Source organism: Candidatus Eisenbacteria bacterium, assembly GCA_016235265.1.
GTDB lineage: Bacteria > Eisenbacteria > RBG-16-71-46 > RBG-16-71-46 > JACRLI01 > JACRLI01.
The window spans coordinates 225,979-283,649 of the sequence record JACRLI010000014.1 but is presented as its reverse complement, the minus strand read 5'-3'; the positions used below and the strand labels follow the sequence as shown (position 1 = coordinate 283,649).

The 57,671-nt window shown below is 69.6% G+C and carries 47 protein-coding genes (2 of these 47 only partly in view); 19 read left to right on the top strand and 28 right to left on the bottom strand.

The window, feature by feature from the left end; translation table 11 throughout:
- The 6 genes from HZB25_07760 to yajC form a co-directional block, all read right to left on the bottom strand.
- Positions 1-696 carry the 5' portion of a PASTA domain-containing protein gene (locus tag HZB25_07760; protein MBI5837125.1) on the bottom strand. It extends 39 nt beyond the left edge of the window, so only the first 696 of its 735 coding nucleotides appear in the window; its start codon is at positions 694-696; the stop codon falls past the left edge of the window.
- A complete protein-coding gene (locus HZB25_07755; protein MBI5837124.1) occupies positions 693-2,027 on the bottom strand; it encodes a methyltransferase domain-containing protein in 1,335 nt (444 codons plus the stop codon). Before HZB25_07755 ends, HZB25_07760 begins: the two co-directional genes overlap by 4 nt.
- A 152-nt stretch (positions 2,028-2,179) precedes the next feature.
- A complete protein-coding gene (locus HZB25_07750) occupies positions 2,180-3,253 on the bottom strand; it encodes a methionyl-tRNA formyltransferase (protein MBI5837123.1) in 1,074 nt (357 codons plus the stop codon).
- A gap of 70 nt (positions 3,254-3,323) precedes the next feature.
- Positions 3,324-5,402: a hypothetical protein gene (locus tag HZB25_07745; protein ID MBI5837122.1), complete on the bottom strand. Its 2,079-nt coding sequence runs from the start codon at positions 5,400-5,402 to the stop codon at positions 3,324-3,326.
- Between the two features lie 46 nt (positions 5,403-5,448).
- Positions 5,449-5,991, bottom strand: a complete 543-nt coding sequence (gene def, locus HZB25_07740; GenBank protein ID MBI5837121.1) for a peptide deformylase — start codon at positions 5,989-5,991, stop codon at positions 5,449-5,451.
- Positions 5,992-6,001: 10 nt separating this feature from the next.
- A complete protein-coding gene (yajC, locus tag HZB25_07735) occupies positions 6,002-6,328 on the bottom strand; it encodes a preprotein translocase subunit YajC (GenBank protein MBI5837120.1) in 327 nt (108 codons plus the stop codon).
- 595 nt (positions 6,329-6,923) lie between these two features.
- Here yajC and HZB25_07730 point away from each other — a divergent pair.
- The 11 genes from HZB25_07730 (at position 6,924) to HZB25_07680 (ending at position 23,023) form a co-directional block, all read left to right on the top strand.
- Positions 6,924-7,766: a nucleotide-binding protein gene (locus tag HZB25_07730; protein ID MBI5837119.1), complete on the top strand. Its 843-nt coding sequence runs from the start codon at positions 6,924-6,926 to the stop codon at positions 7,764-7,766.
- Between the two features lie 120 nt (positions 7,767-7,886).
- Positions 7,887-10,013, top strand: coding sequence for an SAM-dependent DNA methyltransferase (locus HZB25_07725; GenBank protein MBI5837118.1), 2,127 nt, complete (start codon positions 7,887-7,889; stop codon positions 10,011-10,013).
- 60 nt (positions 10,014-10,073) lie between these two features.
- Positions 10,074-10,727, top strand: a complete 654-nt coding sequence (locus tag HZB25_07720) for a type IV toxin-antitoxin system AbiEi family antitoxin domain-containing protein (protein MBI5837117.1) — start codon at positions 10,074-10,076, stop codon at positions 10,725-10,727.
- Complete coding sequence (locus HZB25_07715; protein ID MBI5837116.1) at positions 10,724-11,656, top strand: nucleotidyl transferase AbiEii/AbiGii toxin family protein; 933 nt, start codon at positions 10,724-10,726, stop codon at positions 11,654-11,656. The genes HZB25_07720 and HZB25_07715 overlap by 4 nt, the downstream gene beginning before the upstream one ends.
- Positions 11,653-12,732, top strand: coding sequence for a hypothetical protein (locus tag HZB25_07710; GenBank protein MBI5837115.1), 1,080 nt, complete (start codon positions 11,653-11,655; stop codon positions 12,730-12,732). Before HZB25_07715 ends, HZB25_07710 begins: the two co-directional genes overlap by 4 nt.
- Positions 12,729-14,090, top strand: coding sequence for a restriction endonuclease subunit S (locus HZB25_07705; protein ID MBI5837114.1), 1,362 nt, complete (start codon positions 12,729-12,731; stop codon positions 14,088-14,090). The genes HZB25_07710 and HZB25_07705 overlap by 4 nt, the downstream gene beginning before the upstream one ends.
- On the top strand, positions 14,087-17,641 hold the full coding sequence (locus HZB25_07700; protein ID MBI5837113.1) for a putative DNA binding domain-containing protein: 3,555 nt from the start codon (positions 14,087-14,089) through the stop codon (positions 17,639-17,641). Before HZB25_07705 ends, HZB25_07700 begins: the two co-directional genes overlap by 4 nt.
- Positions 17,642-17,740: 99 nt before the next feature.
- Positions 17,741-19,258 (top strand): acetyl-CoA carboxylase biotin carboxylase subunit, encoded by a 1,518-nt coding sequence (locus tag HZB25_07695; protein MBI5837112.1) that lies wholly within the window; start codon positions 17,741-17,743, stop codon positions 19,256-19,258.
- Complete coding sequence (locus tag HZB25_07690) at positions 19,255-19,782, top strand: biotin/lipoyl-binding protein (GenBank protein MBI5837111.1); 528 nt, start codon at positions 19,255-19,257, stop codon at positions 19,780-19,782. Before HZB25_07695 ends, HZB25_07690 begins: the two co-directional genes overlap by 4 nt.
- A gap of 29 nt (positions 19,783-19,811) precedes the next feature.
- The gene (locus HZB25_07685) at positions 19,812-21,452 is read left to right on the top strand and encodes a methylmalonyl-CoA mutase (protein MBI5837110.1); all 1,641 of its coding nucleotides are present in this window, start codon (positions 19,812-19,814) and stop codon (positions 21,450-21,452) included.
- Between the two features lie 80 nt (positions 21,453-21,532).
- Positions 21,533-23,023 carry a hypothetical protein gene (locus HZB25_07680; protein ID MBI5837109.1) on the top strand — a complete coding sequence of 497 codons (1,491 nt, stop codon included), beginning with the start codon at positions 21,533-21,535 and terminating at the stop codon, positions 23,021-23,023.
- Positions 23,024-23,126: 103 nt separating this feature from the next.
- On the opposite strand, the gene HZB25_07675 is transcribed toward HZB25_07680, so the two are convergent.
- From HZB25_07675 to HZB25_07655, 5 genes are all read right to left on the bottom strand, one after another.
- A complete protein-coding gene (locus HZB25_07675) occupies positions 23,127-23,678 on the bottom strand; it encodes a hypothetical protein (protein ID MBI5837108.1) in 552 nt (183 codons plus the stop codon).
- Complete coding sequence (locus HZB25_07670) at positions 23,679-26,828, bottom strand: efflux RND transporter permease subunit (protein ID MBI5837107.1); 3,150 nt, start codon at positions 26,826-26,828, stop codon at positions 23,679-23,681.
- A 1-nt stretch (position 26,829) separates the two neighbouring features.
- Positions 26,830-27,906, bottom strand: coding sequence for an efflux RND transporter periplasmic adaptor subunit (locus HZB25_07665; GenBank protein MBI5837106.1), 1,077 nt, complete (start codon positions 27,904-27,906; stop codon positions 26,830-26,832).
- Positions 27,907-27,920: 14 nt separating this feature from the next.
- Complete coding sequence (locus tag HZB25_07660; protein ID MBI5837105.1) at positions 27,921-29,213, bottom strand: TolC family protein; 1,293 nt, start codon at positions 29,211-29,213, stop codon at positions 27,921-27,923.
- 259 nt (positions 29,214-29,472) lie between these two features.
- Positions 29,473-30,087: a TetR/AcrR family transcriptional regulator gene (locus tag HZB25_07655; GenBank protein ID MBI5837104.1), complete on the bottom strand. Its 615-nt coding sequence runs from the start codon at positions 30,085-30,087 to the stop codon at positions 29,473-29,475.
- Between the two features lie 61 nt (positions 30,088-30,148).
- On the opposite strand from HZB25_07655, the gene HZB25_07650 reads away from it, so the two are divergent.
- From HZB25_07650 to HZB25_07620, 7 genes are all read left to right on the top strand, one after another.
- Positions 30,149-30,937 carry an HDIG domain-containing protein gene (locus HZB25_07650; GenBank protein MBI5837103.1) on the top strand — a complete coding sequence of 263 codons (789 nt, stop codon included), beginning with the start codon at positions 30,149-30,151 and terminating at the stop codon, positions 30,935-30,937.
- Between the two features lie 10 nt (positions 30,938-30,947).
- Positions 30,948-32,351, top strand: a complete 1,404-nt coding sequence (locus tag HZB25_07645) for an MmgE/PrpD family protein (GenBank protein MBI5837102.1) — start codon at positions 30,948-30,950, stop codon at positions 32,349-32,351.
- A 26-nt stretch (positions 32,352-32,377) separates the two neighbouring features.
- On the top strand, positions 32,378-34,321 hold the full coding sequence (gene lysF / locus HZB25_07640) for a homoaconitase (protein MBI5837101.1): 1,944 nt from the start codon (positions 32,378-32,380) through the stop codon (positions 34,319-34,321).
- Between the two features lie 121 nt (positions 34,322-34,442).
- A complete protein-coding gene (locus HZB25_07635) occupies positions 34,443-35,627 on the top strand; it encodes an isocitrate/isopropylmalate dehydrogenase family protein (protein ID MBI5837100.1) in 1,185 nt (394 codons plus the stop codon).
- A 187-nt stretch (positions 35,628-35,814) separates the two neighbouring features.
- The gene (locus HZB25_07630; GenBank protein ID MBI5837099.1) at positions 35,815-36,996 is read left to right on the top strand and encodes a citrate lyase ACP; all 1,182 of its coding nucleotides are present in this window, start codon (positions 35,815-35,817) and stop codon (positions 36,994-36,996) included.
- A gap of 11 nt (positions 36,997-37,007) precedes the next feature.
- Complete coding sequence (locus tag HZB25_07625) at positions 37,008-38,561, top strand: citrate lyase subunit alpha (protein ID MBI5837098.1); 1,554 nt, start codon at positions 37,008-37,010, stop codon at positions 38,559-38,561.
- Positions 38,562-38,623: 62 nt separating this feature from the next.
- Complete coding sequence (locus tag HZB25_07620; protein MBI5837097.1) at positions 38,624-39,922, top strand: MFS transporter; 1,299 nt, start codon at positions 38,624-38,626, stop codon at positions 39,920-39,922.
- 44 nt (positions 39,923-39,966) lie between these two features.
- Here HZB25_07620 and HZB25_07615 read toward each other — a convergent pair whose 3' ends face one another.
- The 17 genes from HZB25_07615 to HZB25_07535 all read right to left on the bottom strand — a co-directional run bounded on the left by HZB25_07615 (position 39,967) and on the right by HZB25_07535 (position 56,394).
- On the bottom strand, positions 39,967-40,503 hold the full coding sequence (locus HZB25_07615; GenBank protein MBI5837096.1) for a DUF1697 domain-containing protein: 537 nt from the start codon (positions 40,501-40,503) through the stop codon (positions 39,967-39,969).
- A gap of 64 nt (positions 40,504-40,567) precedes the next feature.
- Positions 40,568-41,143 (bottom strand): DUF1211 domain-containing protein, encoded by a 576-nt coding sequence (locus HZB25_07610; protein ID MBI5837095.1) that lies wholly within the window; start codon positions 41,141-41,143, stop codon positions 40,568-40,570.
- Between the two features lie 249 nt (positions 41,144-41,392).
- Positions 41,393-41,560: a hypothetical protein gene (locus tag HZB25_07605; GenBank protein ID MBI5837094.1), complete on the bottom strand. Its 168-nt coding sequence runs from the start codon at positions 41,558-41,560 to the stop codon at positions 41,393-41,395.
- 24 nt (positions 41,561-41,584) lie between these two features.
- On the bottom strand, positions 41,585-44,038 hold the full coding sequence (locus HZB25_07600; GenBank protein ID MBI5837093.1) for a hydrogenase iron-sulfur subunit: 2,454 nt from the start codon (positions 44,036-44,038) through the stop codon (positions 41,585-41,587).
- Positions 44,035-45,213, bottom strand: a complete 1,179-nt coding sequence (locus tag HZB25_07595) for a (Fe-S)-binding protein (GenBank protein MBI5837092.1) — start codon at positions 45,211-45,213, stop codon at positions 44,035-44,037. The genes HZB25_07600 and HZB25_07595 overlap by 4 nt, the downstream gene beginning before the upstream one ends.
- Positions 45,210-47,630 (bottom strand): FAD-dependent oxidoreductase, encoded by a 2,421-nt coding sequence (locus HZB25_07590; GenBank protein MBI5837091.1) that lies wholly within the window; start codon positions 47,628-47,630, stop codon positions 45,210-45,212. The genes HZB25_07595 and HZB25_07590 overlap by 4 nt, the downstream gene beginning before the upstream one ends.
- Positions 47,627-48,196: a 2-oxoacid:acceptor oxidoreductase family protein gene (locus HZB25_07585; GenBank protein MBI5837090.1), complete on the bottom strand. Its 570-nt coding sequence runs from the start codon at positions 48,194-48,196 to the stop codon at positions 47,627-47,629. The genes HZB25_07590 and HZB25_07585 overlap by 4 nt, the downstream gene beginning before the upstream one ends.
- The gene (locus tag HZB25_07580) at positions 48,183-49,085 is read right to left on the bottom strand and encodes a 2-oxoacid:ferredoxin oxidoreductase subunit beta (protein ID MBI5837089.1); all 903 of its coding nucleotides are present in this window, start codon (positions 49,083-49,085) and stop codon (positions 48,183-48,185) included. The genes HZB25_07585 and HZB25_07580 overlap by 14 nt, the downstream gene beginning before the upstream one ends.
- A complete protein-coding gene (locus HZB25_07575; GenBank protein MBI5837088.1) occupies positions 49,082-50,239 on the bottom strand; it encodes a 2-oxoacid:acceptor oxidoreductase subunit alpha in 1,158 nt (385 codons plus the stop codon). Before HZB25_07575 ends, HZB25_07580 begins: the two co-directional genes overlap by 4 nt.
- Complete coding sequence (locus HZB25_07570) at positions 50,236-50,592, bottom strand: 4Fe-4S binding protein (GenBank protein MBI5837087.1); 357 nt, start codon at positions 50,590-50,592, stop codon at positions 50,236-50,238. The genes HZB25_07575 and HZB25_07570 overlap by 4 nt, the downstream gene beginning before the upstream one ends.
- A 436-nt stretch (positions 50,593-51,028) precedes the next feature.
- Positions 51,029-51,574 carry a DinB family protein gene (locus tag HZB25_07565; protein ID MBI5837086.1) on the bottom strand — a complete coding sequence of 182 codons (546 nt, stop codon included), beginning with the start codon at positions 51,572-51,574 and terminating at the stop codon, positions 51,029-51,031.
- 11 nt (positions 51,575-51,585) lie between these two features.
- Positions 51,586-52,149: a hypothetical protein gene (locus tag HZB25_07560; GenBank protein ID MBI5837085.1), complete on the bottom strand. Its 564-nt coding sequence runs from the start codon at positions 52,147-52,149 to the stop codon at positions 51,586-51,588.
- 106 nt (positions 52,150-52,255) lie between these two features.
- Entirely contained in the window at positions 52,256-52,570 is a 315-nt protein-coding gene (locus HZB25_07555; GenBank protein MBI5837084.1) for a GIY-YIG nuclease family protein, read from the bottom strand.
- Between the two features lie 300 nt (positions 52,571-52,870).
- A complete protein-coding gene (locus HZB25_07550; GenBank protein MBI5837083.1) occupies positions 52,871-53,884 on the bottom strand; it encodes a hypothetical protein in 1,014 nt (337 codons plus the stop codon).
- Complete coding sequence (locus HZB25_07545) at positions 53,881-55,212, bottom strand: hypothetical protein (protein ID MBI5837082.1); 1,332 nt, start codon at positions 55,210-55,212, stop codon at positions 53,881-53,883. Before HZB25_07545 ends, HZB25_07550 begins: the two co-directional genes overlap by 4 nt.
- A complete protein-coding gene (locus HZB25_07540) occupies positions 55,209-56,180 on the bottom strand; it encodes a 2-oxoacid:acceptor oxidoreductase family protein (protein ID MBI5837081.1) in 972 nt (323 codons plus the stop codon). Before HZB25_07540 ends, HZB25_07545 begins: the two co-directional genes overlap by 4 nt.
- 7 nt (positions 56,181-56,187) lie before the next feature.
- Positions 56,188-56,394 (bottom strand): ferredoxin, encoded by a 207-nt coding sequence (locus tag HZB25_07535; protein ID MBI5837080.1) that lies wholly within the window; start codon positions 56,392-56,394, stop codon positions 56,188-56,190.
- Positions 56,395-56,782: 388 nt separating this feature from the next.
- Here HZB25_07535 and HZB25_07530 point away from each other — a divergent pair, with 388 nt between their 5' ends.
- A protein-coding gene (locus tag HZB25_07530) for an FAD:protein FMN transferase (protein ID MBI5837079.1) crosses the window boundary here: on the top strand, positions 56,783-57,671 show its 5' portion. 128 nt of this gene lie beyond the right edge of the window; the window shows 889 of its 1,017 coding nt (coding positions 1-889); it begins with the start codon at positions 56,783-56,785; the stop codon falls past the right edge of the window.

Sequence of the window (57,671 nt, the reverse complement as noted above, 5' to 3'; positions counted from 1 at the left end):
GCCCGCGCGCACCATGCTGCCCGGAGCCGGGTTCTGCGAGGTGACCGCGCCGGCCATGGCGGCGTCGCGCCCGGCCAGCGTGTAGCGCACACCCGCGCGCTGCAGCGCGGCGGTGACCTCGCGCACCGGCGAGCCCACCCAGTCGGGCGCCAGGAAGCGCGGGGTTTCTGGGCCCAGGCTCATCAGCAGGTGCACCGGGCGGTCCTGCGGGATGGGCGCGTCGGGGCCGGGGTCGGTGGCCACCACGCGGTCCACCGGCACATCATTGGAGTACACGCGCGCCACTGAGCCGGGCTGCAGGCCCAGGCGGCCCAGCGTGACCTGCGCCTCGCGGAAGTCCTGCCCGCGCAGCGGCGGGATGGTGGCTTTCTCCTCGCCCAGGCTCACCACGACCTCCACCGCGCGCCCGCGACGGGCCGTCACGCCCGGCGGGGGATCCTGGCTCAACACGCAGCCGCGCGGCACGGCGGCGTCGAACTGCTGCGAGCGCACGTGCAGCGCGAACCCGCCCTCGCGCGCGGCCCGCTCGGCCTGCTGTTGCGACATGGAGCCGAGGTCCGGCACGCGCACGTCCTGGCCGCGGTGCACCAGGCGCGGCATCACCACCCAGTCGAAGATCGCCACGCCCGCGGCGAACGCCACCACCCCCAAGGCCAGCACCATCACCGGCCCCGGGATCTTCCAACGCATCTTCACGCGCGCACCATCCTTGCCGCGAACGCCCCGTCCATGTCGTCCTGCCCGGGCAGCACCCGGTAGCAGCCGTCCACCGTGTACGCCGCGCCCACCCGCGGCGAGGCGTCGTCGAGCCGGAACTCCGGGTGCGCGGCGAGGAAGCCGCCCACCAGGTCGGTGGTCTCCTCCGGCTCGAAACTGCACACACTATAGACGAGCACGCCACCCGGCCCCAAGAGCCCCGCGGCGGAGTCCACCAGGCTGCGCTGCAGGGGCGGAAGCGAGGCCAGCAGCGCGGGCTCCTTGCGCCAGCGGGCGTCGGCGCGGCGGGCCAGCACCCCCAGCCCGGAGCACGGGGCGTCCACCAGCACGCCGTCGAAGCGCGACGGCGCGCGGAACGGCGGGCGGGCGCCGTCGGCGGCCACGTAGGAAAGCCCCGGCGTGCCCAGGCGCGCGGCGTTTTCGCGGGCGCGGCGCAGGCGGGACGGATGCAGGTCGCAGCCCACCACGGCACCCTCATCTCCCATGCCCTCGGCCAGCCCGGTCTGCTTGCCGCCGGGGGCGCAGCACAGGTCCAGCCAGCGCTGCCCCGCGCGCGCGCCGCACAGGCGCACCACCAGGAACTCCGAGGGGTCCTGCGCCGTGCCCAGGCCGGCGACGAACGCCTCCGAGTCGGGCGGCGCGAACCGCTCGTCCACGCGCACCAGGCCGGTGGGCCCATGCACGTCGTGGGCCACACCCTCGACCTCCAGCCGCGCGCGAAGCGCCGCCAGGCCGCCGCGCATCGGGTTGGGGCGCAGGAACGTGGGTCGCTCGCGCAGGTTGGAATCCAGCACCCGCATCGTGGCGTCGCGCCCCAGCCGGGCCATCCAGCGCTCCACCATCCACTCCGGGTGCGAAGTCCGCGCCGCCACCGACGCGGGATCGTCGCCCTGCGGCAACAGCGAGCGCAGGTCCTCCGTGTCGCACAGCCGGCGCAGCACGGCGTTGGTGAGGCCCACGGTGCCGGGGTGGCCGTACTTGGTGGCCAGCCGCACGGTCTCGTCCACTACCATGGGGCGCGGGATGTCGGAGTCCAGGAGCTGGTAGACACCCAGCCGCAGGATCTGGCGCATCAGCACCGGCAGGCCGGCCAGCCGCTCGTGCAGGCGCGAGGCCAGCAGGTAGTCAATCTCGCCGCGGCGGCGCAGCACGCCCTTCACCAGGCGCGTGACACGCCCGCGCGCGGCCGGCGGCAGGTCGCGCTCGCGGAACGCGGTGGCGAGGAGCTTGTCGCTGAAGGCGCTGCGGGTCTCGATGGAAGCGAGCAGCCGGGCCGCCAGGTCGCGCGGCTCGGCGGAGCCGCCAGGCACGCCCGCTCCCCGCCCGGTCGCTCCCGGGGGTCCGGGGCGCCCGCGGGGCGCGCGCGGGGCGGGCCCGCCGGGACGGCCCGGTCCGCGCGGACCCCGCGCGGGTGGGCCCGCGGGGCGGCCGCTGCCGCGGGGCCGGCCGCCGCGCGGTGGCGTCACGAAGCGTCCCCGCGCGGGGCGGATGCGGACGATGCCCCCGGCCCTGCGCCGCTGCCGGGACCACCTGCTCCCGCCGGCGGCACGCCGGATGCCAGCAGGCCGCCCGGGCCAACCCCGCGCCCACGCGCCCACGCGTCGGCGGGCATGGCCCGCTTGCCGTCGGGCTGCACCTCGACCAGTTCCAGAGCGCCCTCCCCCGCGGCCACGACCACGCGGCCCGCGCCCACGCGCAGCACCGTGCCCGGACGCGGCGTGTCGCCCGCGACGGAAGTACCGCCTGCGTGCGGCGCGTCGCCCGGCGCCGCGGCAACTCCGGCCACGGCCGCGCGGCGCACGCGCACCGCGCCCTCGCCCATGCGGAAGCGCAGCCCCGGCCACGGGTCGAACGCCCGCGCGGCGCGCTCCAGCCACGCCGCGGAGCGCGTCCAGTCCAGCCGGCCGTCGTCCTTGCCGAAGCGCGGCGCGAGCGTGGCCGCGGCGGGGTCCTGCGTCTCGCGCGGCGCGGAGCCCGCCTCCACCTCGCGCAGGGTGCGCACCAGCAGTTCCGCGCCGCGGCGGGCCAGTTCCTCCGTGAGCGTGCCGGTGGTGGCGTCGGGAGGCATCGGGAAGGCGTCGCGGTGGATCACCTGCCCGGTGTCCACGCCCGCGTCGATCCACTGCGTGGTCACGCCTGCCTGGGCGTCCCCGGAGAGGATCTGCCAGGCGATGGGCGACACCCCGCGCCAGCGCGGCAGCAGCGAGGCGTGCACGTTGATGCAGCCCAGCCGCGGCAGCCGCAGCGCGGCCTCCTTGAGGATCACGCCGTAGGCCACGATGGCGAACACGTCGGGCTGCAGCCCGCGGAGCTGCTCGAGGAAGGCCGGGTCGTGGAAGGGGCGTGGCGTGGCCACCGGCAGGCCCAGGCGCTCGGCGCAGGCGCGCACGTCGGAGGGCTGCAGCTTGAGGCCCCGTCCGCGCGGCTGGTCCTGCCGCGTGACCACCAGCAGCGGCGGCATGCCGGCGCCGACCAGCGCCTCGAGCGAGGCAGCGGCGAACGCGGGGGTTCCGAGAAAGACCGTCTTCAGCGCCATGGCCGCATTGTAGGACAAAGGGGCCGGCCGAACGAGCGGCCGGCCCCCCGAAACGGATGGCTGCGGCGGTTCAGGGCGAGACCTTGAAGATCACGGGCCGGTCGAACGAGCGGTTCATGGCCTTCTGCGCCTCCAGGAAGGCATCCAGCTGGGCCGCGGGCAGCACCGCCTCCGCCACGGTCGAAGTGCGCTCGATCACCAGCCGCCCCCCCTCCACCGTGCGGTGCTCGCTCCAGCGCAGGCAGGCGCCGGCTCCGGAAGTCGTGTCCACCGGCACGGAGGCGACCCAGCTTCCGGGGAGCGCCAGCGTCATGCGCTCGACATGCGTTCCGTAGAGCCGGTGCAGACTGCGCGCCGTGGTGCGCGGAGCGGTCTCCAGTTCCGGCTGCAGGCGCGCAGGCAACCGCAGCCAGCGCACGTCGGCCTGGCTGTCCAGGAGGTCCCGCGCCCGGAATTTCGAGATCATTGTCGCGGTGTCGCCCTGGTCCTCGAAGCCCTCTCCGTGCAGGTCCAGGATCTCGGATGCGAACAAGACCTGGGACGCCATCGCCTGCATGACCTCGGAGGCGGCCTTCATGCTCGCTCCCCGAAGTTGGGCGCGCCACTGGTCGGCGTCCTCGCCGAGGTGACGGATGCGCATCTCGCCGGTCACGGTGCCACCCGAGTCCACTTCGCCACGAATCAGCATGATCTTGCCGCGTCCTTCCGCGGCGCTCACGGGCACCCGTGCATCAACCGGGGCTCCCGCGGGTCCCACCACCATCGCATCGAGCCCCTGCAGCGTGGGCTCGATGCGGCGCGTGGCGACGGTGACGGAAGATGGATTGAGCCACACCTCGGGCTTGCTGCAGGGGGCCACCACCAGGCAGCGCGCCATCTCGGGGCTCGCCGAAGGCGGGCGCCGCCACAGGCGGGCGGGATTCACCAGGGCGATGCCGGGGTCCTGGCCCAGCTCACGCAACAGGGCGCTCAGCAGCACCAGCCGTCCGTAGGGGCCGGCAGTGCCACGGCGCAAGACCGATTCCGGTGTGAGGCGCGCCAGCGAATCCGGCCAGGCGAACTCGTTCTCCTGGGGCGCAAGCCGGCGCACCACGTACTCGCGGGCCGCGTCCACCCGGGCCTTCGCGCCCTGGTGTTCCTTGCGGATGCCGGCAGCCAGCTTCTTCAGGCGCGCCCCTGCGGGGGCCTTGAGCCAATTCCGGCACTGCGCGGCCAGCCAGTCGGGATCCGGATTGGCATCCACCAACACCACCGGGGCGCCCTCGAGCGGGGCGACCGCTTCATCCTCGGCCGCCAGGGGCGCGAGACCCGTGGCGATCCACTCCCGGGTGATTGATCCTGCCTGGGTGCCGACCCGCGGTTCCCCCAGTCCGAGCGCCCGGAATCCCGCGGGCTTATCCACCGGGCTGCGGATCCAGAAACGGATCTGCCGCACCGGGTACAGACTGCGAAGCAGAACCGCGGACGTGAACGGCAGCCGGACCCCGTTGCGGATCGCCGGCCGCGCGACCCGGGTGGAGATGAACAGGAGGTCACCAGGCTGCACCCCGGCGAAGATTACCTCGCCGCTTCGGTTCACCTGCCCGAACTCACGCGAGCCGTTGTCGTGCAGCACGAACGCGGTGACCTGACCGCCAGAACCCCTCGGGATGCCGGGCAGCTGGCGGAGCGCCTCGGCCCCGGAACGGCTCTTCACCAGGTACACGCGCGTGGAGAGGAACGCCACCACGCCGTCGGGATAGAAGGACACGCCGCCGTCGTCCATCACCACTTCGGCCGTGGTGTCGGAGGTGGCCGGGGTGCGGCCCTCCGAAGAGAGCGCGCGGGCGGTGTCGGCCTGGGGCAGGCTCTCCCATGCCACCTTCGGCGGGGCGGCCATGGCGCGCATCATGCCCGCCATCCCCTTGGCGCCGGCGCCGTGCGGGGAGCCGGACATGCCCGAACCGTGCGGCGAGCCGGACGTGCGCGCCCCTCCGGGCATGCTCATGGATCCGTGCGGGCTCGCGCTCGCGGGCGGGGAGCCGTGCCCGGGCGCCAGCGGGGAATTCGGGGCGGCCGCGGCCGAGTCCGGCGCGGGCGCGGCGAGCGCGGGCGCCGCCAGGGTCAGCGTCAGCAGGGCAACGACGGGCCAGCAGCGTCTCGGGCGCACTTGGTTCCTCCTGTTGCAGGTGCTTGGGCGTTCGGAGCGCGGGAAGCTACTCATCATCCTCGCGGGACTCGCCGGCGGCCCCGCGGCGCCGGATGTCCTCCAGCTTGCCGCGGAGCAGGCTTCTTTTCACCGTGGAGATGCGGTCGATGTAGAGCACGCCGTCGAGGTGGTCAATCTCGTGCAGCAGGGCGCGGGACAGGTACCCCTCCCCGTCCACCTCCACCGGCTTCCCGTCCAGCCCCATGGCGCGGACCTTCACGGTCTTCGCGCGCTTCACTTCGAAGTACAGCCCGGGGAAGCTGAGACAGCCCTCCTCGCCGACCTGCTGCCCGGAGGTGGCGACCACTTCCGGGTTGACGAGCGCGGCGCGGAAGGGCGGTTCCCCCTCCTTGCCGGTGGGCACGCTCACCACAATGAGGCGTTCCAGGGCGCCCACCTGGGTGGCCGCCAGGCCGACACCGCGCGCGGCGTCCATGGTCTCGAACATGTCGGCGGCCAGGCGGGCCAGGTTCTCGCTGGGGCCGGGGGCCTTCTCGGCCCGGGCCTTCAGCACCGGGTCGCCGTAAAGGCGAATCGGCAGTCGTGCCACGTGCGGGCCCCTACTTGCCGGGCTTGATGACCTGGACAACGGCGCTCTTCAGGAAGTCGAGACGCGTGTCGGCCACCTGGATGACCACGGTGTCCTCGTTGTCGCGCACCGCCCACACCGTGCCCACCATCCCGCCGGAGGTCACCACCTTGTCGCCCTTGGCCATGCCGCCGATCATCTCGGCGAGCTTCTTCTGGCGCTGCTGCTGCGGACGGATGAGCACGAAGTAGAACACCACGAAGATCAGGAACAGCGGCGCCAGGTTGATCAGCTGGGCCTGCCAGCCGGACATCTGCGGGCCTCCCGGCGCGGCGGCGAGGAGCGGGAGGAAGGACATGAAACCTCCTTGAAACCATTGAAGTTGCGGGTCGGATAGGGGCGGGCAATCGGCGCGCGCCTGGCTCCCTGGAACCCCCCGGGCACCACCCGTGGAGCGCGCGGGACACACGGATCGGAAGCTATCGGCTTTGCGCGGGGGTGTCAATGTGGCGCCGACACGGAGGTTGCGGCAGGGAGAGTGCGGCTTCCGGAAGATCCGGGACAGGCCCCGGTGTCGCGACAGCAACGCCCGAAAGCGTTCCAAGTGCGCGCTGCGCTGGATCATCACCTGGGGCATACGTTGTACGGGTGGATCGAGCTGCGCCTGTGTCCGCGAGGCCCCCAGCTCGCAGCCTGGCTGCTGATGCCCCCGTGCTGAATCCCAGCGGCTTGGGGTGGTGAGTCCGGTGGACCGGCTTTATACTGACCGGGCCTGGACGTTTCGTGCTGCCTACCGCGGGGGGAGTCGGGGAGCGTGCATGCAAGGTCAGTTTTCCAGAGGGCTTGCACCGGAGGGTAGCGGGAGCGACTAGATTGGACGGGGCTGCCGAACTGCTGATCCATGGCGGTCGAATTCTCGTTAAGAGGCGCGGAGCGACGGAGAGAGAGACCGGATGGCAAGTAAACGCAAAGAGCCAGACCCTCCCGGACGCCCGGATGTTGACTCTGCCACGGGAATCCGCCTCCTGGAGGAGCAACTCGGGAAGGGACGCGAACTCCTGCAATCGCGTCCCCTCAGTAGTGATTCCCACGGGCAGTGGGAGCTGGTGACCCGGAATTACCTTGAGAAGGCGTTCGGTCGCAACTCGCCAAACGTGAGCAGCGTGACGGATGTGGGAAAGTACGGGGATTTCCCGATGGGGGCAGGTGAAGGATGGTGGGAGAGCCACCGGGCGGAAAGCCTCCAAACGCAGCTTGCCCGTCTTGATGGTTTGCTTGAGCTGCTCAGGACGGAGCAGCAACTCCAAGGGGCCGGCACTGTTTCCGGCGTATTGGCGAACGCCCCAAAGGGCCACCGGATCTTCCTGGTGCACGGTCACGACGAGGCGGCAATCCAGAGCGTGGCGCGCTTCCTTGAGAAGCTGGATCAAGAGGTGATCTTGCTTCGTGAGCAGCCCAATTGCGGCCGGACTATTATCGAGAAGTTCGAAGACTACAGCGACGTAGGGTTCGCAGTCGTGCTTCTCACCGGCGACGATCGCGGCGGCTTGGCGACTGCATCGAATGACGAGCTGCACCTTCGTGCGCGACAGAACGTGATCCTTGAACTCGGGTTCTTCCTTGGCCGGCTTGGACGGTCCCGCGTGTGCGCCCTGTTTGTGGAGGGCATTGAGGTGCTTTCCGACTACTCGGGAGTACTCTACGTCAAGCTTGATATGGAGGGCGGCTGGCGGTTGAAGTTGGCCAAGGAGCTGAAGGCCGCTGGGCTATCTGTGGATATGAACAAGGCGTTGTGAGAACAGAGCATGCTAACAATAGCATGCAGCTGACGGCGCTCCGCGCCGCCGCTGATGCCGAGCGTTAGACAGTCCGAATGACGACGCAGCCACCAACAGCGAGGACGGAGAGCGAACTCAGTGAACCATAGCGAGATCGTCAGCTTCCTCTGGGGCGTTGCGGACCTGATCCGCGACACCTTTAAGCGCGGCAAGTACCAGGACGTGATCCTGCCACTGACCGTCCTGCGCCGCCTCGACTGCGTGCTCGCTCCTACCAAGGGCAAGGTCCTCGGCAAGCAAGCCGAGCTGCGGGGCAAGAAGCTCGAGAATCTCGATCCACAGCTGCGGAAGATAGCGGGCTTCGCGTTCTACAACACCTCCCGCTACGACTTCGAGAAGCTGCTGGCCGACGCGCCGCACCTCGCCGCCAATCTTCGCAACTACATCGCCGGCTTCAGCCCGAACATGCGTGAGGTGTTGGAGAAGTTCGATTTCGACAACACGATCAGCAAGCTCGATGAGGCGGGGCTGCTCTTCCAGGTGCTCGAGCGCTTCAAGAACGTCGATCTCCATCCGGACAGAATTGACAACCCGACGATGGGCACGATCTTCGAGGAGCTGATCCGGAAGTTCAACGAAGCGCTGAACGAGAATCCGGGCGAGCACTTCACGCCGCGCGATGTTGTGCATCTGATGGTGGATCTGATGCTTGCCGGTGATGAGAAGGAAATCCAGGCCAAGAAGGCGATCCGCACCGTGTACGACCCGTGCTGCGGCTCAGGCGGCATGCTGATGATCACCAAGGAGCACATCACCGTCGGCCTGCGGAAGAACGGCGAGATCCTCCGGCCCGCGATGAACCCGGGTGCGGAGATCCATCTCTTCGGCCAGGAGGTGAATCCCGAAACCTGGGCTGTCTCGAAGTCCGATCTCTTCATGAAGGACCCGACCGGACGCGACGCCGACAACATCGCATACGGCAGCACTCTCTCCAACGACCGCCACTCCGGCCAGACGTTCGATTACCTGATCGCCAACCCGCCGTACGGCAAGGACTGGAAGCGCGACGAGGACGCCGTGCGTGCCGAGCACGAGCGCGGCGCCTCGGGCCGCTTCGGACCGGGGCTCCCGCGTATCAGCGACGGCCAGCTCCTGTTCCTGCTGCACATGTTGGCGCACGCAAGGGACCCGAAGGACGGCGGCTCGCGGATCGCCATCATCATGAACGGCTCGCCGCTGTTCACGGGCGATGCCGGCAGCGGCGAGAGCGAGATTCGCCGCTTCATCCTGGAGAACGACCTGCTGGAAGCGCTGATCGCACTCCCCGAGCAGCTCTTCTACAACACGGGCATCGCCACGTATGTGTGGGTGGTGACGAACCGCAAGGCGCCGGCGCGGAAGGGCAAGGTTCAGCTGATCGACGCCATCTCATTCTGGGTCCCGATGCGCAAGAGCCTCGGTGACAAGCGGCGCGAGATCCCCCTCGAACGCTCGCAGGACATCCTGAAGGTCCTGTCCGCCTTCAAGGATGGCGAGACGCGGAAAGTGGCGAAGGACGGCAAGGAAGAGGACGTCGTCGTCAGCCGCATCTTTCCAACCACCCACTTCGGCTTCCGCAAGATCACCGTCGAGCGCCCCCTGCGGCTCAGCTTCCAGGCGAGCGTTGAGCGCATCGCCCGCCTCGAGGAGGAGAAGGGCTTCCAGGCGCTGGCGCAGTCGAAGAAGAAGGGCGCTGCGGGGGCGAAGGAGCAGGTCGACGGGCGTGCGTTGCAGGGGGCGATCCGTAAGCTCGTGCGCGGGCTGCCCGGCACCCTCGTCAAGGACCGCGACGAGTTCGAGCGCCTGCTCGATGCCGCCGCGAAGAAAACCGGCGTGAAGCTCCCGGCGCCGGCGCGCAAGGCCATCCTCTCCGCGCTGTCCGAGCGCGACGAGTCCGCCGCCATCTGCCGGGACAAGGACAGCAACCCCGAGCCGGACCCGGAGCTGCGCGACACGGAGAGCGTGCCGCTCGCAGAGCGCGTCGAGGCGTTTCTCGAGCGGGAGGTCAAGCCCCACGTCCCCGACGCCTGGATCGACACGAGCAAGCGGGATGCGAGGGACGGCCAGGGCGGCCTCGTCGGCTACGAGATCAACTTCAATCGCTACTTCTACCGCTACACCCCGCCGCGCCCGATCGAGGAGATCGAGGGCGAGATCCGGGGGATCGAGCAGGAAATCCTGCGGATGCTGGCCGAGGTGACGGGCGCGGCCGCCCCTCGAGGCTGACACAAGATGTCGGCACTCACGGAGAGGCGCCGACATCTTGTGTTGACGAGAGCCGGGCCCATGACGCATATTGTCGTCATGTCACCTCGACGTGCCGACAAAACGGGTCAAGGAGCGGCTCGGGACCCGGTCGAACGACTCCGCAGTTCGGGGGTCGTCGGCTTTTTCCGTGCTGCCCAGCTCGAACACGCTGGCCTGACGCGGGACCACCTCCCAGCCCTGCTGCGCTCGAAGCTTGTCGAGCGGGTCGGACGTGGGCTCTACCGCCTGACGGGCGCCGAGCCGACCGAGGACTACTCCATCGCCATGGCCTGCGCGCGCGTGCCGAACAGCATCGTCTGCCTGCTCTCGGCACTGCGGATCCACGGCATCGGGACCCAGGCGCCGGCGGAAGTCTGGCTTGCCATCCCGCACAAGGCGCGCAAGCCCCTACTGCGCGAGCTGAAGCTGCGCACCGTGCGTTTCAGCGGCCCGGCCTGGAACTTCGGCGTGCAGGAGACGGCGTTCGAGGGAGTGCCGGCCCGAATCACCTCGCCCGCGCGCACCGTGGCCGACTGCTTCCGCTTCGAGCGGCTCGTCGGCCCGGAAGCGGCGATGGAGGCGCTCCAGGACGGCCTGCGCCAGCGCAAGGTGACCGTCGCCGAGCTGACGCGCGTCGTCGAGGTCCTTCCGTCGCGCCGCCTGAGCGCCGCCCTCGACGTGAGGTTGATATGAGCCCCGATGTCGCGGCCTCGGTCCGGGCGCGCCTGCTCGACCAAGCCAAGGCACGCGGTGAGGAGTTCGAGCGCACGCTCGCGCGCTTCGCCGGCGAGCGGCTGCTCTTCCGCCTCGGCGCCTGCGCGGCGCGAGATCGCTGCATCCTGAAGGGCGCCAGCCTGCTTGCGGTCTGGATGCCGGATCCCTACCGGGCGACCCGCGATGTCGACGTGCTGGCTTCATGCACCATGGACGACCCCGCGATCCTGTCGTTGATCGCGGAGATCTGCGCGGTGGCGTGTCCCGAGGACGGGCTCCGCTTCGATCTCTCCGAACTGGTCGTGGAGGCGATCCGGGCCGAGGAGGAGTACTCCGGCAAGCGCGCACGCTTTCGTGCGTTCTTGGGTCAGGCCCGCATCGCGGTCCAGCTCGACCTCGGCGTGGGCGACGCGATCGCCATCGCGCCGGAGGAGATCACCTATCCGACGATGCTTTCGTCGCTGCCGGCGCCTCGCCTGCGCGCCTATCCGCGCGAGCAGACGGTGGCGGAGAAGTTCGAGGCCATGGTCAAGCTCGACACGCGGAACAGCCGGATGAAGGACTTCCACGACGTCTGGGCCCTGGCCGGTGCCTTCGAGTTCGATGGGGCTGCGCTGCAGCACGCCGTCGCCGCCTGCTTCGAGCGGCGACGCACGCCGTGGACGGAGGAGGCGCCGCGGGCTCTCACCACCGCCTTCTATCACCTGCCGGAACTCACGACTCGCTGGCGCAACTACCTCGCAGCGGGCGCCGTGCTGATTCCACCTCCGGTGCGGTTCGGCGCCATCGGCGAGCGGATCACGAGCTTCCTCGGTCCGCTTCGGGACAGCATCGTCGCGACCGAGCCGTTCGCGCAGACCTGGCTGCCGAGCGGCCCGTGGAATCCGAGCGAGGAACGCTCGCGATGAAGCGCGAATCCAGGCTGCTCTTCGCGAAGGCGGTCGACTCGCTCGTGCTCAGCATCGAGCATTACAACCGGCCCTGGGACCGGGGCCGCGTCGATGCCGTCTTGATCCTGCTGGATCACGCGTTCGAGATGCTGCTCAAGGCTTCGATCCTGCATCGGGGAGGAGCGATCCGGAAGCCGCGGGAGAAGCAGACGATCGGATTCGACGAGTGCCTGCGAAAGGCGCTTAGCGACGGCTCGGTCCGGTTCTTGAGCCAGGAGCAGGTCCTTCAGCTACAGGCGATCAACACGCTGCGCGACGCCGCCCAGCACCACCTGGTCGACCTCTCGGAACAGCACCTCTACATCCACGCCCAGGCCGGGCTGACGTTGTTTCGCGATGTCGTCCGAGCGGTGTTCGATCAGGATCTCAAGGTCCATCTTCCGCCTCGCGTCCTGCCGCTCTCGACCACGCCGCCGACCGATCTCGCGACCCTCTTCGAGCAGGAGGCCAGGGAGGTGCAGCGGCTCCTCACGCCCGGCAAGCGACGGAAGGTCGAGGCTGCCGCCAAACTCCGGGCGCTCGCGATCGTCGACGGCGCCATGCGGGGCGACCGCATCCAGCCGACCGATGGCGAGCTGCGCAAGCTCGGCGATTCGATCAGCAAGGGCTCGCAGTGGAGTGATGTCTTCCCCGGCGTCGCCGCGATCGAGCTCACCGCCACAGGGGCCGGCCCGTCCCTCGACCTGCGGATCGCGAAGAAGGAAGGGATTCCGATCCAGCTCGTGCCCGAAGGCACGCCCGGAGCCAGCGTCGTGGCGGTTCACAAGGTGGACTCGCTCGGCTTCTACAACCTCGGCCGGGATCAGGTGGCGGAGCACCTTGGGCTGTCGGGACCCAAGACCACGGCGCTGATCCGCCATCTGAAGATCAAGGACGATGCGGATTGCTATCGCCGCATCACGATCGGCAAGGCATGCTTCGATCGCTACTCGCAGAAGGCGATCGAACGGCTGCGCGAAGCAATGAAAGAGTTGGACATGGATCAGGTCTGGACCGATTACCAGAGCGGACAGCGCCGGAGGGTAACGGCATGAAGGAATCCGTGCAGCCGCTGCCGCCCGCGCGCCCGCGCTTCAAGCCGTACCCGGCCTACAAGGACTCCGGCGTCGAGTGGCTGGGGGAGATTCCGGCGCATTGGGAGGTGAAGCGGCTGAAGCATCTGGCCACGCTGAACCCGGAGTCGCTCATGGAGGACACCGATCCCGGGCGCGAGATGGTCTACGTGGACATCGGAGGCGTTAACAGCCTCGGGCGAATCGTCGAACAGGAACAACTCGCGTTCTCCTCGGCTCCATCCCGTGCCCGAAGACTCGTGCGCGACGGCGACGTGGTCGTGTCGACCGTGCGCACGTACCTCCGCGCAATCGCCCCGATCCGCAATCCAGAACCTGGCATGGTTGTCTCGACAGGCTTCGCTGTCGTCCGGCCCGTGGACGATCTGACGACCGACTACGCCGCGTATGCCCTGCGAGCTCCGTACTTCGTCGAGCGCGTCGTGGCGAACTCCAAGGGCGTGAGCTTTCCCGCTATCAACGAAAGCGAGATGGCGACGTACGAGCTGGCGAGCCCCCCCATCCCCGAGCAACGCGCCATCGCCGCCTTCCTCGACCGGGAGACGGCGCGGATCGATGCGCTGGTAGCGAAGAAGGAGCGGCTAATCGCGCTGCTACAGGAGCAGCGCACCGCCCTCATCACGCGCGCCGTCACCAATGGCCTCGACCCGTGTGTCCCGACGAAGGACTCCGGTGTCGAGTGGCTGGGAGAGATTCCCGCGCATTGGGAGGTGAAGCCGCTTAAGAGAGAAGTACGTTTCCTGGAAGGCCCGGGGATCATGGCGTCTGATTTCACGAACGATGGTATTCCGTTGCTTCGGATTGCTGGCATCGGCGGACGAAGGGCAAGTCTCAGTGGCTGCAACTACCTTTCACCCGACTTGGTCCATCGGAGGTGGGATCACTTCTGCGTTCGGATCGGCGATCTTCTGATTAGCGGAAGCGCCTCGACTGGCTTCTGCTCTGAGGTGGACGTGGAAACTCAAGGTGCCGTTCCCTACACAGGCATCATCATCATGCGACCACGCGCCGGCACGATGGTGAGGACTTTTCTTCGGTGGTTCCTTCTTTCTGGAGCTTTTCTCACACAGACAGAGCTTGCTCGCTGCGGGAGTGCGATTCAGCACTTCGGTCCCTCACACCTGTCGCGAATGCACATGATGGTGCCGCCCCATTCGGAGCAAGTCGCCATTGCAGTTGTCCTTGATCGGGAGACGGCGCGAATCGACGCCCTGGTCGCAAAAGTCCGCGATGCCATCGACCGCCTCCAGGAACTCCGCGCCGCGCTCATCTCAGCCGCCGTGACGGGCAGGATCGACGTGCGGAAGGAGGTCGCATGATCCCCGAGATCTCCGAACGCTCCTTCGAGGAGGCGATTGAGTGCGCCCTGCTCCAGCACGGCCCGGACGCATGCTCGGGGGAAACTACCGCCGTGCGCGAGACGCCGCCGCCATTTGGTGACAGACCGCCGGGCGGCTACCGCAAGCGCAAGCCGGAGCACTACGACCGCACGCTCTGCCTCCTGCCACGCGACGTGCTGGACTTCGTCCTAGCCACGCAACCCAAGGAGTGGAAGAAGCTCGAGCAGCACCACGGCGCGGCCGCCCGGGAGCAGTTCTTGAAGCGCCTCGCCGCCGAGATCGAGCGCCGCGGGGCGCTCGACGTCCTGCGCAACGGCCTCAAGGATTCGGGCTGCAAGTTCCGCCTCGCCTACTTCCGTCCCGCGAGCGCGCTCAACGAGGAGACCCGGCGGCTGCACGCTGCGAACCTCTTCGCCGTGGTGCGCCAGGTCCACTACAGTACGAAGAACGAGAACAGCCTCGATCTGGTGCTGTTCCTGAACGGCATCCCGATCTTCACCGCCGAGCTCAAGAACCCCCTCAACAGCCAGGACGTCGAGGACGCGATCCGCCAGTACAAGACCGATCGCGATCCGCGCGAGCCGCTGCTCGCCTACGGCCGCTGTCTCGCGCACTTCGCGGTGGATCCCGACCTGGTCTACGTCACGACCCGGCTCGCCGGACCGAGGACGCGCTTCCTGCCCTTCAACCAGGGCAAGTTCGGCGGCGCTGGCAACCCGCCCGTGCCTCCCACCCGGAGCGGCTATGCGACCGCCTATCTCTGGGAGGAGACCTGGTCGCGCGACAGCGTGCTCGACCTCGTGCGCCAGTTCATCCACGAGGTCGAGGAAGAGGACGAGAAGGGGCGCAAGACCGGCCGGCACTTCCTGATCTTCCCGCGCTACCAGCAGCTTGACTGCGTACGCAAGCTCGTGACCGATGCACGCGCTCTGGGTGCCGGGCGACGTTACCTGATCCAGCACTCGGCCGGCAGCGGCAAGAGTTTCACCATTGCCTGGCTCGCCCATCAGCTCGCGACGCTGCACGACGCGGGCGACCGACGCGTCTTCGACTCGATCGTGGTCATCACCGACCGGCGCGTGCTCGACCGCCAGCTCCAGACTACGATGCGCCAGTTCGAGCAGACGCTCGGCGTGGTCGAAAACATCGACACGACCTCGCGCCAGCTCAAGGACGCGCTTGAGTCGGGGAAGACGATCATCGTCACCACGCTCCAGAAGTTCCCCGTGATCGCGAAGGAGATTGGCGAGCTGCCGGGCAAGCGCTTCGCCCTGATCGTCGACGAGGCGCACTCCTCGCAGTCGGGCGAGAGCACGAAGAGCCTCAAGGCCGTGCTCAGCTCGGGCTCGCTCGAAGAGGCGGAGATGGAAGAGGCGGAGGCGGCGACGCCCGAGGAGGAGCTGGAGAGCGCGATCCTGGCCGAGATGGAGAAGCGCGGGCGGCTTCCCAACCTCTCGACCTTCGCCTTCACGGCCACGCCGAAACCGAAGACGCTTGAACTATTCGGCACGAAGCGCCCCGACGGAAAGTTCGCGCCCTTCCACCTCTACAGCATGCGCCAGGCGATCGAGGAGGGATTCATCCTCGACGTGCTGGCGAACTATTCGACCTACAAGGCGTACTGGCGGCTGCTGAAGAAGGTCGAGGACGACCCGCGCTACGACAAGAAGAAGGCCGAGTACCTGCTCAAGTCGTTCGTCGAGCTGCACCCGCACGCGATCGGCGAGAAAGTCAGGATCTGCGTCGAGCACTTCGCCACCCAGGTGCAGGGCGAGATCGGTGGCAGGGCGAAGGCGATGATCGTCACCCGCTCTCGACTGCATGCAGTGCGTTACAGACTGGCGGCGGACAAGTACCTGGCCGAGCGCGGGTACCCGTTCAAGGCCCTGGTAGCGTTCTCGGGCACCGTGCAGGACGGCGGGCGGTCATACACTGAATCAGGCATGAATGGCTTTCCGGAGGCGCAGACGGCGAAGACATTCGAGCAACCCGAGCACCGGTTCCTGATCGTGGCCAACAAGTTCCAGACCGGGTTCGACCAACCGCTGCTGCATACGATGTATGTGGATAAGAAGCTCGGTGGCGTGAACGCCGTACAGACACTCTCGCGCCTCAACCGCACGCTGCCTCCCGAGAAGAAGGGCACGATGGTCCTCGACTTCGCCAACGAGTCGGACGAGATCAAGACCGCGTTCGAGCCCTACTACGAGACCACGCTGCTCTCGGAGGCGACCGACCCGAACCTCCTATACGAGATTCAGACGCGACTCGGTGCCTTCCCGGTCTACACCGAGGCCGATGTGAAGGCCTTCGCCAAGGTCTACTTCGACCCCAAGGCGACACAGGACCGGCTCTATTCGGTGCTCGCGCCCGTAGTCGAGCGCTTTGGGGCGCTCTCCGAGGAGGAGCGACATGACCTCCGCGGTCAGCTCACCGACTACGTGCGGCTCTACGCGTTTCTGGCCCAGGTCCTGACCTTTGCCGACGCCGACCTGGAGAAGCTCTACGTCTTCGCGCGGCACCTGCGGCGCCTCCTGCCCGCCGATCGCGCTGAGCTGCCCCGTGAGGTGCAGCAGAACATCGACATGGAGTCGTACCGGATCCAGCAGACCGGCAGCGGCAAGATCGCGCTTGAGCGCAGGCCCGGCGTGCTCGAACCCGTGAGCACCAAGCAGGGCCACGGCACCACGCCGGAGGAGCTGGAGACGCTCTCCCGCATTATCGCCGAGTTGAACGAGCGCTTCGGTCTGAACCTCGGCCCCGAGCATCGCGTCACTCTCGGGCAGATGATGGCAAAGCTCGACGACGACGCGGCGCTCGACGCCGCCGCGCGCGCCAACACCCGCGAAAACGTGCGGCTGACTTTCGATCAGAAGGTCGAGCACGTGATCCAGGAGATCGTCGACTCGAACTTCGATCTCTACAAGCGCATCACCGACGACCGCGCCTTCGGCGAGACCGTCAAGAACTTCCTCTTCGACCAGTACCTGCGCGCCCACCGTAACGCCGAGGAGCTGATCAAGCGCGGTGGGTCGAAGACGCTCGACTTCAAATCCACGCTCCGCTGGAACCTCCAGGAAGACCGGCAGGACGACACGGCTGTGACCCACGCCGTGCTGAAGACCATCGCCGCGTTCCTGAACACCGAAGGTGGCGACCTCTTGATCGGCGTCGCCGATGACGGATCCATCGTTGGGATCGAGAAGGACCGGCTCGAGAGCGACGACAAGTTCATGCGGCACCTCGCGCTGGCAGTCCGCAACGGCCTCGGCGATCGGGCCGGGACCTGCATCGATACGAAGACCCAGATGGTGCAGGGCAAGACCGTGTGCGTGGCCACCTGCCAGCGGAGCCCCGAGCCGGTATTCCTGAAGTGGAGTGGAATGGAATCGAGCAAGGACGGCGACTTCTTTGTGAGGAGCGGGCCGGGCACGGTGAAGCTCGTGGCAGGCAGCGCCGATGAGTACATCCGGACGCGTTTCGCCGGGGCCGGGAAGTTCACCGATGGACCATCGAAGGGGGCAGTCTAACAACTGCATGCAACCAAAGCATGCAACCAAGCTTGCTCCCTCCCCGCACCGGGTCTATGCTGAAGCGTGGTTTTGGCCGATTGTGGAGGGGAGGTGCCCGTGTTCAAGAAGGTGCTCATCGCCAACCGTGGCGAGATCGCCGTGCGCGTGAGCCGCGCACTCAAGGAACTCGGGGTGGGCAGTGTGGCCGTCTACTCGGAAGCCGACCGCCGCTCGCTCCATGTGCTGCATGCCGACGAAGCCTACCTGCTAGGTCCCCCGCCAGCCCGCGAAAGCTACCTCAACGTGGACAAGCTGCTGGAGATCGCGAAGCGCTGCGGCGCCGAAGCGGTGCACCCGGGCTATGGCTTTCTGGCGGAGAATGCCGACTTTTCGAAGGCGGTCCAGAAGGCCGGCATGGCCTTCATCGGCCCGTCCTGGGAGGCGATGAACGCGCTGGGCAACAAGCTGGCCGCGCGCCGCCTGGCCAGCAAGGCCGGGGTGCCCATGGTGCCCGGGCTGGAAAAGCCGCTGCGCAACTTGGAGGAGGCCCTCCACGAGGCGAAGCAGATCGGCTACCCGGTGCTGCTCAAGGCCTCCGCGGGCGGGGGCGGCAAGGGAATGCGCGTGGTGCGCGCCGAGGAGGAGATGGCCTCCGCGCTGGAGCTGACGCGCGGGGAAGCCAAGGCCGCCTTCTCCAGCGACGAGGTGTACCTCGAGAAGTACCTCGAGCGCCCGCGCCACGTGGAGATCCAGTTCCTGGCCGACCATCACGGCAGCGCCGTGTACCTGGGCGAGCGCGACTGCTCCGTGCAGCGCCGCCACCAGAAACTGATCGAGGAAACCCCCGCCCCCAACCTGCGCGACGAGGTGCGCCGGGCCATGGGCGATTGCGCCGTGCGCCTGGCGCTGCAGGCCGGCTACACCAACGCCGGCACCGCCGAGTTCATGGTGGACAAGGACCAGAACTTCTACTTCCTGGAGGTCAACGCGCGGCTGCAGGTGGAGCACCCCGTGACCGAGATGGTCACCGGGCTCGACCTGGTGAAGCTGCAGCTGTTCGTGGCCAGCGGGGGCAAGCTGCCGTTCGCGCAGGCGGACATCCAGCCGCGCGGCCACGCCATCGAGTGCCGCATCACCGCGGAGGACCCCGAGAAGAACTTCATGCCCTCCATCGGGAAGATCTCGAGATTCCGGCTGCCCAGCGGCCCGGGCCTGCGCAACGACGCGGGGGTGTACCCGGGCTCCGAGATCACGCTGTACTACGACTCCCTGGTGGGCAAGCTGATCGCGTGGGGCCGCGACCGCAACGAGGCGCGCCGCCGGATGCTGCGCGCGCTGCACGAGTACGTGATCGAGGGCGTGAAGACCTCGATCCCCTTCCACCGCTGGGCGCTGAACCACCCCGAGTTCGTGGAAGGCCGCTGCGACGTGGGCATGGTGGCCCAGTTCTACCATCCGCAGGCGGTGCAACCCACCGAGGAGGAGGAGGCGCTGGCGGTCCGCGCGGCGGCGCTGCACGCGATGCTGCACCCTTCCACGGGCGGGGCGCGCGTGGAGGCGGTGGCCGCGACGGGCGACGGGGTCGGCGGGGCCTGGAAGCGGGCCGGCCGGCCGGGGGCGGGAGGCCGGATATGAAGTACAGCGTGCGGATCGGGGAAAAGGAGCGCTGGGTGGAGTTCATCCCCGCGGGCAGCGGCTGGAAGGTGCTGCTGGACGGCGTGGAATCCTACATCGACTGCGCCGAGCTTTCGGCCGGCGCGTACTCCATCCTCACCGAGGGGCGCAGCCGCGAGGTGGCGGTGGACCGCGAGGGCGACCTGTTCCGGGTGCGGTTCGGCGGCGCCACCCACGAGATGACGGTGCTCGACGAGGTGCGCGCGCGCACCCGCAGGCCCGAGCGCAAGAAGGCCGTGACCGGCCCGGTGGCGCTCAAGGCCCCCATGCCGGGGCTCATCGTGGCGGTGAAGGTGGCCGCCGGCGACGAGGTGCAGGAAGGCCAGGCGCTGGTGGTGATGGAAGCGATGAAGATGCAGAACGAGCTGGGCGCGCCGGCCCCGGGGAAGGTGGACAAGATCCACGTGCAGGTGGGCCAGTCCGTGGACGGCGGCGCCAGCCTGATCACGCTCGCGCCGCCGGTGCCCGCGGAGGCGGCCCCGTGAGCGGAAAGGGCCACGGACCCGGAGGGGACATGCCCGCCGGAGGCAACCCAGCCCGAGACAAGTCCGCCGGGAAGCCCCGGGCCCTCCGCCACGAACGCTTCGAGACCTCCTCCGGCCTCGAGGTGCAGGGCACCTACCGCGCCGCGGACGTCGCGCCGGGGCTCCAGGAGCGCCTGGGCGATCCGGGCGCCTTCCCCTTCACCCGCGGCGTGCACGCGGACATGTACCGCGCGCGGCTGTGGACCATGCGGCAATACGCCGGCTTCGGCGATGCCGACGAGTCCAACCGCCGCTACCGCTACCTGCTGGAGCAGGGCCAGACCGGCCTCTCGGTGGCCTTCGACCTGCCCACCCAGATGGGCTACGACTCCGATTCCCCGCGCGCCGCCGGCGAGGTGGGCAAGGTCGGCGTCGCGGTGGCCACGCGCGCGGACATGGAGCGGCTCATGGAGGCCATCCCGCAGGAGACGGTGAGCGTGTCCATGACCATCAACGCCACCGCCTCGATCCTGCTCGCCTTCTACCTGGCGCTGGCGGAGAAGCGCGGGGTGGCCTTCGACCGGCTCAACGGCACGGTGCAGAACGACATCCTGAAGGAGTACGCCGCGCGCGGGACGTACATCTTCCCCCTCGCGCCCAGCATGCGGCTGACCACCGACCTGATCGCCTTCTGCTTCGAGAAGGTGCCCAGCTGGAACACCATCTCCATCTCCGGCTACCACATCCGCGAAGCCGGCTCCACCGCCGCGCAGGAGCTGGCGTTCACCCTGGGCAACGGCCTGGCCTACGTGCAGGCCGCGGTGGACGCGGGGCTCGACGTGGACGCCTTCGCGCCGCGGCTCAGCTTCTTCTTCAACTCGCACAACCTGTTCTTCGAGGAGGTGGCCAAGTTCCGCGCCGCGCGGCGCATGTGGGCGCGCTTCATGCGCGAGAGGTTCCACGCGAAGGGCCCGCGCTCCTGGCTGCTGCGCTTCCACACCCAGACCGCCGGCTCCACGCTCACCGCCCAGCAGCCGGAGAACAACGTGGTGCGCGTGACGCTGCAGGCACTGGCCGCGGCCCTGGGCGGAACGCAGTCGCTGCACACCAACTCCATGGACGAGGCCCTGTCCCTGCCCACGCAGATCGCGGTGCGCACCGCGCTGCGCACGCAGCAGATCATCGGCGAGGAGAGCGGCGTGGCCGACACCGCGGATCCGCTGGCGGGTTCGTATTTTGTGGAGCGGCTCACCGACGATCTGGAGGCCGCGGCCATGAAGATCCTGGACGAGGTCGGGAAGATGGGTGGCATGCCGCGCGCCATCGAGCAGGGCTGGGTGCAGCGCGAGATCCACCGCAGCGCCTACGCCGCGCAGCGGGCCATCGAGGATGGCCGGCTCACCGTGGTGGGCGTGAACAAGTACGCCGTGGAGGAGCCGGAGAAGATGCAGCCGTTCGCGCCCGACGAGGCCTCCGCGGCCCGCCAGTTGGAGCGGCTGCGCGAGTTCCGCGCCGCCCGCTCCGAGGCCTCCGCCGCGGCCGCACGCCGGGAGTTGGAGTCGGGAGCGAAGGGTGCGGGGAACCTGCTGCCACGCATCCTGGATTGCGTGAAGGCCGACGTCACCCTCGGCGAGATCAGCGACTCGCTGCGCTCGGTGTGGGGCGAGTACTCGGCGGTGAAGTCGCTGTAGGGCCGCGCCGGCGCGGGCTCCCGGCTTGCCGGGCCCGTCCCGCCGGCCACCACCACCTCTGGCCGCAACCGGAGGTTTGCGTGAAACTGCCGCGTTTGCCGGGGGCACACGGTGGTGCGCCCCTGCTGCTTGCGGGTCCGCGCGCGCGCGGCGCATTCGCGCGCGGGCTCCTCCGCCCGGAGATTCCCGTCGCACTCTCGCGCGGAGTCCTCGGCCCGGGAGTTCTCGCCGCGCTCGCGCGCGGAGTCCTCGGCCCGGGAGTTCTCGCCGCGCTCGCGCGCGGAGTCCTCGGCCCGGGAGTTCTCGCCGCGCTCGCCTTCGGCGCCGCCGCAGTCCAGGCCGGCGCGCCACCGGATCTCGCCCGCCACCCGATCGACCCGCCCGCCGCCCCCGGCAGTTCCGCGCCGTTCCTGTCGGCCGACACCGCGGGCACGGTCTGGCTCAGCTGGATCGAGCCCGCCGGGCGGGACGGGCACGCGCTGCGCTTCTCCCGCCTCGGCCCGGGCCGCCACTGGAGCGCCCCGGGCACCGTCCCGACCGGGGACTCGATGCTCGCGAACTGGGCCAACTCCCCCGCGGTGGTGCCGCTGGGGGGCGGCCGGCTGGCCGCCGCGTGGCCGCGGCTGCACGCGGCCGGCGGCGAGGCCGCGACGGTGCGCGTGGCGCTGTCCGGAAACGCGGGCCGCACGTGGACGACGCCGGTCACGCCCCACCGCGACGGCACCGCCACCGAGCACGGCTTCGTGTCGCTGCTACCCGAGGGCAACGGCGTGCGCGCGGTGTGGCTGGACGGCCGGAAGTTCGCGGCGGAGGCCGCGGGCGCGAAGGGCGCCGCCGGTCACGCGCACGGAGCCGACGAATCACCGGACGCCGAGATGACGCTGCGCACGGCCTGGATCGGCCCGAACGGTGCCGCCACCCCCGACGAGTCGCTGGACCCGCGCACCTGCGACTGCTGCCCCACGGCGGCGGTGAACACAGCGCGCGGCACCCTGGTGGCCTACCGCGACCGCAGCCCCGGGGAAGTCCGCGACATCTCGACGCTGCTCATGGACGGCGGCGGGCGGGCCGTGGAGGGCAAGGCAGGCAGGGCCATGGCGACAAGGGAAGGCCGCCTGCGCGACGACGGCTGGATGATCCGCGGCTGCCCGGTGAGCGGGCCCGCGCTGGCCGCGCACGGCAACTTCGTGGTGGCCTGCTGGTACACGGCGGCCGCGGACACGCCCCGGGTGCAGGTGGCATTCTCGGGCGACGGCGGCGCCACGTTCGGTCCGGCCGCGCGGGTCGACCAGGGTCACCCGCTGGGGCGGGTGGCCGTGGCCCTCACCCCGGGTGGGGACGCGATGGTGACCTGGATCGAGAAGGCCGCCAGCCCGGCCGGCGCGGCCGGGCTCATGGCGCTCCGGATCTCCCCGGACGGCACGCGCGGGGAGTCACGGGCCCTCGCGAGCGTGCCCAACGCGAGGCAGGCGGGCACGCCGCGACTCGTCGCGGGCCGCGACGGCCTGGTGCTGGCGTGGGTGGAACCGGGGACGCCCTCGAAGCTGCGCGCGCTCGCCTGGACCCCGTAGCACCTCCGCGGCGTCGGCCTGCGCCCGGGCCGGTCCGCGCCTGCGCCGGTCCACGCCCGCACCGGTCTGCGCCCGCGCCGATCCGCGCCCGCGCCGCGGGCCCCTACTCCCTCACGTACTCGTACTTCCCGCTCACCGGGCCGTTGAGCTTGCCGCTGACGATGGTCAGCGTCAGCTCGATCCGCTTCGAGTCGGCGTCGGGGACGAACTTGTAGATCATGGTGCCTTCGCCGGACTTGTTCGAGGACTCCAGCACGCCCCCCTCCCACGAATCGCGCCGCTCCAGGTGGCCCTCGTCGGGATTCTCCGAGGTGTAGGAGCCCTTCTCGGGAATCATGAAATGGTGGAGCTTGCCGTAGAGCAGCGTGAGCGTGTCGGCGTTGCCGGAAAGCACCAGCCGGAAGTCCGGCTCGGGGTCCAGGTACCGGTGCAGCTTGCCCTTGGCGATGGGCTTGGCCAGGAAGAACATCCCCTTGAGACCGCGGCTGATGGCGGTGTCGGGCTTCTGCGCGTGCGCGGGGTCCAGCTTCCAGCGGCCGGCCATGTCGCGCCAGCCGCCGGCTGCTGCGGCCGCGGGAAGGCCGAAACCCGCGACGAGGAAGGCGGCCGCGGTTGCCGCGACGCCGAGGGCAGCGCAGGACCGCCTGGCCGGCACCTAGGCCACCTTCTCCGAGTCCGACTTCTCCTCCGAGGGGCCGCCGGCCCAGCGCTTCAGGCCGGCACCGACGCGGTTGGTGAAGTCGTCCAGGAACGTGTACACCACCGGCACCACCAGCAGCGTGAGCAGCGTGGAGGTGATCAGCCCGCCGATCACGGCATGCGCCATGGGGGCGCGGAACTCCGCGCCCGCGCCCAGCGCCAGCGCGGTGGGCAGCATGCCGAAGATCATCGCCAGCGTGGTCATCACGATGGGACGCAGCCGCGTCTCCCCGGCGTCGATCAGCGCCCGCTTGCGGTCCAGCCCGCGGCGGCGCGCCTGGTTGGCGAAGTCCACCAATAGGATCGCGTTCTTGGTCACCAGGCCCATCAGCATGATGATCCCCACCATGGACATCATGTTGAACGTCCCGCGCGTGCTCATGAGCGCCAGCGTGACCCCCACCAGCGAAAGTGGCAGGGACAGCATGATGGCCAGGGGCTGCGTGAAGCTGCCGAACTGGCTGGCCAGGATCAGGTAGATGAACACGATCGCCAGCATCAGCGACTCGGTCATGTACTTCACGGTCTCGACGAAGTCCTCCTGCTCGCCGCCGAAGTCGAAGCGGTAGCCGGGCGGCAGTTTCACCTTCTTCAGGCGCTCCTGCACGTCGCGCACCACGTCGGTGAGCGGGCGGTTCTCGTAGTTGCCCTCGATCATCGCCACCCGTTCGAGATCCTGTCGGCGGATCAGGTCGGGCGCGCCGGTGCGGCGCAGGGTGGCCACCTGGGCCAGCGGCACCGTCACGGGGCGGCCGGTCAGCGGGTCCACCGTGCCGGTGGAGATGGGCACGCGCGCGATGTCGGCCTGCGACTGGCGCGCCTCGGGCGCCAGCCGCACGCGCACGTCGTGCGCCAGTCCGGTGGCGTCCTCCCAGTCGCCGGCCTTCTCGCCCGCCATCAGGGGCCGCAGCGCCGAGCTCACCGCGCCCACCGACAGCCCCACGTCCGCGGCCGCGTCGCGGTTGACCTCCACCTCCCACTGCGGCTTGCGGCCCTCGAGGCTGGACTTGAGCTCCACCAGGCCCGGGACGCCACGCAGCGCGGCGATGGACTTGTCGGACTGCCGCTGCAGCTCCTCGAGATTCGGGCCGCGCAGGTTGATCTGGATCGGCGCCTGCGCGCCGCCGAAGCCCAGTTGCATCACCCGCGCGGTCACCCCGGGGAAGCGGGTCAACTGCCTGCGCAGCAGCTGGTCGAACTTCTCCTGGCTCAGCACGCGGCGGTTCTTGGGCACCATCTTGACGTAGATCTGTCCCTTGCTCACGGAGTTGTCGTTCTGCCCGCCGCCCAGGGTGGTGTAGGCGAACGCCACCTCCGGGCGGGTCTTGAGCCAGCGCACGATCTCCATGGCCTTGGAGGAAGTGTACGCCAGCGACGAGCCCACCGGCGTCTCCAGGGTGATGGACGTCTCCTCCTCGTCCGACTTGGGCATGAACTGCCCGCCCACCAGGCCCACCGCCGGCAGCGCGATGGAGATCACGAAGGAGGCGGCCGCGATGGTCATGGTGAGCGCGCGGTGATCCAGCGCCCAGGAGATCAGGCGGCGGTAACGCTTGCCCATGTTCTCGAAGCCGCGGTTGAACTTCTGCAGCCGCTTGCCCAGCATGCCGGTCTGCTCGTGGCCCTCGGCCTGCGGGTCGTACCACTTCGACGACAACATCGGGTCGAGCGTGAACGAGACGAACAGGCTCACCAGCACCGCGAACGCCACGGTGATGCCGAACTGGTAGAAGAAGCGGCCCACGATGCCGCCCATGAAGGCCACCGGCACGAATACCGCCACGATGCACATGGAGGTGGCCAGCACCGCCAGCCCGATCTCACTGGTGCCGCGGCGCGCCGCCGTCTCGTGGTCCTCGCCGCGCTCCAGATGCCGGACGATGTTCTCCCGCACCACGATGGCGTCGTCGATCAGGATCCCGATGGCCAGCGACAGCGCCATGAGGGTCATCATGTTCAGCGTGAAGCCGAAGAAGTACACCGCCAGGAACGAGGCGATCACCGACACCGGCAGCGTGAGCCCGGTGATCACGGTGGACCGCCACGAGTTCAGGAACACGAACACCACCAGGATGGTCAGGAGCGCGCCCTGCCACAGGGTGGTCTGCACGTCCTCCACCGAGTTGCGGATCCAGACGGAGTTGTCGCGGATCACCGCCACCTTCACGCCGCCGGGCAGCGACTTGTTGAGCTCGCCGGCAGCCTTCTTCACCTCGTCGGCGATCTGGACGGTGTTGCCGCCCGAGACCTTGCGCACCTCCACCGCCACGGCGCGCTGGCCGTCCACGTAGGCGACGTCGCGCTCCTCCTCCTGCGCGTCCTCCACGCGGGCCACCTGCGAGAGCCGCACCGGCACCCCGCCCCGCGAAGTCACCACCAGGTCGTTGAACTGCGACGGCTCCTTGAGCCGGCCCTTCACCCGGACCATGTCCTCGGTGTTGCCGCGCTCCACGCGGCCGGCGGGCACGTCGGCGTTCTCGCGCTGCAGCGCCGCGATGACCATATCCGGCGAGATGCCCAGGGCCTGCATCCGGTCAGGCAGCATCAGCACGTGGATCTCGCGGCGCATGCCGCCCACCACGTCCACGCCGCTCACGCCGGGGATGTTCTCGAAACGCCGGCTCACCGTCTCCTCGGCCAGCCGGGTCAGCTCGCGCAGCCGCCACCCTTCGCCCTTGACCGAAAGGCTCATGATGGGCTCGGACTGGATGTCGAAACGCGACACCACCGGCGGGTCGATGTCCCGCGGCAGCTCCTGGCGCAGGCCATCCACCTTGGCGCGCACGTCGGCCAGCGCGTCCATGGCCTTGGTGCCCAGGCGGAACTGGATGTAGATCACCGAGAGGCCCTCGGAGGAGCGCGACATGATCCTCTTCACGCCCTGCACCGAGTTGACCTGCTCTTCGACCTTCCGGGTGACCTCGCGCTCCACCGCCTCGGGGCTGGCCCCCGGGTACGTGGTGGTGATGCCCACGAACGGGAACTCCACGTCCGGCCACTGGTCGATGTTGAGGCGCCCGTAGGAGAAGAGCCCCAGCACCACCAGCGCCAGGATCATCATGGTGGCGAAGACGGGCCGCTTGATGGAGATGTCGCTCAGAAGCATGTCAGGCCCCCTTCCCCGACACCTGCACCGCCTGGCCGGGGATGAGGCCCTCCACCGGTCCCACCACGGCGGCCTCGCCACCCCGCAGCCCGGAGCGGATCTCGACCAGGTCGCGGGACTCGTCGGCCAGGCCGGGCTCCACGTCGCGCCGCGCGATCCGGCCGCCCTCGACCACCCACACGTAGCTCTTGCCGGCAGGGTCGCGGCGCAGGCCGGCGCGCGGCACGCACAGCACCGCACCCGCCGAGGCGGTGACGATGCGGCCGGAGGCGAACAGCCCGCCCACCAGCTTTCCGCCGGGGTTGGCCACTTCCACGTACACGCGCACCTGGCGGGTGGCGGGATCGGCGCTGGCGTTGACGCGCGCCACGCGCCCGCTCACCTCGCCCTCGGGGTAGCCCGAGACGTTGAGGCCCACCGGCGCGCCCACGTGGACGCGGGAGATGTGCTCGCTGGGCACCGTGGCCTCGAATTCCAGCCGCGCGGTGTTCACCACCTGGAACATCGGCACGCCGTCCTTCACCCGGTCGCCGGACTGTACGAAACGGGCCGCCACCACGCCGTCCACCGGGGAGCGCACGGTGGCCTCGTCGAGCGACTTGCGCGCCGCCGCCGCGGCGCTCTCGGCGGCGCGATGGGCCGCCTCGGCGCCCTCCAGGTCGCGCTCGGAAACCGCGCCCTCCTTGAGCAGGTTCCGCATCCGCTCGTGGTCGGCGCGGGCCATCTTGAGCTGCGCCTCGGCGCTGGCCGCCGCGGGGGCCAGCGCGGAGGCGTGGAAGCGCGCCAGCACCTGGCCGCGGCGCACCGCCTCGCCCTCGCGGACCAGCACCTGGTCAATCAGCTCGGGGAACGGCGAGTTGATCTGCACGTCCACCAGCGGCTTGAGGTTTCCCGAGATCGGCACGCCCGATTCCAAGTCCGCGCGGCCCACCGTGGCCACGTCCCGCTCGCCCAGGATGGCGGCTTCCGTGCCGCCGTTCTCTCCCGCCTTGCTGCTTTTCCCGGCACACGAGGCCAGCAGCAGGACCAGGGTACCGCCCGCCGCCGCCAGGGCCACCGCCACACCCGCACGTCGCATGATTCGCCGCATCGCTACTGCCCTTCCTCGCCGGTCTTGTCCTCAAGGGACTCCAGGGATCTCCACACCACGGCCACGGGACGGCCCAGCGCGCGTTCCAGTTGCGCCAGCGCCACCAGGTAATCCCGCGTCACCTGCACCTGCTGCATCTGCGCGGTCTGCATCTGCAGCCGCGCGTCGGAAACATCCAGTTGGGTGGCCATGCCGCTCCCGTAGCGGATGCCGGCCAATTCGTGCGCCCGGCGCGCCCAGCGCACCGCCTCGCGGCGGGCCGCCAGCGCGCTGCGTGCGTGCTCCAGCTCCAGCCGCGCCTGCTCCACCTCGATGCGCACGCTCTCGCGCAGCCGGTCGCGCTCGGCCTCCGCCTCCTGCACCTGCGCCCGCGCGCGCTCCGCCGCGCCCTCGGTGCGGAAGCCCAGGAACAGCGGGAAGCTCAGCTTCACGCTGGCGCTCCAGTTGCGCTTGAAGTCCCCGGTCGAGGAGGGCGCCACCGACTGCGGGAACGCCAGGTTCGACAGCGTCGCCGAGGCCGAGAGCTCCGGCCAGCGGCCGGCGATCGCCGCGCGCACCGCCTGCTCCTGCACCGTCACGTTCTCCCCGGCGGCCACCAGCGCGGGCCGGGTCTCGAAGCCCAGGCTGTCCGGGGCAGGCACCGGGACGGAGGCGCTGTCGGGCTCCAGCGCGGTGGTCAGCTCCAGCGGCTGCGCCGCGGGCACGTTGGTCAGCCGCTTCAACTCCAGCAGCGCCAGGTCGAAGGTGTTGCGCGCGCTCACCACGGGCGGCTCCTGGTTGGCCGCGTCCACCTGGGCGCGCAGCAGGTCGTACTCGGAGCGCGTGCCCTGCTTGCGGAACATGCGCACCTGCTTCAGCTGCTCGCGCGCCAGCGTCAGCCCGCCCTCGGCGATCGCCAGCACCCGGCGCGCCAGGGCGGCGTCCAGGTAGGCGCGCTTCACCTGGAACGTGACTTCCGAGGCGGACTCCCGCTCGTTCTCGCGGGCGGCGTGCCGGTAGGACCGCGCCGCCTTGATGCCCGCGCCCACCTTGCCGCCGGCAAACAACAGCTGTTCGGCGTGCAACTCGGCATTCCAGCTGTTGGCGGCGCCGAAGGGCGAGTTCTTGAACAAGTTGGTGATTCCGGTGTCGGCCCCGGCGTCCGCGTAGATGGACTGCAGCTGGCGCGTGTAGGTCAGCGAGCCGGTGAGCTGCGGAAACGCCCCCGAGGCCGCCTCCCGCACCCGGCCGCCGGCCTCGCGCACCCGCGCCCGGGCGGCCCGCATCTCCTCGCCCTGCTCCAGCGCCCGCCGCACAGCCTCCTCCAGCGTGAGGCGGAGCGCACCGGCGGATCCGGCCGGCGTGCCGGGCGTTGGGGCGGTCGCCCCAGCCGCGAATGCGGAGCCCCCGGCCGCGAACGCGGGCGCGGCAACAGGCGCAGCCTGTGCCGCGGCTGCGTTCGCGGCACGCGAAGAAGCCAAGTCCGCATTTGCGGCAGGCGATAGAGCCGTCAGCGCGAAGATCACCGCGGCCAGAACCGGAAGACTCGAACGCCTCATGCTCCCCACCTCCTCCTCAGACCGCCAGTCCGTCGAACACCAGGTCCAGCCGCTGCCGCAGTTCCTCCAGCAGCGACGGACTCTGCGAGGGGCACACATCCGGTCCGCATGCCCAGGTATAGACCGTCGCGAAGTACACCCCGGTGAGCACCGCTTCCGCGCGCAGCGGATCCATGTCGGAGCGCATCTCGCCGGCTTCGATGCCCCGGGTGAGGATCTGCGCGGTCATGTCGTGCCAGCGCATCGCCGACTCCTCGGCCGGTGAGAATGCCCGCGACATCAGCTCCACGAGGATGAAACGCGACAGCTCGCGGTCCTCGCTGTACGCCGCCGCCGCGGTGCCGTAGATGCGGTGCAGCTTCTCGCGCACCGGCAGGTCCCCGGCCAGCACCGCACCCAGGTTGGCCTCCACCTCCTCCAGCTGCCGGTCGGAGAAGTAGCCCAGGACGGAGTCCTTCCGGGGGAAGTAGTTGAAGAAAGTGCCCTTGGCCACGTCGGAACGCTCGGTGATGTCGTCGATGGTGGTGGCCTCGAAGCCCTTCTCGCGGAAGAGGTCCACGGCGGCCCTGAAGATGCGCTGGCGGGTTTCGTCCTTCTTGCGCTCGCGCCGGGAAACGTCTGGAATCGTCACGGTAGTGCTCCTGAACTAAGTTCAACTATGGACCATGGTCATATTTCGAGTTGGATCATAAATGACTGAGGTCACTTTGTCAACAAGCTCTACGAGGGGTGTGGGACCGAAGTTTCAGGGGTTTGGACCAGGGGACCAGCCGGACAGGCCGGGGACCAAAATCCGGGATACGCGCAAAATAGAGAAGAAAATTCAGTATCGCACCTGCAGGGGGTCGACAAGAGGGCCGCAGAATATTAGTGTACGGGGGGTTGTGGGATGTCGGGGCCATGCGCCCCGCAACGGGAGGATCGCCGCCGTGAGAGACGCAGTCGCCCTGCTGTGGCCGGAGCTGGATTGGATCCAGGACCACCAGCTCCGGGAGAAGACCCTGCAGACCTGGATCAAGGCCTTCGAGTTCAGTCCCCTCAAGCCCGCCGACCTGCACGCGATTCCGTTCACCCTGCTGGTCCCGAACTGCCCGGTCACCTTCATGGAGCACAAGCGCTGCGTGGTGCACATCGCGCGCAAGTCCGCGGAAGCGATGCAGGAGTTCCTGGGCCGCGCCCTGAAGATCGACATGGACACGGTGATCGCCGGGGCCATCCTGGCCGACGTGGGCAAGGTGATGGAGTACGAGGTGGTGAACGGCAAGGCGAAGCAGAGCGAGCGCGGCGAGTTCGTGCGGCACCCCTTCACCGGCGTGGGCGTGGCCATGATGTGCGGCGTGCCCGACGCGGTGTGCCACATCATCGCCACGCACGCCGGCGAGGGCGACCTGGTGAAGCGCAGCACCGAGGGCTTCATCGTGCACCATGCCGACTTCATGAGCTTTCTGCCCTTCAAGGACCCCAGGAACCTGAAGAAATGACGAGGAGACGATGAGCGCCACCACGGAAGCCGCCGCCAAGAAGGAGACCATCACCGCCGTCATGGCCCGCTGGGCCGCCGGCCTGGAGTTCGCCCACATCCCGCAGGAGTCGGTGTACCAGGCCAAGCGCTACCTGCTGGATTCCGCGGGGTGCGCCCTGGGCGGCTACCGCCAGGACGACACGAAGATCGCGCTCGAGACGCTGGGCGAGCTCGCGGGCACCGGCCCGGCCACCGTCATCGGCACCGGCCAGCGGGTGGACCCGGTGAGCGCCGCGCTCGCCAACGCGCTCATGATCCGCGTGATGGACTACAACGACATCTACTGGCAGGCCGACCCCTCCCACCCCACCGACATCATCCCCGCCGCCATCGCCGGCTGCGAGCGCGCGAAGAGCGACGGCCGCGAGCTGATCGTGGGCATCGTGCTGGGCCACGAGTTCGAGATGCGCCTGTGCGAGGCGGGCGTGCCCGGCGTGCGCGAGTACGGCTGGCACCACGCCACGCTGACCGGGTTCGTCTCCCCCATCGTCGCGGGCCGCGCCATCCGGCTCCCGTGGGAGAAGATCCAGCACGCCATCGGCATCTCCGGCTGCCACTGCTGCTCGCTGGGAGCGGTCACCGCCGGCAAGCTGACCATGATGAAGAACACCGTGGACCCCATGGCCACGCAGCAGGGCGTGTTCGCGGCGCTGCTGGCCGAGCGCGGCTACACCGGCCCCGAGCACGTGATCGACGGCAAGGAGGGGCTGGTCAAGGTGTTCGGGCACGAGTGGAAGCTGGAGGTGCTCACCGACGGACTGGGCACCGACTGGCGGATCCCGCGCTGCGGCATGAAGGCCTTCCCCACCGAGGCGCTCACGCACGCGCCCATCTCCGCCACGCTGGAGATCGTCAAGGAGCACGACCTGAAGCCCGAGCAGGTGGCGAAGGTGCACATCCGCTCCCTGGCGCGCGCGGCCGACATCCTGAGCGATCCCAGCAAGTACGACCCGCGCAACAAGGAGACCGCCGACCACTCGCTGCCCTACGTCATCGCCGCGGCGGTGGCGGAGCGCCAGGTGACGCCGCTCCAGTTCACGGACGCCAAGATCATGGACCCGGTGATCCGCGCGCAGCTGAAGAAGGTGGAAGTGGTGGCCGATCCCGAGGTGGAGAAGCTGTTCCCGAAGCTGCAGCGGGTGATCGTGACCATCCACACCACCGACGGGAAGCAGTACACGCGCCAGCTCGACTATCCCAAGGGCGATCCGCGCAACCCGCTCACCGACTCCGAGATCGAGGAGAAGTTCGACGCGCTGGCCGGGCCGGTGATGACCGACGGCGCGCGCAGAAAGCTCAAGGACGCCATCTGGAGCCTGGAGAAGTGCGGTTCCGTCGCCGAGCTGATGGCCCTGATGAAGGCCGACCGGTAGGCCGGCGCGGGAGGGGTGGCGAGGACATGGGCCAGACATTCGCCGAGAAGATCTGCCAGGCCCACCTGGCGGAAGGTCCGGACCGGCCGCTGCGCGCGGGCGACTTCGTGTCGCTGCGCCCGCGGCACATCATGACCCACGACAACACGTCGGCGGTGATGAAGAAGTTCAAGAGCATCGGCGCGCCTCGCATCCGGGACGCGAGACAGCCGGTGTTCGCGCTGGACCACGACATCCAGAACACCGCCGAGGACAATCTCAGGAAGTACCGCTCCATCGAGGCCTTCGCGAAGGAGCACGGGGTGGACTTCTACCCCGCGGGCACCGGCATCGGCCACCAGCTCATCGTGGAAAAGGGCTACGCCGTGCCGGGCGCGCTGGTGGTGGCATCCGACTCGCACTCCAACACCTACGGCGCGCTGGGCGCGCTGGGCACGCCGGTGGTGCGCACCGACGCCGCCGCGGTGTGGGCCACCGGGGAGTTCTGGTGGCAGATCCCGCGCACGGTGCAGGTGCGCCTCGAAGGGAAGCTGCCGCCGGGCGTGGCCGGCAAGGACGTGATCATCACGCTGTGCGGCCTGTACAACCGCGAGGAGGTGCTCAACGCGGTGGTGGAGTTCGCCGGCCCGGGCGTGGCCAGCCTCTCCATGGACGAGCGCCTGGCCATCGCCAACATGAGCACCGAGTGGGGCGCGCTGGCCGGGGTGTTCCCGGTGGACGCCACCACGATCGCGTACCTGGAAGGCCGCCACGCGCTGCTCAAGGCGCAGGGGGTGGAGCGGTTCACCGCGGCGGACATCGCCGGGTGGAAGCGCAACCCGCCGGCCGCCGACGCGGATGCCGCCTACGCCGCGCGCATCACGCTGGACCTGGCCGAGGTCACGCCGCACGTCTCCGGGCCCGACACGGTGCAGGTGATGGCGGCGCTGGCCGACGTGGCGCCGAAGAAGGTGGCGATCCACAAGGCCTACCTGATCTCGTGCACCAACTCGCGCCTCTCGGACCTGGAGGCCGCGGCGAAGGTGATCCGCGGGAAGAAGGTGGCCGCGGGCGTGAAGTTCTACGTGGCCGCCGCCAGCGCCGAGGTGCAGGCGGCCGCCGAGAAGAGCGGCGCGTGGGGCACGCTGATGGAGGCCGGGGCCACCGCGCTGCCGGCGAGCTGCGGACCGTGCATCGGCCTGGGCACCGGCCTGCTGGAGGCCGGCGAGGTGGGAATTTCCGCCACCAACCGGAATTTCAAGGGCCGCATGGGCTCGCGCGACGCCCAGTGCTACCTGGCCAGCCCCGAGGTGGTGGCCGCCTCCGCGGCCGCCGGGTTCATCACCGGCGCCGCCGACGCGCCGCGCCGGGCCCTCACCCGCCGCTACGAGGCACTGGCCGCGCCGGCCTCCGGCACGGCCGAGGCCGTGGAGATCCTGCCCGGCTTCCCGGAGAAGCTCTCCGGCCGGCTGGTCTTCGCCCCGCAGGACAACCTCAACACCGACGGCATCTACGGGAAGGACTACACCTACCGCGAGGACATGACCCGCGAAATGATGGCCGAGGTCGTGATGCAGAACTACGACCCCGACTTCGCCAGGAACGCGCGCGCGGGCGACATCCTGGTGGGCGGGTTCAACTTCGGCACCGGCTCCAGCCGCGAGCAGGCCGTGACCGCGCTGCAGGCGAAGGACATCCCGCTGGTGATCGCGGGCAGCTTCTCGCAGACCTACCTGCGCAACGCGTTCAACAACGGCTTCCTGTGCGTGGAGACCCCGGAACTGGTGCGCACCCTGAAGGAAGCCTTCCAGGCCGGGATCGCCGCGAAACAGAAGACGCTGATACCCGGCGATCCGCTGGACATCGACTTCAAGACCGGCGTGATCACCTGGCGCGGCAGGCCCTTCCGGTTCCCGCCGCTGGGCAGCGTGCCGCAGGGGCTGGTGGTGGCCGGCGGCGTGGAGAACCTGGTCCGGAGCAAGATGAAGTAGGTCAGGCATTCAAGCCTGGCGGGAGTTCAGGATCGAGCCGCAGGCCAGGCATGCACGCCTGACCTGCCTGCAAAGTCGCCGGCGGGCACGCGAGCCCGCCCCATGCGGGGAGGATGAGGAGATGGCGCGTCACACGGTGGTCACCATGCCCGGGGACGGCATCGGCAAGACGGTGCTGCCCGAGGCGGTGCGGGTGCTGCAGAAGGTCGGATTCGACGCCGAGTACGTCCACGCGGACATCGGCTGGGACTGCTGGGTGAACGAGGGCAACGCGCTCCCGGAACGCACCATCGAGCTGCTGAAGAAGCACCGGCTGGGGCTGTTCGGAGCCATCACCTCGAAGCCCAGGAAGGCCTCGGAGGCGGAGCTGAAGCCCGAACTGCAGGGCAAGGGCCTCACCTACTTCAGCCCCATCGTGGGCATGCGGCAGAAGTTCAACCTCGACATATGCCTGCGCCCCTGCATCGCCTTCGGCGGCAACCCGCTCAACTTCATCCGCAAGACCGCCGGCGGCGGCTTCGAGGAGCCGCCGGTGAACGCGGTGATCTTCCGCCAGAACACCGAGGGGCTGTACGCGGGCGTGGAGTGGAGCGACCCGCCGGCCGCGGTGCGCGAGGCCCTGGGCTCGCACAAGAAGTTCGCCCCGTTCAAGGACGTGCCGGGCAAGGACCTGGCCATCGCCATCCGCTGCATCACCCGCAAGGCCAGCGAGCGCATCGTGCGCGCGGCATTCGAGTACGCGAAGAGGCACGGGTACAAGATCGTGACCGTGTGCGAGAAGCCCAACGTGCTGCGCGAGACTTCGGGGCTGATCGAGGAAGTGGCCAAGGGCATGGCGCCGGAGTATCCCGGCATCAAGCTCAGCACCGACAACATCGACGCCATGATGATGTGGCTCACCAAGAACCCCGAACACTACGGCGTGGTGGTGGCCAGCAACCTGTTCGGCGACATCGTCTCCGACGCGTTCGCCGGCCTGGTGGGCGGGCTGGGCTTCGCCTCCTCCGCCAACATCGGCGACGAGGTGGCGGTGTTCGAGCCCACGCATGGCTCCGCACCCAAGTACCAGGAGCTGAATCCGTCCATCGTGAACCCCATCGCCATGATCCTCTCCGCCGCGCTGATGCTCGACCACGTGGGCGAGGAGGCCCGCGCGAAGAAGGTGCGCGACGCCGTGGCGGCGGTGGTGAAGGAGGGCAAGGTGCGCACCTACGACATGATGCGCCTGCCCGGAGGCGCGGAGGCGCTCACGAAGGGCGCCGCCTCCACCCGGCAGCTGACCGACGCGATCCTGGCGCACTTGTAGGGCAGGCATTCATGCCTGCCAAAGATCCGCTCGTACCCCGGCAGGCATGAGTGCTTGCCCTACCTCCTCACGGACAGGGGGCCGACGCATGAAACCCACGAAGACCCGCAAGGGTGCAGGCCGCGTTCGCCGGGATCCGCCGACGGCCGCGGGCGGCGCGGCCGTCCGCTGCGGCGAGGCCGGCCGCATGGGCGAATCGGTCCGCTCCGACCTGCACGTCACGATCGAGCCGCGCCCGAGCGGCGGGATCGAGATCGAGCTGCGATCCAAGGTGGAGGTCTACTACGGCGAGAACATCCGCCGGCAGGCCACCGCCACGCTCGGGCAACTCGGTGTGGCCCACGCGAAGGTGGTCCTCCGCGACGCCGGCGCGCTGCCGTGGACCATTGATGCGCGCCTGGAGGCCGCCGCACGCCGCGCGGGACTGGGCGCCGGCAGGCGTGCGCTGCCCACCGCAGTGGCGCGGCCCGGGCCGGGCGCGCGCGACCGCCTGCGCCGCTCGCGTCTCTACCTTCCGGGCAACGAGCCCAAGTTCATGGCCAACGCCGGGCTGTACCACGCCGACGCCGTGATCCTGGACCTCGAGGACTCGGTGCACCCCGCGGAGAAGGACGCCGCACGGGTGCTGGTGCGCAACGCGCTCCGCGCCGTGGACTTCGGCCCCGGCGAGCGCATGGTGCGCATCAACCAGCTCCCCCTGGGACTCGAGGACCTGGACGAGGTGATCCCCGAGCAGCCGGACCTGGTCCTGATCCCCAAGGTGGAGTCCGCGAAACAGGTGGAGGCGGTGGACCGCCGCATCCGCGCCATCCGGAAGCGTGACGGCCTGAAGCGCCCCGTCTGGCTGATGCCCATCCTGGAGTCCGCGCTGGGCATCGAGCACGCGTTCGGAATCGCCACCGCATCCGACCTGGTGGTGGCACTCACCATCGGCCTCGAGGACTACACCGCCGACATGGGGGTGGTGAAGACGCGGGAGGGTGAGGAGAGTCGCTGGGCGCGCCTGCGGATGCTGAACGCAGCGAGGGCCGCGGGCCTGCAGGCCATCGACTCGGTGTACGGCGACATCGGCGACCTGGACGGCCTGCGCGCGTGGGCCGGGTCCGCCCGCGCCCTCGGCTTCGAGGGCATGGGCTGCGTGCACCCGCGCCAGATTGACGTCATCCACCAGGCCTTCGCGCCCACGCCGGCCGAGATCGAGAAGGCGCTGCGCATCGTGGCGGCTTTCGAGGACGCACAAGCGAAGGGCCTGGGAGTGATCAGCCTCGGTTCCAAGATGATCGACCCGCCGGTGGTGAACCGCGCCCTCAAGCTGGTGAAACAGGCGCGCGCCATGGGCCTCGCACCCGGGGCGGAGGTGAAGAAGTGAGCGCGAAGCAGATGGACCTGGTGCGCAACGCCGCCGGCCGGCTGGTCCCCGCGGTGGTGAACGGGCACGCGCAGGCGCCCTTTGCGGGGGTCGGCGGGCACGCCGCCACCGGCCGCAAGGCCGCCCCGCCGGTCCGCCGCGCCACCGACTATCCGGACGACGGTGACAAGCGGGTGAAGGACCTCGCCACCGCGCTGAAGAAGTGCGGCCTGAAGAGCGGCATGACCATCTCCAACCACCATCACCTGCGCAACGGCGACATCGTGGCGCTGCAGGCCCTGCAGGCCGCCGCCAAGCTCGGGGTGAAGGACCTCCTGTGGTTCCCGTCCGCCTCGTTCCCCTGCCAGGCTCCGGTGATCGAGCTGATGGAGAAGGGCGTGGTGCACCACATCGAGGGCAGCATGAACGGCCCGCTGGGCGACTACTGCACCCAGGGCCGCATGCGCGGACTGGGCGTGCTGCGCTCCCATGGCGGCCGTTTCCAGGCCATCCAGGACGGCGAGGTGCACGTGGACGTCGCGGTGATCGCCGCGCCCACGGCGGACCCCTTCGGCAACGCCGACGGATCGCACGGCCGCTCCGCGTGCGGCTCGCTGGGCTTCGCGCTGGCCGACTCCATGTACGCCGACCGGGTGATCGTGGTCACCGACAACCTGGTGCCGTTCCCGTGCATTCCCTGGCAGATCCAGGGCAACCACGTGGACTACGTGGTGGAGGTGCCGTCCATCGGCGATCCCTCGAAGATCGTGAGCGGCACCACCGAGATCACGAAGAGTCCCGACCGGCTGCTCATCGCCGAGTACATCGCGCGGTTCGTGCGCGAGTCCGGCATCATGAAGAACGGGTTCTCGTTCCAGGCCGGCAGCGGCGGCATCGCGCTGGCGTTCGTGGCCTACCTCAGGGACATGATGCGCGCCGCCGGGGTGAAGGCCCGCTTCGTGCGCGGCGGCTCGACGAAGTACCTGGTGGAGCTGCTGCAGGAGGGCCTGACCGACTACATCCTGGACGGCCAGACCTTCGACCTGGACGCGGTGAAGTCCATCGCCTCCGACCCGCGCCACGTGGCCACCAGCCCGTTCACCTCCTACAACGACCACGGCAAGGGCAACTTCGCGCAAATGGTGGACGTGGCGGTGCTGGGCGCCACGGAAGTGGACGTGAACTTCAACGCCAACGTGGTGACCCACTCCGACGGCCGGCTGCTGCACGGCATCGGCGGATGGCAGAACTGCCTGCACGGGGGCTGCTCCATCCTGGCCGTTCCCAGCTTCCGCGACCGCATCCCGGTGATCGTGGACAAGGTCACCACGCTGACCGGCCCGGGCGACCTCGTTGACGTGATCGTCACCGAGCGGGGCATCGCCATCAACCCGCTGCGCACGGACCTGCTGGACGCCACCCGGGGCTCGGGCCTGCCCATCAAGCCCATCCGCCAGCTCAAGAAGGAGATCGAGGCCATCTGCGGCGGGCCGCCGGCTCGCCCAAGGCTCACGAAGCAACCCGTGGCGGTGGTGAAGTGGGTGGACGGGACGGTTCTGGACACGGTGTGGGGGGTGGAGAAGTAGGCGCGACGGGCGCGGGCGTCAGGGGGACGCCCGCATTTCCCCCTCCAAGGAAGGCGGACAGCATGGACCGCGGCAACACCCGGGCCCTGTGGGGATGGATCCCTTCGCTCTACCTCGCCGAGGGCCTGCCCTACGTGGTGGTGATGACCGTCTCGGTCATCATGTACAAGGGCTTCGGGGTCTCCAACACCGACATCGCGCTGTACACCAGCTGGCTGTACCTGCCGTGGGTGATCAAGCCGCTGTGGTCCCCGGTGGTGGACCTGCTGGCCACCCGCCGGCGCTGGATCTGGGCGATGCAGCTGCTGATCGGCGCCGGCCTCGCGGGCGTGGCGCTGGTGCTGCCCGGCCCCGGGTACTTCCGCGCCACGCTGGCCTTCTTCTGGCTGGTGGCCTTCAACTCCGCGACCCACGACATCGCCGCCGACGGATTCTACCTGCTGGCCACCAACGAGCGGCAGCAGGCGCTGTTCATCGGCGTGCGCACCATGTTCTACCGCATCGCCACCATCGCGGGACAGGGGCTGCTGGTGGTGCTGGCGGGCACGTTGCAGGCGCGCACCGGGAATCCGCGCTTCGCCTGGACCGTGGCCATGGGCTCGCTTGCCGTGCTGTTCGCGCTGTTCGGGCTGTGGCACCGCTGGGTGCTGCCGCGCCCGGAAGCGGACCGGCCGGGGAACGCGCGCGAGATCCCGCACTTCGTGGCCGAGTTCCTGGCCACCTTCGGGGCGTTCTTCCGCAAGCCGGGGATCGTGACGCTGACGTTGTTCCTGCTGCTGTACCGCCTGGGCGAGGCCCAGCTGGTGAAGATGGCCGCGCCCTTCCTGCTGGACGCCCGCGCGGTGGGCGGGCTGGGCCTCGACACGGCGCAGGTGGGGATCATCTACGGCACCATCGGCATCCTGGCGCTCACCCTGGGCGGCATCCTCGGCGGGTGGGTGATCGCGCGCCACGGGCTCAAGGCGTGGCTGTGGCCGATGCTCTTCGCGATCCACCTGCCCGACGTGGCGTTCATCTACCTCGCGTATGCCCAGCCCGCGAGCCTGCTGCTGGTGCAGGCGTGCGTGGCGGTGGAGCAGTTCGGCTACGGCTTCGGATTCACCGCGTATCTCATGTACATGATCCACATCGCCCGCGGCGAGCACCGCACCGCGCACTATGCGATCTGCACCGGGTTCATGGCCCTGGGCATGATGCTGCCCGGCATGTGGAGCGGGTGGTTGCAGGACCACATCGGCTACCGCCACTTCTTCACCTGGGTGGTGGTGGCGACGGTGCCGAGCTTTCTGGTGGCGCTGCGCATCCCGCTGGAGGCGGGCTTCGGCCGGCAGGGCGGGGAGACGGATCCGCCGCGAGAGTGACCGCCGGTCGCCGGAGGGCCGCGTGCATGCGGGTCCCCCCGCGTTCACCCCAGATTCGCGGCCAGCCTTCGAATGGTGCTGATCCCCCGGAACGTCGCCCGCACCCGCAGCGCCCGCTCCATGGACACATTGTTGAATGTGGACTGGCTCTGCCCCATCCGGCACAGCCAGTAGACTTCGCGCCCGTGGACATGGAACGCGTCCATGGCCGTGGTGTAGCCCAGGAGCTTTGCCTGCGCTTCACGGCCCAGGGGCTCGGACAGGAAACCCACGTTGAACGCCACGGCGGCCTTCATTTTCGAAGCCGGGAACGCCTGGTGCTCCGCCACCGCGGCCACCTCCGCGTCCGTGCGCAGGAACGTGGCCACCTCGTAGCCCAGTTCCCCGAGCAGCAGCGCCTCGATGCGCCGTTCCAGCGCGGGTGCAGACCGCGAGGCGGTCTCGAAGATCACATTGCCACTGGCGATGTAGGTCTCCACCCGCGCGAGCCCCAGGGACTCGAACAAGCCGCGGAGGCGGTCCATCTTCACCGTGTGGCCGCCGACATTGATGGCCCTGAGGAAGGCGACGTAGCGGGGCATGGGTGGGGTCCTCCGGGCGGCTGGCGGCAGGGGTGGCGCGACTTCGGTGGCGCAGTGCGGCGCTTCAGCGAGTCAGCGTGCGCTCAATTCTCCGGTCCGGCACCAGCCACATCACCGCCACCAGCACGTAGATCGCGAAGGACAGCAGGGCGCTGACGAAGGCGAGCGCCACCGCGGCGGCGTACATCACCATCGAGACCCGGCCCTTCATGTCCGCCCCTATGGCCGCGGCCAGCGTGGAATCCGCGCCGTGCAGGCCGATCAGGGTGCGCGCGAGGATGAAGTAGGCCACCGCAGCGAGCAGGAGGACGAGCCCGTAGAGCGCCACCGGCCACGGCGCAAGACCGCTCACCCCCATCCAGGACGTGCCAAAGGGGATCAGCGAGAGCCAGAAGAGCAGGTGCAGGTTGGCCCACAGCACGCGCCCGTCCACGCGCTCGATGGCCTGCAGCATGTGGTGGTGGTTGTTCCAGTAGATGCCCAGGTACAGGAAGCTCATCGTGTAGCACAGGATCGTGGGGAGCAGCGGCCGCAGCGCCGCGAGCCCCGTCCCGCGCGGCACCGCCAGCCCCAGCACCATGATGGTGATCAGGATGGCGATCACGCCGTCGCTGAAGGCCTCCAGGCGCCCCTTGTCCATCGATTGCTCCTCTCCCCGGGGGTCCCCGGGCTCCCCGCAGACGTCTCCGCGCCCCCTCCTCGGTCCAGAGTAGTTGGATGCGCCGCCCCGGGAAGTTGTCCGGGAATTGTCGGCCGCCTGCGCCAGGACCGATGATCCGGGCGCGGCGAGGCCGGGAAGTGAAGTGCCGGGCGCGGGGCGCCCGGCACGTGGCGATGCGGTCCACGCGGGGCGGGCGCTCGTGCCTGGCCGGCAGGGCGCCCCGCGCGCTCACTCGGCCGGCTCGGCCTCCTTCGCCTCGCCGGCCTTCTTGAGCTTGCGGATGCTGTTGGAGCGGCACCTCGGGCAGCCGCGCTCTCGGTCCTCCCCCTCCTCCACCGGGTCCTCGTACTCGTGCCCGCACATCATGCAGCGGAACTTTCCCATCGTCGTGGCCATGTCCCGGCTCCCGTAGGCGAAACGTCAGCTCCCGGCGGTCACGGCAAGAGTGGGCCGCCGGACCTTGGGCTTGAACGCGGTGCGCGAGTGCTCGATCTCCTCCGCGGTGACGGTGCGGCGGATGTCCTCGAGCTGGCGCATCACCTTCGCGTACTTCTGGCCCTCGGCGGCGCTGATCCACTCGAGCTGCAGCCGCTCCGGGCGCACCCCGGCCTTCTCCAGCTTGTTCCACAGGCTCTGCACGCGCTTCACCGTCTGGCGGTTGGCGTTGATGTAGTGGCAGTCGGCGTAGTGGCAGCCCGACACCAGCACCACCGGCGCCCCGCACCGGAAGGCCTCCAGCACCATCTCCTCCGACACCCGCGCGGAGCACATGGTGCGCACCACGCGGTTGGAGGCCGGGTACTGCATGCGCGAGATCCCGGCCATGTCCGCGCCGGCGTACGAGCACCAGTTGCACGCGAACACCAGTACCTTCTCCTGCGGGTCGTCCGCCAGCAGGCCGCGCACCTGGGCCAGGATCTGGTCGTCGGTGAAGTGGCGCATGGTGATCGCGCCCGGCTTGCACTGGGCCGCGCACGAACCGCACCCCGCGCAGGCGGCTTCCACCACCACCGCCGGGCGGCCCTTGGTCCACTGGATGGCCGAGAACGGGCAGATGCGCGCGCACACGCCGCAGCTGGAGCAGGCCGCCTCGTCAATGCGGCTGGTGATGGCCTCGATGGTCACCTTGCCCGCCTGCAGCAGCGAGCCGGCCCGCGACGACGCCGCTCCCGCCTGGCACACCGAGTCCTTGATGTCCTTGGGCGATTCGCACATCCCGGCGAAGTACACGCCGCGGGTCGGGGCGTCCACCGGCCGCAGCTTGGGGTGGGCTTCCATGAAGAAACCGTCGGCGGTCTTCGAGAGGGTCAGGAACCCGGCGATCTTCTTGAGATCCGCCGGCGGCTCCAGGCCGACCGAGAGCACCACCATGTCCAGCTCGTGGCGCTCCAGGCGGCCGGAAGTGGTGTTCTCCACGGTCAGGATCAGGTTGCCGGTCCCGGGATCCTCCTGGATCTCCCCGGGCAGGCCGCGCACGTAGCGCACGCCGGCCTCCTTGGAGCGCTGGAACATGTCCTCGAAGGACTTCCCGAACGCCCGGATATCCTGGTAGAACACCACGCTCCGGGTGTCGGGATAGTGGTCCGCCAGCAGCAGCGTGTCCTTGACCGTGTTCATGCAGCAGATGTTCGAGCACCACGGCCGGTGGTTCTTCGGATTGCGCGATCCGACGCACTGGATGAACCCGATGCGCCTGGGCCGCTCCTGGTCGCCGGGCCGCATGAAGTGACCCTCGGTGGGGCCGCCGGCGCAGATCAGCCGCTCGAACTCCATCGAGGTGATCACGTTCTCGAAGCGCGTGTAGCCGTAGTCGTCGAGCTCGGTGGGATCGTAGACGTCCGCCCCGATGGCCACGATCACGGCCCCCACCTGGCGGGTCACGATCTCGTCGCGGCCGTCGTAGTCGATGGCCTTCTTCTCGCAGACCTCGGCGCACTTGCCGCACGCGACCGGGTTGTTCCCCAGGCAGTTCTCCATGTCCAGGATGTACACGCTGGGCACGGCCTGCGGGAATGGGATGTGGATCGCCCGGCGGGACGAGAGACCCATCTGGTAGGCGTCCGGCACCACCACGGGGCACACCTTGGCGCACTCGCCGCAGGCGTTGCACACCGCGGCGTCCACGTAGCGGGCCTTCTTCCGGATCCGGACGGTGAAGTCGCCCACGTACCCGGAGATGCTCTCGATTTCGCTGAAGGTCAGAAGTTCGATGTTTCGATGCCGACCGGCATCGAGGGCCTTAGGCCCGAGTATTCATATGGAGCAATCCATCGTGGGATAGGTCTTGTCCAGCTGGGCCATGATCCCGCCGATGGAGGCCTGCTTCTCGACCAGCACCACCTTGTGACCCGCGTCCGCCAGCTCCAGCGCGGCCTCGATGCCGGTCACCCCGCCCCCGATCACCAGCGCCCGCTGCGCGACCGGGATGGACATCTCCTCCTGCGGCTGCAGCAGCCGCGCCTTGGCCACCGCGCTGGCCATCAGGTCCTTGGCCTTGGCCGTGGCGGCGGCGACGTTCCCGGGGTGCACCCACGAGCAGTGCTCGCGGAGATTGGCCATCTCCATGAGATATGGGTTCAGGCCGGCGTCGAGCACGCACTGCCGGAAGGTGGGCTCGTGCTGCCTCGGGGTGCACGAGGCCACCACCACGCGGTTGAGCCGGTGCTCGCGGATCGCGTTGCGGATCTCGTTCTGGCCCGGCTCGGCGCAGGTGTAGCGGTTGCGCACCACGCACACCACGTCGGGGAGCGTCTTCGCGTGCTCGGCGACCGCGGCGCAGTCCACGGCGCCGAGGATGTTCGAGCCGCAATCACAGACGAAGACCCCGACGCGGATTCCGTCGCGGGCACCTTCATCCGCGTGATGTTGGATCATTCCGACGCCTCCTTCCCGGTGTGTGCGGCGGCCCGCGCCAGCGACCCGGCCACCAGTTCCGACAGGTCCATCATCCGGATCCCGCCCGCCTCCTGCACATCCGGGTCCCGCATGGCGCAGGCGAAGTGGATGCGGCACTTGGGGCAGGCCGTGACCAGGGTGTCCGCGCCCGTGGCGCGCGCTTCGGCGATGCGGTCCGCCTGGATCTCCTTCGTGTGGCGGTCACAGTGGGTCCACGTCCCCCCGGCGCAGCAGATCGCCCGGCGCCCGGAGCGGGGCATTTCCACGAGTTCCACGCCCGGCATCGCGGCGAGGACCTGGCGGGGCGCGTCGTACACGCCGGCGTGGCGGCCCAGGCGGCACGGGTCCTGGAACGTGACGCGACGGGGCGGACCCTCCTTCCACTCGAGCTCCGGCAGCCGCTGCGCCAGGTACTCGGACAGGTGCAGCACCTTCGGCGCCCCGCCGCCCTGGAATGGCGGGTAGTCCAGCCGCCAGGTGCGCAGGCACTCGGCGCAGGCGGTCACCAGCGTGTGGGCGCCGCTGTCGGCCAGCAGTTGCACGTTGTGCCGGGCCAGGGCTTCGAAGCCCTGCCGGTCTCCGTTCCACAGCAGGTCGTGGCCGCAGCAGCGCTCCCTGGCGGAAACCACCGGGACCACACCCAGCCGGTTCAGGACGCGCACGGCCGCCACGTTCGCGTCCGGGCCGCCGGCGGAAAGCTCGGGGAAGAAGGCGTCCAGGTGGCCGGCGCAGCCGGCCCAGAAGAACACGTCGCCCTTCTCCGGCTCGGTGCGCAGGTCCGGCTCCAGCCATCCGAGGCGATCCTGTTCCGCGCCGTTGCGGGCCATGATGCGCATGCAGGACTGCATGGCCCCGCCGTGCGGACAGGCCTCGATGGACTCGGGCTCCGCCAGCTCCCGCACGCCCCGCACCAGGTCCAGGAACTGCACTCCCTGCGGACAGCGCAGGTCGCACGAGCCGCACGTGAGGCAGCGCCGGATTCCCACGCCCCTGCCCTCCAGCTCCTCCTCCAGGCTCTGGCACGCGATGGAGCGCACGTGATACCCGCCGGTCGCCGCCAGCGGGCAGACCGAGGTGCACTTGCCGCACTCGGCGCACACCGCGGCCCGGGTGGACCGGCGCAGTTCGGCGAGGGCCTGGGCGAGTTCCATCATTCGCCTCCTCCGCGGCTCGCCGCGCCCGGCTGCGGGCGCGGCGCCGCCTCGCCGTGGGTCATGGCGGCCACCGGCGGCCCCAGCGGATCCCGGGCGCGACGTTCGGACTCCTCCCACACCACCAGGTCGGCGGGCGCACCCAGGAGCTTCAGCATCGCCCGCGCCCGCTCCAGCTCCTGCGCCGCCAGCCCCGCGCCCTGGCCGAAGCGGCACCGATCGAGGCTGCACCCCGCGACCATCACCCTGCGGGCACCCAGCCGGTAGAGATCCAGGAGCATCCCCACATCCACCTGGCCCACGCACTGAAAGCGGATCACTTCCACCCGCGTCCCGGGCTGCGCGAGCCGCCCCTCGAGCCCCCCGGCCCGTCGCTGGCAGGCCAGGACCACGTGGACTCCAGGGGCGGACCCGTCGGCCCCGGGGTGGAACGCGTCCTCGAGACGCGAGCCCCACCACTGCGGAGAGAGCGCGCTGGGCCGGGCCGCCTTGGTGGGACAGACCGTCGCGCACAGGTTGCACCCCCGGCACAGCGCCTGCTCGATCCGCGCGGTCCCGGCGCGTCCCGGGGAGGCCTCCAAGTGCACCGCCTTGAACGGACACACATCCACGCACCGCGCGCACCCCCGGCACAGGTTCGCCTCGATGCGCGTCCGGACCGGACGCAGGTGTACGCGCTCCATGTCCGAAAGCCGGATCTCGGGGAGCGTGCCGGGCCGGAGCACCTGCAGCAGCCACCCGGGCGTGGCGGACGCCGAATCCAGGGCCATGGCCACGTTGCCCGGCGCGCGCACCAGGGCCGAGCGTCCGGTGCCATTGCCGTTGGGGGATTGCGCCCGAACCATGATGTGCCGCCGCTGGCAGGTGGGTGCGCACACCCGGCAGTCTCCACACGGGCCGCAGCGCAGGCAGCGGCGGGCCTCGGCCACCGCGTCCTCGATCTCGAAGGCCGCCTCCACCTCGCCGAACTCACGGCCCGGCGCCGGCAGCTCCTGCGCGGGGTGCAGACGCGCCGCGCGGATCGGGGGCTGGTCCGGGAGTTCGTACTCCGCCGCCGCGGCCCGCTCGGGACGCTCCTCGCGGATGTCGGGCCGCCCCTCCTCGATGTGGTGGCGGATGGATTCCGCGGCGCGGTGGCCCGCGGCGATGGCTTCGATCACCGTGGCCGGGCCGGTCACCACGTCGCCCGCGGCGAACACGCCGGGCAGGGCGGTCAGGGCGGTGCGCTCGTCGATGGGGAGCCGGCCGCCCTTCGACGCCCGCTCGCGGTCGGCCGGGTCGAGAAAATCGAGATCGGCCTCCTGCCCCACCGCCGCCAACACCCGGTCGGCCTGCACCACGAACTCGCTGCCGGGAATGAGAATCGGGCGGCGGCGACCGCTGCCGTCCGGCTCGCCCAGGCCCACCTTCATGCACTCCAGGCCCGCCAGGCGCTGCCCCTCGAGCAGCACCCGCGAGGGCGCCACCAGGAAGCTGAAGTTCACCCCTTCCCGTTCCGCCGCCTCGATCTCGTAGCGGCTGGCCAGCAGCTCCTCGCGGTACCGCCGGTAGACGACTTCCACCGATTTGGCTCCCAGCCGCAGCGCGGTGCGCGCGGCCTCCACCGCCGTGGATCCACCGCCGATGACCACCACGCGATTGCCGGGGAAGGTGCGGCTGCCGGAATTGACGCGCCTGAGGAAGCGCAGCGCGTCCTCGACCACCGGGCAGCTCTCTTCGCCGGGCACGGAGAGCGGGCGGCCGATCTGGGCGCCGACGGCCAGCAGCGTGGCGCTGTAGCCGTCGCGCCGGAGGCCCTCGAGGTCCAGGTCCCGGCCCAGGCGCATGCCGGTGCGGATCTCCACGCCGGCCCGCTGCAGCACGCCGATCTCGGCGTCCAGCACGCCGGGCGGAAGGCGGTAGTCGGCGATCCCGTAGCGCAGCATGCCGCCCGGCTCGGAGTCGGCCTCGAAGACGGTGACGGGGTAGCCCGCCAGGGCCAGGTCGTAGGCGGCGGTCAGGCCGGCGGGGCCGGACCCGACGATCGCCACGCGGCCGGACCGCGTGGGACCTGGCGGCGGCGCGGGCCGCGGAAAGTCCCGCTCCCGGTCGGCGACCACGCGCTTGAGCGCGCGGATGGCGATCGGCTCGTCGGAGTGGCCGCGCTTGCAGGCGTTCTCACATGGATGGTGGCACACGCGCCCGCAGATGCCGGGCAGCGGGCACCGCCGGCGCACCACTTCCAGGGCCTCGGCGAAGCGCCGCTCGGCGATCAGCGAGACATAGGCCTTGACGTTGATGCCCGCGGGGCAGGCCGCGGTGCACGGCGAGGGGTCGATGGCCCGCACCGGGAGCGGCTCGGACTGCAGCGTGGGCACCAGCAGCCCCCGCCCCTGCAATTCCAGCGCGCCGGCGGCCCACGGCGCCGCGTTGCCATTCATCGCGCCGCCCCCGGCTCCGCGGGGATCCCGGCCGGAGCGTCGGCGTACCGCACCCCCGTCTCGAAGGCCTTCAGGTTGAGCTCCTCGGTCCCGGAGGGCACCGACAACCGCAGCGCCTCGCGCATCGCGTCCAGGGGCACCAGTCCCGTGGTGGCGGCGAAGAAGCCCAGCATCACCATGTTCCCCACCAGCCGCCGCCCCAGGCCCTCGGCGATGCGCGTGGACGGGATGCCGCGCGCGGCCTGGCCCGGGGCGACGACCGGGTCCACCAGGTCGCTCTCGTAGACCAGCATCCCGTCGTCCTCGAGCTCGGCCAGGTACTTGGAGCAGCCGTCCGAGGACAGCGCCACCAGCACGTCGGTCCGCCGCACGTAGGGATAGAGGACTTCCTCGTCCGAGAGCACCAGCGTGGCGCTGCAGGTGGAGCCGCGGGCCTCGGGCCCGAAGCTCTGGATCATGGTCGAGTGCCCGCCGGCGTGCACCGACCAGGCGCGGCCGATGATGTAGCCGATGAGCACCGCGCCCTGGCCGCCGAAGCCGGTGATGCGGATCTCAGTCCTCTCCACGGATCCATCCCCCTTCCGGAGGCATGGGGACGTACTTCTCCCCCAGCACCGAGCGGAAGTGCGAGTGCATCATCTCCAGGTACGTCGGGCGCTCCTCGTCCACGAACTTCCCGCACAGGATGCGCTGCTGGTAGTCGATGTCGGCCTCGCGGGTGTCGGCCCCGTGCCGCACCTCCGCGCTGTCGTGGTAGAAGCGCATCAGGTCCAGGCCGCTGCCCAGCTTGTTGAGGCGCGCGTACAGGGTGGAGCAGGGCGCGATCACCTCGATGAAGCGGAACCCCTTCCGGCCGATCGCCTCGGCGAAGGCCGAGGTCAGCTGGCGCACGTGCAGGCAGGTCCAGCGGGCCACGTAGGTGGCGCCGCAGCTGGCAGCCAGGTGCGGGAGGTTGAACGGCCGCTCGTAGCTCCCGAAGGGCATGGTGGAGGAGTGCGCGGTGAGCGGCGTGGTGGGCGCGTTCTGCCCGCCGGTCATTCCATAGATGAAGTTGTTCACCAGCACCACCAGCAGGTCCATGTTGCGCCGCGCGGCGTGGATGAAGTGGTTGCCGCCGATCCCCATCAGGTCACCGTCCCCGGAGAACACGGTGACCATCAGCTCCGGCCGCGCCAGCTTCAGCCCGGTGGCGAAGGGCAGCGCCCGCCCGTGGGTGGAGTGGAAGCTGTCCAGCTTCACATAGCCGGCGACGCGCCCGGTGCAGCCGATGCCGGAGACCACGCTCACCTTGTCCAGGTCCACGCCGGTCTTCTCCAGGGCGCTGGCGTAGCACTTCACCACGGTCCCGATGCCGCAGGTGGGACACCAGATGTGGGGCATCCGGTCCATGCGGATGAACGGTGAAATCGGGTGGACCGGCTCGTCCGTGAGGGCCACTTCGGGCAGGATGCTCATTCCGCCGCCTTCCGGATCGCGTCGCAGATGGCCTCCGGTTCGTGCACCGCGCCGCCCGCGTGCGGCACGCACACGACGGCGGCCTTCCCGGCGGCGCACCGCTCGACCTCCAGGGCCATCTGTCCCAGGTTGATCTCGGGCACCACGAACGCCTTCACCTTCGCGGCGAGCCTGCGGATGCGCTCCTCGGGGAAGGGCCACGCCACGATCAGGCGCAGGCTGCCGACCTTCACGCCCGCCTTGCGGGCCATCAGCATGCCCATGCGCGCCACGCGGGAGGTGATGCCGTAACTGACCACCACCACCCGGGCGCCGGCGAGGTCCTCCTCCTCCACCATGCTGATGTCGTCGACGTGGGAGCGGATCTTGTCCGTAAGCCGGCGCACCGCGCGCTCGTGGCAGGCGATGGTCATGTCGGGGTAGCCGCGCTCGTCGTGGGTGAGCCCGGTGGCGTGGAAGCGGTAGCCGTCGCCGGCGCGGGCGAACTCGGGCACCATGCTGCCGTTGGTTTCATACGGCTTGAACTCCCCCGGAGGCCGGCTCGTGAGCCGCCTCGGCACAACCTGGATGTCCGCGGCGGGCGGGATGACCACCTTCTCGGTCATGTGGCCGACGCACTCGTCCATCATGATCAGCACCGGAACGCGGTACGTTTCGGAGAGATTGAAGGCGTGGACGGTCAGGTCGAAGGCTTCCTGGGGCGACCGCGGGCACAGGGCGATGAGTTGGTAGTCGCCGTGGGAGCCCCACCGCGCCTGCATCATGTCGGCCTGGCCGACCATGGTGGGCAGCCCGGTGGAGGGCCCGGCCCGCTGGACGTTCACCACCACGCACGGGGTCTCCATCATCGCCGCCAGCCCGATGTTCTCCATCATCAGGCTGAAGCCCGGCCCGCTGGTGACGGTCATGGACTTGGTGCCGGTCCACGAGGCCCCCACCACGGCGGCCATGCTCGCCAGCTCGTCCTCCATCTGGATGAAGGTTCCGCCGATGGTCGGGAAGCGGCGCGACATTCGCTCCACCACCTCGGTGGACGGAGTGATGGGGTAGCCCGCCACGAAGCGGCAGCCCGCGGCCAGGGCCCCCTCGCCGCACGCGAAGTCGCCGTCGAGATAGTGGGTCCCAGTGAGGACCCCGCGCGGGTCGGCCTTCACTTCCCCTCCTTCCGCCACGGGTTCCCGTCGGCGTCCGCCATGCCGCGGGGCACCCCCCCACGCGCGACCGGCCCGGGCGCCCCGGCTGCCAGGGGCTCCAGCTCCAGCACGCTGAATATGGCGAAGTCGGGACAGATCATCTCGCACAGGTTGCAGTTCACGCACGCGCCGGGCTTGACCACCTCCGGCGGGTGGTAGCCCTTGCGGTTGAACCCGGCGGCCTCCCGCAGCACGTCGCGCGGGCAGTACTCGATGCAGAATCCGCAGCCCTTGCAGCGCTCGGCAACGATCACCACGTGACCGTGCGGGCTTCGGACTCTTCCGGAATCCAGGGGCGTACGCCAGGTTCTCATCGTGCGCGCTCCCGGCCGCAGGTCACGCCACGCCCTCGGCCCTGACCGCGTGGAGCGGGGAGCGCCGGGAGGTGCGAAGGCAGGCGGGTGGATTGGACCGGCGCAGGGCGTGGGGATGGGCCGCTCCGGGTGGGAGCGGCTCACGCTGCACGATCTCGGGACGGGTGCTGGGGAAGGTCAGGCGGGCACGGGGAGGCTGCGGAAGAAGCCCTCTCTTCCGCGGCGGAAGATCGGTTCCGGGACTTCCCGGAGACGAGGCACCTGCAGCCAGCAAGGTGGGCATCTGCCAATTCCCCGAAGGTCAATGGGTTCAGCGCATGACCCGTGGGAAGAAGCGTAGCCGCAGCGGGACGGGGTGTCAATCATCCGTTGGTGCGTTTCGGCGCCGGGGAGGGGCGGGCAGGTCCCGGGTGGGCCATGGGGCCCGACCCGGCGGCTATTCCCCCGGCCCGTCCGGGGCCCGGGACACCCAGCGCGGAGCGGAATCGGTGGCCTGGCGCAGTATCAGGTTGAGCTGGGCGGCGTGATGCTGGACGTGGCGGAGGTTATACAGATGCAGTTCCGCCACGTTCATATTCCGCCGCTCGATCCCGCAGCGCGCCGCGGCGCCCTCCGGCGTGAGCGCCCCGATCGCCTCGCGGCACTTCCGGCGGCCGGATGCGAGGTAGGCGAGCAGTTCCTCCTTTGTGTACGGACGCTCCGGCATCAGCCCCGCGGGATCCATCTCGTCCAGCGTGTACGGGGGTGGCGGGGCGAAGCCCTCCTCCCTGCCGTACAGGTAGTAGTCCAGCCAGAAGAGCGTGTGGAAGGCGACATACCAGAATTCCGGCTGCCGGGTGCGGTCCGCCCACAGCGCGTCCGGGCAGGCCCGCATGGCGTTGCCGAGCATGTCGATGGACGCGCCGAACTGGCTCCAGAGCAGTTCGCGGAACGCCTCGAAGGCGAAGCCGCCCGCCCCGGCGGGACCGCCCCCGCCGGACATCCCGCCCCCGCCTACCTCGGCCACAGCCAACCGAGGAAGCCGGCCGTCACCAGGGCGTAGATGAGCGCGTCCATGCTGGACACGATCGTGGCGCGCAGGGAGCGGCGGTACCAGATGCTCATCGGCCACAGCGCCAGCGCGTGCCCGATGAACGCCGTGGCGCCCGCGATGCGGAAGACGCGCAGGTATGGCGTGCCGAACGGGAGCGCGCGGCCGGTCACGTAGGCCACCAGCACGGTGGCGATCACCACGTACAGGAACCACAGGGCCATGCTGCTGCCCATGTTGAACGGGCCCGGGGGCATCACCGTGAACATCATCACCGGGCCGTCGCTCAGCTTCTTCTTGAACTCGGGGGACTTCATCTCCTCCATGCTGCCCGCGCGCGGCAGCATGTAGTCGCCCGGGGGCAGGGCCAGCGGGCGGAGGGCCTCCATCATCCTGTCTTCGTTGGGGACCTTGCGGTAGTCGCCCTTGTGCCACGGCAGGGCCATGTGAATGATCGAGCTGACGATGAACACGGCGACGGAGGCGAGCAGGATGGGAAGCCACAGGGAGTGAAGTCCTACGATCATGACATCCTCCTTGGTTGGGGACGGCCGGCACGGAAGGGTAGCGTGCCCGGCGGGGGGAGGACAATCGGGAATGCGGGTGCCGGGAGTGTGATCGCCCCCGGCCGGTTCAGTCCTGCGGCCGGGAGCTCCCGTGGTAGCCCGGCCCTTCCGTGGCGGCGAGCTTCTTCATCCACATGTCCAGGAGGGTGCGGAGATCCTCCCGCGAGTCGTATCCCGGCTCCTTGGGCGGCTCCAGGGTGTCGAGCGCCTCGAAGCGGAAGGCGTCCGGGCCGCAGGTCTTCCAGTCCTCCTGCAGGGCCCGGTTGGGAAAGGAGCCGTTTCCGAGCTGAAAGCGGACGCGGTTCAGCATCCCCGGAAGATCGGGGCTGGATCCGATGAAGTAGCGCCCGTTCGCCGTGTTCAGCACCCGGAACACCCCCATGGGCCGGGCTGTCTCCTTGTACTCGCGGATGAGTTCCCTTCGGTTCATCGTGCTCATCGCTGCTCCCCTGCGGCCATCGTCGCAGGCCGGGCCTTCATGCCTGACCTGCGAATCGTCCCCGCGGCCATGATTCGTGGATGTGGGGCGGATACGCCGGCGCCCCGGTCTCTCGACCGGGGCGCCGGGCCAATAGCGCGCCTCTTCCGGCTCTGGGTGCGACTGCCGGGACGTGCCCCTGATCCGACTGTGGAGTTCGGATCCTACCGCAGCCGCGCCATCCGAGGCGCGTGGATGCTGGAGCTACTTCAGTTCGGCCAGCCGGTACAGTCGCTCCACGTTCGACTGCGTCCAGGCCTTGAGCTTCACCAGCACTTCCTCCTGGCCGGGGCGGACCACGAAGTGGCCGTTCTCCTTGGCCTTCATCACCACGTGGTTGAACCGCCGCTGCATCCCGAGGAACTCCTCGATCGGCGGGCGCTGGGCGGCGTCGAGCGGGCAGTCGGTGACCTTGCCGCCCTTGCCCCTCTCCCACGTGAAGGTCGGGAAGACGCCGGCGCGCGCGCCCATGAGCGCGAGGTCGATGGTCTGGCCGTCCTCGAACTTCCAGCCGCTGATGCACGGGGCCGGCACGTACAGCACCGCCGTTTCCTTGCACGCGAGCATCTTCTCCACGGTGCGCAGGTACAGGGCGCCGTGGGCCGGGCTCACCTGGGCCACCATCCCGGCCCCCGCCGCGATGGCGAGGTGGATGTAGTCCAGCGGCATGTTCAGGTTCCCGGGTTGCGCGGCGCCCGCGGGCGTGGTGCTGGTCTCGCTGAACGGCGTCGCCGCCGGGCTGTACTGGAAGCCGGTGTTGGCAAACATCTCGTTCACCAGCACCATCAGCGTCACGCGGGCCCGCCGGTGGATGGTGTGCAGCAGCGAGCGGAGCCCGATGGCGAACGCCCCGCCGTCACCGCTGGCCGAGAGCACCTGCACCGGGTGCTTCAGCGCGCCGTGGTCCTGCAGCACATCCGACACGTCGCGGATGGCCTCCGCCAGCGTGGGGGCCGATTCGAACACGTTGTGGATGATCGAGAAGCTCTTCGAGTAGTCATCCGGCGCCTTGTCGCCGCGGCCCCAGGCCACCACGTTTGGAAACGCCAGCGAGCTGACCTCGGCGCACGAGGTGCCGATGCTGAAGATGGTCTTCATTCCGTTGTCCGTCACGCGCCCGACGTTCTGGAACGCGATGGACTCCATGCAACCCGGGCACAACGTGGAGCCGGGCCGGAAGCAACTCTCCTTCAGCGCGATTTCCTTGTAGCCGCTCATATGCGCATCCCCTCGTGGAAGAACATGTAGGGGGCCACGGGCCTGCCCTCCAGCGCCGGCTTGGCGCTCTCGAGCATCAGCTCCCAGGTGGCCTCGGACACGTCCGCCCCACCCAGGCCCGCGAACGCGCTGACCACGCGCGGCGGGTTCCTGAGGTCGGAGAGCGAGTCGACGATGTCCAGCGTCAGGTGGCCACGGCCATGGTGATGGGCCTGGTTCAGCACCAGCACCACCTTCGCCTTCGCCAGGCGGTCCCGCACCGCGTCGCGCGGCCACGGGGTGAGCAGCCGCATCGCCAGGCCGGCAAGCTTCAGGCCGGAGCGCTTCTCGTACTCCTCGCGCATGGACTCGAAGGTGCCGAAATCGGGGCCCATGCCCACGACCGCGATGTCCGCCTCGCCGCTGGCCGGCCAGCCGACCTGGTCGAAGAACGCCAGTCCGGGACGGCCGAAGTGGTTCTCGAAATCCGCGCCGACCTGCGGCAGGATCTCGAGGACCCGCTCCATGCGCTTCTTCTGCGACACCTTGAAGCCCTGGAAGAACCGCGAGGTGACGCAGTTTCCGAAGGCCGTGTCGCCGTTGATGAGTCCCGGAAGGTGGCAGGGCTTGATCCACTTGTCCTGGAACTCGTGGATCGCCGCGTCCGGCTCCAGCACCAGCCGCGCGTTGCGGTGACTGTCCTTGATGCCGTAGTAGCCGGGCATGGTGGGCGTCATGATCTCGGGGTGCATCCCGAGCACCGGGCACTGGAGGATGGTGTCGTAGATCTGCTGCTTGCCGCGCGCGGCGATCTGGATGAAGCCGTCGTCACGGTGGGCCAGCGTGTCCGAGGGATCGCCCTCGATGCACAGCGGGTAGTTGGCCGTGGCGCGGTACACGTCGATGAGCACGATGTTGCCCAGCCCGCTGGCGCCCAGCGAGCGCGTGGTCTCGGTCATGTGGTCGAGGCCCACGGAGCTGGTGGCGGTGGGGAAGACCAGGTCCCGGCACGCCGCGGCGGCGGCGGCCATGTAGTCGGCCACCGCGTGCTCGGCCTCCAGCAGCTTCACGCGCTTCAGACCGCCCTTGTCCTCGGAGATCCGGGCCGCCACCGTCTCGATCCACTTGGTGGACGGGGTGATGGGGAAGCCCGGAAAGATGATGCACCGCCACATCTGCAGCGTGGCGATGCCCGCGGCGGTGTTGCCGTCGGCGGTGAGGGTCTCGCGCTGGGTGTACAGCGGGTGGTGCGCCGCCTTCACCTTCGCGAGATCGATGACATTCTCGTACCGCTCCCCCGCCGGTGTGGCGGAGTGCGGCAGCAACATCGTGTTGTCGGGGTTGCTCACTTGACCAGCACCTCCTCCCATTCCTCGCTGAACGGAACTTCCTTGAAGAGGTGCTCGGGGCATACTTCGATGCACTCGCCGCACAGCTTGCAGAAGTTGCTCACGTCCACGCCGGTCACCTGCATGCCCTTCGCGTCGTCCTTCTCCCAGAGGATGATGCCCTCGGGGCAATTGGTGACGCAGTGCGAGCAGCCGGTGCATGCCATGGCGGGGTCCTCGAAGCGCAGCCGCAGCCCGCTCCGCGCGTAGCCCGCGGTCTTGTTGTTCTGCGACAGCCGCAGCGCGGTCTGGGCGCCGATGGGCAGGTCGCCGTAGCCGGTGAAGCGGATGGGCGCGTGGTCGGAGGGGGCGGCGCACTCGTACGTGCCGGTCTGGATCGAGCCGAAGCTGGCCTCCAGCGCCTCCCGGTTCCGGTCCAGCAGCAGCTGCGGGATGCGGCGTTTCTTGAGCATCTTGAGGAACGCCTCGATCACGGTCTGGCGCTCCAGCCCGCCCACGGCCTGGGCCACGGCCACGTAGGCCGCCACGTTGCCGATGGGGTGCTTGAGGTACTTCCGCCCCAGGTCGTCGCCCGCGATGGTCATCACCCGGCCGCTCAGCTTGAAGTGGCGCGCGCACTCCTCGGGGGAACGCGGGGTGTTGATCACGAAGGTGCCGCCGGCCGGCACGCCCTGGGCGAAGTCCACCAGCTGGGCGGCGGCCTCATCCATCAGCAGCGAGATGTGCGGCCGCGTCACTTCGCAGGCGGCCATGATGGGCTTGCGGCTCACGCGCAGGAACGAGCGGATGCCCGCCCCCCGGCGGGCGGAGCTGAAGAAGGGCCACTCCTGCACATGCGTTTCGGGATCCGTCAGCATCAGGTTGGCGAGGCTCTGGAAGGCCAGCACCAGCCCGCCCCCCGCCTTGCCGTCGCCGCGGAACTCCAGCACGGAGGCGCGCAGCACCTCCTGCGGGTCCAGAGTCTTCACGATTGCCTCACTTCTTCCACAGGATGGCATGACCCGGACAATCCGTCATGATCTGCTGCAACTTTGGCAGCAGCGACTCGTCAATGCTCGTGTTGTAAACCTCTGCAATTTCTTCATCTTCGACCTTGCGGAAGGCCTGCGGAATAAGCTTGATGCAGTCTCCGCACTCGGTGCACAGGTCGGCGTCCACGTAGAACTCGTTCACTGGGGCCATGGCTGCGTCCTCCCGGCGGGCTTGTTCCCGCCTTTACATTGACCTTATTACGGCCACTTCCAACTAGTTAAGCTGCGAAGACCGCCCTCGTGGGCGCCCCCCGTGGGAGCACCCGGTGCGCGGCCGTATCTCTATGACATATGCGAGTTTCACTACTCCTGACGGCTGGGGTCGTTTTGTCGGCCATTGGGGTGAGTCTTGCATAAAATATGCTAGACCTAGGCGTTGCCACGCACTTCGCGATGTTCGCGGGTGCGTGTGGCGTCTCCCGGACCGCCGCATGGCCCCACCGCGCGCCATGCATTTCTGGTAGCCTGCAGGCCTTGCGACCGTCCGGTCCGCGCCGAAGTGGAGTGTAGCCGTCTCCCCGATTTCCGCGAGGGTATCCATGCCCGAGACCGATCCTAAGCGTTCCGAGGCCCGCTCCGAAGCGTTTTCGCAGGGCTTCACCCGGAGGCGTTTCCTGGCCAGCCTGGGACTGTTGGCGGGCGCCGGCGCGCTGGCGCCGCTGGCCGGTCGGCTGCGTCCGCACTCCCCCGGGGCGGTGGACGCGACCCGCAAGATGCTGGGAACCTGGGTCCGCATCGTGGCCCGCCACGAGGACACCGCCCGCGCCTCGCGCGCCGTGGAGCGCGCCTTCGCCGAGATCTCCCGCGTGGACGCCCAGATGAGCGTGCACCGCGCCGACAGCCAGCTCAGCCGGGTGAACGCCTCCGCCGGGATGGCCCCGGTGGGCGTGGACGTGGCCGTGCTGGACGTCATGGGCGTGGCCCTGGCCGCCGCCCGCACCAGCGGCGGGGTGTACGATCCCACCATCCTGCCGCTCATGAGGACCTACGGTTTCTATGGTGCCGGGTCCGGCGGCTACCCCTCCGACCGTGAGATCGCCGCCGCGGAGCGCCTGGTGGACTGGCAGCGCGTGGAACTGGACCGCGATCGGGGCACGCTGGGCCTGGCGGTCGCCGGCGCGGGGATTGACCTGGGCTCCATCGGGAAGGGCTGGGCGGTGGACCGGGCGGTGGCCGCGCTGCGCTCCGAGGGGATCACCTCCGGCCTGGTGGACGCCGGCGGCAACGTCTACGGCCTGGGCACGCCCGGGCCGGGCGCGCCCGGCTGGTCCGTGGCCGTGTACCACCCCGTCACCCGCAGGCCCGACCGGGTGTTCGTGCTGCGCGACAACGCGGTGGCCACCAGCGCCAATTACGAGCAGTACCGCATGCTGGGCGAGATGCGGGTCGGCCACCTGTTCGACGCGCGCCGCGGCCTGCCCGCCGACG

Excerpts from the sequence above, each read along its gene's own strand:
- HZB25_07710 (MBI5837115.1), top strand. The coding sequence starts at position 11,653 with ATGAAGCGCGAATCCAGGCTGCTCTTCGCGAAGGCGGTCGACTCGCTC.
- HZB25_07665 (MBI5837106.1), bottom strand. The coding sequence starts at position 27,906 with ATGCGACGTGCGGGTGTGGCGGTGGCCCTGGCGGCGGCGGGCGGTACC.
- HZB25_07630 (MBI5837099.1), top strand. The coding sequence starts at position 35,815 with ATGGGCGAATCGGTCCGCTCCGACCTGCACGTCACGATCGAGCCGCGC.
- HZB25_07550 (MBI5837083.1), bottom strand. The coding sequence starts at position 53,884 with ATGAGCGGCTACAAGGAAATCGCGCTGAAGGAGAGTTGCTTCCGGCCC.
- HZB25_07750 (MBI5837123.1), bottom strand. The coding sequence starts at position 3,253 with ATGGCGCTGAAGACGGTCTTTCTCGGAACCCCCGCGTTCGCCGCTGCC.
- HZB25_07535 (MBI5837080.1), bottom strand. The coding sequence starts at position 56,394 with ATGGCCCCAGTGAACGAGTTCTACGTGGACGCCGACCTGTGCACCGAG.
- HZB25_07720 (MBI5837117.1), top strand. The coding sequence starts at position 10,074 with ATGACGCATATTGTCGTCATGTCACCTCGACGTGCCGACAAAACGGGT.
- HZB25_07705 (MBI5837114.1), top strand. The coding sequence starts at position 12,729 with ATGAAGGAATCCGTGCAGCCGCTGCCGCCCGCGCGCCCGCGCTTCAAG.
- lysF (MBI5837101.1), top strand. The coding sequence starts at position 32,378 with ATGGGCCAGACATTCGCCGAGAAGATCTGCCAGGCCCACCTGGCGGAA.
- HZB25_07580 (MBI5837089.1), bottom strand. The coding sequence starts at position 49,085 with ATGAGCATCCTGCCCGAAGTGGCCCTCACGGACGAGCCGGTCCACCCG.
- HZB25_07715 (MBI5837116.1), top strand. The coding sequence starts at position 10,724 with ATGAGCCCCGATGTCGCGGCCTCGGTCCGGGCGCGCCTGCTCGACCAA.
- yajC (MBI5837120.1), bottom strand. The coding sequence starts at position 6,328 with ATGTCCTTCCTCCCGCTCCTCGCCGCCGCGCCGGGAGGCCCGCAGATG.
- HZB25_07635 (MBI5837100.1), top strand. The coding sequence starts at position 34,443 with ATGGCGCGTCACACGGTGGTCACCATGCCCGGGGACGGCATCGGCAAG.
- HZB25_07685 (MBI5837110.1), top strand. The coding sequence starts at position 19,812 with ATGCCCGCCGGAGGCAACCCAGCCCGAGACAAGTCCGCCGGGAAGCCC.
- HZB25_07560 (MBI5837085.1), bottom strand. The coding sequence starts at position 52,149 with ATGATCGTAGGACTTCACTCCCTGTGGCTTCCCATCCTGCTCGCCTCC.
- HZB25_07565 (MBI5837086.1), bottom strand. The coding sequence starts at position 51,574 with ATGTCCGGCGGGGGCGGTCCCGCCGGGGCGGGCGGCTTCGCCTTCGAG.
- HZB25_07645 (MBI5837102.1), top strand. The coding sequence starts at position 30,948 with ATGAGCGCCACCACGGAAGCCGCCGCCAAGAAGGAGACCATCACCGCC.
- HZB25_07615 (MBI5837096.1), bottom strand. The coding sequence starts at position 40,503 with ATGCCCCGCTACGTCGCCTTCCTCAGGGCCATCAATGTCGGCGGCCAC.
- HZB25_07730 (MBI5837119.1), top strand. The coding sequence starts at position 6,924 with ATGGCAAGTAAACGCAAAGAGCCAGACCCTCCCGGACGCCCGGATGTT.
- HZB25_07610 (MBI5837095.1), bottom strand. The coding sequence starts at position 41,143 with ATGGACAAGGGGCGCCTGGAGGCCTTCAGCGACGGCGTGATCGCCATC.
- HZB25_07670 (MBI5837107.1), bottom strand. The coding sequence starts at position 26,828 with ATGCTTCTGAGCGACATCTCCATCAAGCGGCCCGTCTTCGCCACCATG.
- HZB25_07590 (MBI5837091.1), bottom strand. The coding sequence starts at position 47,630 with ATGAATGGCAACGCGGCGCCGTGGGCCGCCGGCGCGCTGGAATTGCAG.
- HZB25_07555 (MBI5837084.1), bottom strand. The coding sequence starts at position 52,570 with ATGGGGGTGTTCCGGGTGCTGAACACGGCGAACGGGCGCTACTTCATC.
- HZB25_07605 (MBI5837094.1), bottom strand. The coding sequence starts at position 41,560 with ATGGCCACGACGATGGGAAAGTTCCGCTGCATGATGTGCGGGCACGAG.
- HZB25_07570 (MBI5837087.1), bottom strand. The coding sequence starts at position 50,592 with ATGAGAACCTGGCGTACGCCCCTGGATTCCGGAAGAGTCCGAAGCCCG.
- HZB25_07625 (MBI5837098.1), top strand. The coding sequence starts at position 37,008 with ATGGACCTGGTGCGCAACGCCGCCGGCCGGCTGGTCCCCGCGGTGGTG.
- HZB25_07620 (MBI5837097.1), top strand. The coding sequence starts at position 38,624 with ATGGACCGCGGCAACACCCGGGCCCTGTGGGGATGGATCCCTTCGCTC.
- HZB25_07700 (MBI5837113.1), top strand. The coding sequence starts at position 14,087 with ATGATCCCCGAGATCTCCGAACGCTCCTTCGAGGAGGCGATTGAGTGC.
- HZB25_07690 (MBI5837111.1), top strand. The coding sequence starts at position 19,255 with ATGAAGTACAGCGTGCGGATCGGGGAAAAGGAGCGCTGGGTGGAGTTC.
- HZB25_07595 (MBI5837092.1), bottom strand. The coding sequence starts at position 45,213 with ATGATGGAACTCGCCCAGGCCCTCGCCGAACTGCGCCGGTCCACCCGG.
- HZB25_07650 (MBI5837103.1), top strand. The coding sequence starts at position 30,149 with ATGACTGAGGTCACTTTGTCAACAAGCTCTACGAGGGGTGTGGGACCG.